58 protein-coding genes and 1 tRNA gene (1 of these 59 running past the window's edge) are annotated in these 57,671 nt (G+C 65.6%); 36 read left to right on the top strand and 23 right to left on the bottom strand.

Annotated features, from left to right (window positions below):
- A protein-coding gene (locus tag MK181_05955) for an acyl-CoA/acyl-ACP dehydrogenase (protein MCH2419341.1) crosses the window boundary here: on the bottom strand, positions 1-410 show its 5' end (the start). It extends 631 nt beyond the left edge of the window; 410 of the gene's 1,041 nt are visible here — the first part of the coding sequence; its start codon is at positions 408-410; its stop codon lies off the left edge, out of view.
- 80 nt (positions 411-490) lie between these two features.
- Between MK181_05955 and MK181_05950 the strand changes: the two genes are divergently transcribed.
- The 9 genes from MK181_05950 (at position 491) to MK181_05910 (ending at position 9,767) form a co-directional block, all read left to right on the top strand.
- Entirely contained in the window at positions 491-1,675 is a 1,185-nt protein-coding gene (locus MK181_05950) for an acyl-CoA dehydrogenase family protein (protein MCH2419340.1), read from the top strand.
- Positions 1,676-1,687: 12 nt separating this feature from the next.
- Positions 1,688-2,554: an enoyl-CoA hydratase gene (locus MK181_05945; protein MCH2419339.1), complete on the top strand. Its 867-nt coding sequence runs from the start codon at positions 1,688-1,690 to the stop codon at positions 2,552-2,554.
- On the top strand, positions 2,551-3,753 hold the full coding sequence (locus MK181_05940) for a CoA transferase (GenBank protein MCH2419338.1): 1,203 nt from the start codon (positions 2,551-2,553) through the stop codon (positions 3,751-3,753). Before MK181_05945 ends, MK181_05940 begins: the two co-directional genes overlap by 4 nt.
- Positions 3,754-3,853: 100 nt before the next feature.
- On the top strand, positions 3,854-5,005 hold the full coding sequence (locus tag MK181_05935; protein MCH2419337.1) for a Xaa-Pro peptidase family protein: 1,152 nt from the start codon (positions 3,854-3,856) through the stop codon (positions 5,003-5,005).
- Positions 5,002-5,967 (top strand): aminopeptidase P family N-terminal domain-containing protein, encoded by a 966-nt coding sequence (locus MK181_05930; GenBank protein ID MCH2419336.1) that lies wholly within the window; start codon positions 5,002-5,004, stop codon positions 5,965-5,967. Before MK181_05935 ends, MK181_05930 begins: the two co-directional genes overlap by 4 nt.
- A complete protein-coding gene (locus tag MK181_05925) occupies positions 5,960-7,018 on the top strand; it encodes a phosphotransferase family protein (protein ID MCH2419335.1) in 1,059 nt (352 codons plus the stop codon). Before MK181_05930 ends, MK181_05925 begins: the two co-directional genes overlap by 8 nt.
- A gap of 89 nt (positions 7,019-7,107) precedes the next feature.
- Positions 7,108-8,415: an acyl-CoA dehydrogenase family protein gene (locus MK181_05920; protein MCH2419334.1), complete on the top strand. Its 1,308-nt coding sequence runs from the start codon at positions 7,108-7,110 to the stop codon at positions 8,413-8,415.
- Entirely contained in the window at positions 8,412-9,242 is an 831-nt protein-coding gene (locus MK181_05915) for an amidohydrolase family protein (GenBank protein MCH2419333.1), read from the top strand. The genes MK181_05920 and MK181_05915 overlap by 4 nt, the downstream gene beginning before the upstream one ends.
- Before the next feature lie 57 nt (positions 9,243-9,299).
- Positions 9,300-9,767 carry a hypothetical protein gene (locus MK181_05910; GenBank protein MCH2419332.1) on the top strand — a complete coding sequence of 156 codons (468 nt, stop codon included), beginning with the start codon at positions 9,300-9,302 and terminating at the stop codon, positions 9,765-9,767.
- Positions 9,768-9,783: 16 nt separating this feature from the next.
- On the opposite strand, the gene MK181_05905 is transcribed toward MK181_05910, so the two are convergent.
- Positions 9,784-11,013 (bottom strand): acyl-CoA dehydrogenase family protein, encoded by a 1,230-nt coding sequence (locus MK181_05905; protein ID MCH2419331.1) that lies wholly within the window; start codon positions 11,011-11,013, stop codon positions 9,784-9,786.
- 220 nt (positions 11,014-11,233) lie between these two features.
- Between MK181_05905 and MK181_05900 the strand changes: the two genes are divergently transcribed.
- The 3 genes from MK181_05900 (at position 11,234) to MK181_05890 (ending at position 14,203) form a co-directional block, all read left to right on the top strand.
- Positions 11,234-12,055: an SDR family oxidoreductase gene (locus MK181_05900; protein MCH2419330.1), complete on the top strand. Its 822-nt coding sequence runs from the start codon at positions 11,234-11,236 to the stop codon at positions 12,053-12,055.
- An 8-nt stretch (positions 12,056-12,063) separates the two neighbouring features.
- The gene (locus tag MK181_05895) at positions 12,064-12,981 is read left to right on the top strand and encodes an LLM class F420-dependent oxidoreductase (protein MCH2419329.1); all 918 of its coding nucleotides are present in this window, start codon (positions 12,064-12,066) and stop codon (positions 12,979-12,981) included.
- A 106-nt stretch (positions 12,982-13,087) separates the two neighbouring features.
- Positions 13,088-14,203, top strand: a complete 1,116-nt coding sequence (locus tag MK181_05890; GenBank protein ID MCH2419328.1) for a hypothetical protein — start codon at positions 13,088-13,090, stop codon at positions 14,201-14,203.
- A gap of 91 nt (positions 14,204-14,294) precedes the next feature.
- On the opposite strand, the gene MK181_05885 is transcribed toward MK181_05890, so the two are convergent.
- From MK181_05885 to MK181_05865, 5 genes are all read right to left on the bottom strand, one after another.
- Positions 14,295-14,370: transfer RNA gene (locus MK181_05885), tRNA-Asn, on the bottom strand.
- 69 nt (positions 14,371-14,439) lie between these two features.
- Positions 14,440-15,681, bottom strand: a complete 1,242-nt coding sequence (locus tag MK181_05880; GenBank protein ID MCH2419327.1) for a sigma-70 family RNA polymerase sigma factor — start codon at positions 15,679-15,681, stop codon at positions 14,440-14,442.
- On the bottom strand, positions 15,674-17,461 hold the full coding sequence (dnaG, locus tag MK181_05875; GenBank protein MCH2419326.1) for a DNA primase: 1,788 nt from the start codon (positions 17,459-17,461) through the stop codon (positions 15,674-15,676). The genes MK181_05880 and dnaG overlap by 8 nt, the downstream gene beginning before the upstream one ends.
- A gap of 61 nt (positions 17,462-17,522) precedes the next feature.
- Positions 17,523-19,049, bottom strand: coding sequence for a PEP-utilizing enzyme (locus MK181_05870; protein ID MCH2419325.1), 1,527 nt, complete (start codon positions 19,047-19,049; stop codon positions 17,523-17,525).
- 47 nt (positions 19,050-19,096) lie between these two features.
- Positions 19,097-20,416, bottom strand: coding sequence for a glycine--tRNA ligase (locus MK181_05865; GenBank protein MCH2419324.1), 1,320 nt, complete (start codon positions 20,414-20,416; stop codon positions 19,097-19,099).
- A gap of 118 nt (positions 20,417-20,534) precedes the next feature.
- Here MK181_05865 and MK181_05860 point away from each other — a divergent pair, with 118 nt between their 5' ends.
- Complete coding sequence (locus MK181_05860; protein ID MCH2419323.1) at positions 20,535-21,053, top strand: RDD family protein; 519 nt, start codon at positions 20,535-20,537, stop codon at positions 21,051-21,053.
- Positions 21,054-21,078: 25 nt separating this feature from the next.
- Here the strand turns inward: MK181_05860 and recO are convergent, their stop codons facing one another.
- The gene (gene recO / locus MK181_05855; GenBank protein MCH2419322.1) at positions 21,079-21,798 is read right to left on the bottom strand and encodes a DNA repair protein RecO; all 720 of its coding nucleotides are present in this window, start codon (positions 21,796-21,798) and stop codon (positions 21,079-21,081) included.
- Entirely contained in the window at positions 21,795-22,517 is a 723-nt protein-coding gene (gene uppS / locus MK181_05850) for a polyprenyl diphosphate synthase (GenBank protein MCH2419321.1), read from the bottom strand. The genes recO and uppS overlap by 4 nt, the downstream gene beginning before the upstream one ends.
- Positions 22,518-22,580: 63 nt before the next feature.
- Here uppS and MK181_05845 point away from each other — a divergent pair, with 63 nt between their 5' ends.
- Complete coding sequence (locus tag MK181_05845) at positions 22,581-24,494, top strand: ATP-dependent DNA helicase (protein MCH2419320.1); 1,914 nt, start codon at positions 22,581-22,583, stop codon at positions 24,492-24,494.
- Between the two features lie 25 nt (positions 24,495-24,519).
- Here MK181_05845 and era read toward each other — a convergent pair whose 3' ends face one another.
- The 10 genes from era to MK181_05795 form a co-directional block, all read right to left on the bottom strand.
- Complete coding sequence (gene era, locus MK181_05840) at positions 24,520-25,392, bottom strand: GTPase Era (GenBank protein ID MCH2419319.1); 873 nt, start codon at positions 25,390-25,392, stop codon at positions 24,520-24,522.
- Positions 25,389-26,657 (bottom strand): hemolysin family protein, encoded by a 1,269-nt coding sequence (locus MK181_05835; protein ID MCH2419318.1) that lies wholly within the window; start codon positions 26,655-26,657, stop codon positions 25,389-25,391. The genes era and MK181_05835 overlap by 4 nt, the downstream gene beginning before the upstream one ends.
- On the bottom strand, positions 26,654-27,157 hold the full coding sequence (gene ybeY / locus MK181_05830) for an rRNA maturation RNase YbeY (GenBank protein MCH2419317.1): 504 nt from the start codon (positions 27,155-27,157) through the stop codon (positions 26,654-26,656). The genes MK181_05835 and ybeY overlap by 4 nt, the downstream gene beginning before the upstream one ends.
- On the bottom strand, positions 27,154-28,128 hold the full coding sequence (locus MK181_05825) for a PhoH family protein (GenBank protein ID MCH2419316.1): 975 nt from the start codon (positions 28,126-28,128) through the stop codon (positions 27,154-27,156). The genes ybeY and MK181_05825 overlap by 4 nt, the downstream gene beginning before the upstream one ends.
- Positions 28,129-28,281: 153 nt before the next feature.
- Positions 28,282-28,665, bottom strand: a complete 384-nt coding sequence (locus MK181_05820) for a hypothetical protein (protein MCH2419315.1) — start codon at positions 28,663-28,665, stop codon at positions 28,282-28,284.
- 61 nt (positions 28,666-28,726) lie between these two features.
- The gene (sufB, locus tag MK181_05815; GenBank protein MCH2419314.1) at positions 28,727-30,130 is read right to left on the bottom strand and encodes a Fe-S cluster assembly protein SufB; all 1,404 of its coding nucleotides are present in this window, start codon (positions 30,128-30,130) and stop codon (positions 28,727-28,729) included.
- A gap of 190 nt (positions 30,131-30,320) precedes the next feature.
- Positions 30,321-31,118, bottom strand: coding sequence for a hypothetical protein (locus tag MK181_05810; protein MCH2419313.1), 798 nt, complete (start codon positions 31,116-31,118; stop codon positions 30,321-30,323).
- A 4-nt stretch (positions 31,119-31,122) separates the two neighbouring features.
- Positions 31,123-31,641 (bottom strand): gamma carbonic anhydrase family protein, encoded by a 519-nt coding sequence (locus tag MK181_05805; protein MCH2419312.1) that lies wholly within the window; start codon positions 31,639-31,641, stop codon positions 31,123-31,125.
- Positions 31,641-32,129, bottom strand: coding sequence for a flavin reductase family protein (locus MK181_05800; GenBank protein ID MCH2419311.1), 489 nt, complete (start codon positions 32,127-32,129; stop codon positions 31,641-31,643). Before MK181_05800 ends, MK181_05805 begins: the two co-directional genes overlap by 1 nt.
- A 51-nt stretch (positions 32,130-32,180) precedes the next feature.
- The gene (locus MK181_05795) at positions 32,181-33,056 is read right to left on the bottom strand and encodes an MBL fold metallo-hydrolase (protein MCH2419310.1); all 876 of its coding nucleotides are present in this window, start codon (positions 33,054-33,056) and stop codon (positions 32,181-32,183) included.
- Positions 33,057-33,180: 124 nt separating this feature from the next.
- Between MK181_05795 and MK181_05790 the strand changes: the two genes are divergently transcribed.
- The 4 genes from MK181_05790 to MK181_05775 all read left to right on the top strand — a co-directional run bounded on the left by MK181_05790 (position 33,181) and on the right by MK181_05775 (position 35,153).
- Complete coding sequence (locus tag MK181_05790) at positions 33,181-33,534, top strand: hypothetical protein (protein ID MCH2419309.1); 354 nt, start codon at positions 33,181-33,183, stop codon at positions 33,532-33,534.
- 171 nt (positions 33,535-33,705) lie between these two features.
- Positions 33,706-34,632, top strand: a complete 927-nt coding sequence (locus tag MK181_05785) for a hypothetical protein (GenBank protein MCH2419308.1) — start codon at positions 33,706-33,708, stop codon at positions 34,630-34,632.
- Entirely contained in the window at positions 34,629-34,913 is a 285-nt protein-coding gene (locus MK181_05780; GenBank protein ID MCH2419307.1) for a hypothetical protein, read from the top strand. The genes MK181_05785 and MK181_05780 overlap by 4 nt, the downstream gene beginning before the upstream one ends.
- 21 nt (positions 34,914-34,934) lie before the next feature.
- Positions 34,935-35,153, top strand: a complete 219-nt coding sequence (locus MK181_05775; GenBank protein MCH2419306.1) for a hypothetical protein — start codon at positions 34,935-34,937, stop codon at positions 35,151-35,153.
- Between the two features lie 25 nt (positions 35,154-35,178).
- On the opposite strand, the gene MK181_05770 is transcribed toward MK181_05775, so the two are convergent.
- A complete protein-coding gene (locus MK181_05770; GenBank protein MCH2419305.1) occupies positions 35,179-36,096 on the bottom strand; it encodes an A/G-specific adenine glycosylase in 918 nt (305 codons plus the stop codon).
- Positions 36,097-36,154: 58 nt separating this feature from the next.
- Between MK181_05770 and MK181_05765 the strand changes: the two genes are divergently transcribed.
- The 5 genes from MK181_05765 to MK181_05745 all read left to right on the top strand — a co-directional run bounded on the left by MK181_05765 (position 36,155) and on the right by MK181_05745 (position 40,589).
- On the top strand, positions 36,155-36,646 hold the full coding sequence (locus MK181_05765) for a hypothetical protein (GenBank protein MCH2419304.1): 492 nt from the start codon (positions 36,155-36,157) through the stop codon (positions 36,644-36,646).
- Positions 36,647-36,728: 82 nt separating this feature from the next.
- Positions 36,729-37,652 (top strand): D-isomer specific 2-hydroxyacid dehydrogenase family protein, encoded by a 924-nt coding sequence (locus tag MK181_05760; GenBank protein ID MCH2419303.1) that lies wholly within the window; start codon positions 36,729-36,731, stop codon positions 37,650-37,652.
- A gap of 3 nt (positions 37,653-37,655) precedes the next feature.
- Positions 37,656-38,039, top strand: a complete 384-nt coding sequence (locus MK181_05755; GenBank protein MCH2419302.1) for a DoxX family membrane protein — start codon at positions 37,656-37,658, stop codon at positions 38,037-38,039.
- 80 nt (positions 38,040-38,119) lie between these two features.
- Positions 38,120-39,742, top strand: coding sequence for a long-chain fatty acid--CoA ligase (locus tag MK181_05750; protein MCH2419301.1), 1,623 nt, complete (start codon positions 38,120-38,122; stop codon positions 39,740-39,742).
- A 106-nt stretch (positions 39,743-39,848) separates the two neighbouring features.
- A complete protein-coding gene (locus tag MK181_05745) occupies positions 39,849-40,589 on the top strand; it encodes a urate hydroxylase PuuD (GenBank protein ID MCH2419300.1) in 741 nt (246 codons plus the stop codon).
- A 61-nt stretch (positions 40,590-40,650) separates the two neighbouring features.
- Here MK181_05745 and MK181_05740 read toward each other — a convergent pair whose 3' ends face one another.
- Positions 40,651-41,031: a hypothetical protein gene (locus MK181_05740; protein ID MCH2419299.1), complete on the bottom strand. Its 381-nt coding sequence runs from the start codon at positions 41,029-41,031 to the stop codon at positions 40,651-40,653.
- Positions 41,032-41,065: 34 nt separating this feature from the next.
- On the opposite strand from MK181_05740, the gene MK181_05735 reads away from it, so the two are divergent.
- From MK181_05735 to katG, 3 genes are all read left to right on the top strand, one after another.
- A complete protein-coding gene (locus MK181_05735) occupies positions 41,066-41,989 on the top strand; it encodes a diacylglycerol kinase family lipid kinase (protein MCH2419298.1) in 924 nt (307 codons plus the stop codon).
- Between the two features lie 70 nt (positions 41,990-42,059).
- Positions 42,060-42,272 carry an Rdx family protein gene (locus MK181_05730; protein ID MCH2419297.1) on the top strand — a complete coding sequence of 71 codons (213 nt, stop codon included), beginning with the start codon at positions 42,060-42,062 and terminating at the stop codon, positions 42,270-42,272.
- Positions 42,273-42,384: 112 nt separating this feature from the next.
- Positions 42,385-44,550: a catalase/peroxidase HPI gene (katG, locus tag MK181_05725; GenBank protein ID MCH2419296.1), complete on the top strand. Its 2,166-nt coding sequence runs from the start codon at positions 42,385-42,387 to the stop codon at positions 44,548-44,550.
- Positions 44,551-44,611: 61 nt separating this feature from the next.
- Here katG and MK181_05720 read toward each other — a convergent pair whose 3' ends face one another.
- On the bottom strand, positions 44,612-45,457 hold the full coding sequence (locus tag MK181_05720; GenBank protein ID MCH2419295.1) for an LLM class F420-dependent oxidoreductase: 846 nt from the start codon (positions 45,455-45,457) through the stop codon (positions 44,612-44,614).
- Between the two features lie 97 nt (positions 45,458-45,554).
- Between MK181_05720 and MK181_05715 the strand changes: the two genes are divergently transcribed.
- From MK181_05715 to MK181_05705, 3 genes are read left to right on the top strand one after another with little or no spacing between them, the layout of a single operon-like run.
- Positions 45,555-46,205 carry a TetR/AcrR family transcriptional regulator gene (locus tag MK181_05715; protein MCH2419294.1) on the top strand — a complete coding sequence of 217 codons (651 nt, stop codon included), beginning with the start codon at positions 45,555-45,557 and terminating at the stop codon, positions 46,203-46,205.
- Positions 46,202-47,347 (top strand): ferritin-like domain-containing protein, encoded by a 1,146-nt coding sequence (locus tag MK181_05710; GenBank protein MCH2419293.1) that lies wholly within the window; start codon positions 46,202-46,204, stop codon positions 47,345-47,347. The genes MK181_05715 and MK181_05710 overlap by 4 nt, the downstream gene beginning before the upstream one ends.
- A 39-nt stretch (positions 47,348-47,386) precedes the next feature.
- Complete coding sequence (locus MK181_05705) at positions 47,387-48,547, top strand: ferritin-like domain-containing protein (protein MCH2419292.1); 1,161 nt, start codon at positions 47,387-47,389, stop codon at positions 48,545-48,547.
- 15 nt (positions 48,548-48,562) lie between these two features.
- On the opposite strand, the gene MK181_05700 is transcribed toward MK181_05705, so the two are convergent.
- A complete protein-coding gene (locus MK181_05700) occupies positions 48,563-48,850 on the bottom strand; it encodes a chorismate mutase (protein MCH2419291.1) in 288 nt (95 codons plus the stop codon).
- Positions 48,851-48,951: 101 nt separating this feature from the next.
- On the opposite strand from MK181_05700, the gene MK181_05695 reads away from it, so the two are divergent.
- The 7 genes from MK181_05695 to MK181_05665 all read left to right on the top strand — a co-directional run bounded on the left by MK181_05695 (position 48,952) and on the right by MK181_05665 (position 57,405).
- Positions 48,952-50,484 (top strand): AMP-binding protein, encoded by a 1,533-nt coding sequence (locus MK181_05695; GenBank protein MCH2419290.1) that lies wholly within the window; start codon positions 48,952-48,954, stop codon positions 50,482-50,484.
- A 34-nt stretch (positions 50,485-50,518) separates the two neighbouring features.
- Entirely contained in the window at positions 50,519-51,076 is a 558-nt protein-coding gene (locus MK181_05690; GenBank protein ID MCH2419289.1) for a hypothetical protein, read from the top strand.
- Positions 51,077-51,179: 103 nt separating this feature from the next.
- The gene (locus tag MK181_05685) at positions 51,180-51,692 is read left to right on the top strand and encodes a carbonic anhydrase (GenBank protein MCH2419288.1); all 513 of its coding nucleotides are present in this window, start codon (positions 51,180-51,182) and stop codon (positions 51,690-51,692) included.
- 257 nt (positions 51,693-51,949) lie between these two features.
- Positions 51,950-53,047, top strand: a complete 1,098-nt coding sequence (locus MK181_05680) for an amino acid ABC transporter substrate-binding protein (GenBank protein MCH2419287.1) — start codon at positions 51,950-51,952, stop codon at positions 53,045-53,047.
- Positions 53,048-53,219: 172 nt separating this feature from the next.
- Entirely contained in the window at positions 53,220-54,746 is a 1,527-nt protein-coding gene (locus MK181_05675; GenBank protein ID MCH2419286.1) for an ABC transporter permease subunit, read from the top strand.
- Positions 54,747-54,854: 108 nt separating this feature from the next.
- Complete coding sequence (locus tag MK181_05670) at positions 54,855-56,585, top strand: amino acid ABC transporter permease (GenBank protein ID MCH2419285.1); 1,731 nt, start codon at positions 54,855-54,857, stop codon at positions 56,583-56,585.
- 97 nt (positions 56,586-56,682) lie between these two features.
- A complete protein-coding gene (locus MK181_05665; GenBank protein ID MCH2419284.1) occupies positions 56,683-57,405 on the top strand; it encodes an amino acid ABC transporter ATP-binding protein in 723 nt (240 codons plus the stop codon).
- Positions 57,406-57,671: the final 266 nt, after the last annotated feature.

The following is a 57,671-nucleotide window of genomic DNA, read 5'->3' as shown; positions in this document are numbered from 1 at the left end:
CCGTAGATCACTGGTTCGGGACGACCGGTGACCGAGCCATCGGCGTTTCGTTCCACCGAGCGCCGAGCCACCGTTGCGATGAGTGACCCCTCGAGCAGGCCCTCGGACCAGGGCGTGTCGGCCAGAACGTGGAGAGCGTTCAGATGCTGGTTCAGCGGCACTGGGGCCAAGTGCCGTCCGAGTTGTTCGAGAAGAACCGCGGCCTCGACACTTCCCATACCTAAGCCGCCCGCTGACTCGGGGGTACTGATCCCAATCCACCCCTGGTCCACCATCAAGGTCCACAGGGAGGGGTCAAACCCGCCGTCGTCGGCTGCCGACCGGACGTGGCTACTGGCGCATCGGTCGTCAAGGAACCCAGACGCTGCATCACGTAGGGCAACTTGGTCGGAAGAGAGGTCGAAGTCCATGAGCGCCGCGCATCGTAGGGCAGGCGCCGCCCCCCTCGAAGCGTCGCGTCTCCCGGATCGGAACTGGTAGACCTGACCGGATGGACCTCGCTCCAACTACGAGCCAGGAGGAATTCCGGGCAGAGTGCCGAAGTTGGCTCGAACGCGAACTGCCCTGGGAGTACGGGGTTGGTTTCCCACCCATGTTCGACGACCTGGGCGAAGAAGTGGCGTTCCTGAGGGACTGGCAGGAGAAACTGGCTGGCGCCCGAATGGTCGGCGTGTCGTGGCCACTGGAGTACGGGGGCCGGGGCCTCGAACCACTCCACCACTTCATCGTGCAGGAGGAACTGGCTCGGGCACGGGCACCTGAACTGGTAGGCAGAATCGGAGTCAACCTGGTCGGACCCACCCTTCTCGCCCACGGGACGGAGGACCAGAAGGCTCGATGGCTGCCCGACATTCTCCCGGCCCACCGGCTCTTCTGCCAACTGTTCAGCGAGCCCAATGCCGGCAGCGACCTGGCCTCCGTGGCCACTGTGGCCACCAGGGTCGACGGAGGTTGGGCACTCACTGGCCAGAAGGTTTGGACCTCCTACGCGCAATTCGCCGACTGGGGGTTGTGTCTGGCCCGGACTGGACCCCGGTTGCCGAAAAGGGAGGGCATCTCCGTCTTCATGGTCGACATGAGTTCGCCCGGGATCGAGGTCCGGCCGCTCCGCCAGATAACCGACGATTCTGAATTCAACGAGGTGTTCTTCGACCAGGTGTTCGTAGCCGACGACCAACTGGTAGGCGAGGAAAACGCAGGATGGTCGGTTTCGCAATCGACCTTGGCCCACGAACGAGGCACTAACCCACGGCAACTGGTTATCCACTCGCAACTGCTCGACGAACTGATCCGCCTGGCCGAGCGGTCCGGGATCGGGAGCGATCCGCGCACCTCGTCGCGCCTTGCCCAGGCCTTTGTGGAGCTCAGAGTTTTTCAGCTCCAGAACTGGCGGGCCTTGTCGCGTCTACAATCGGGCAAAGCCCCCGGTGGTGAGACGACCACGGCCAAGCTCTACTGGAGTGAGATGAGCCAGCGCTTCCACGCTACGGCGATGCGGGTCTTGGCCGACGTGGCTCCCCTTTGGAAGGGCGCGACCGGCAACCCGGGTGACGGTCGGTGGCAGCGATCCTGGCTCTACTACCGAGCAGCATCAATCTTCGCTGGTACAAGTGAAATCCAACGGACCATCATCGGGGAGCGCACGCTCGGTCTTCCACGGGAACGACGGAGCTGAGAGGAGGCAACCTTGTCCAACAACAGCCCGCCGAAGTTCGAAGCGATCATCTACGAGGTGACAGGCCCTGTGGCCACTATCACCCTTGATCGACCTGAGGTGGCCAACGCCCAAAACACCCAACTCATCGACGAGGTCGATGCAGCCTTCGACCTGGCCGACGCTGACGACCAGGTGAGGGTTGTTGTCCTGGCCGGAAGGGGTCAACACTTCAGTTCGGGCCACGATCTCAAGGCACTGGTTGGCGACACCGAGCCCGACGAGTGGCGGCTCATGCGCGAAACCCCGGAAGGCAAGTACCACCACGAGAAGGTCATGTATTTCGACCGCTGCCTACGTATCCGTGACTTCCGGAAGCCCACCATCGCCGCAGTGCAGGGCAAATGCATCGCCGCCGGCGTGATGCTGGCCTGCATGTGCGATCTGATCGTGGCCAGCGACGACGCGTCCTTCCAGAACCCAGTGCTCCGCATGACGGGAGCCGCGGTGGAACTCCTGGTGGAACCATGGGAGATGCCGGCCCGCAAGGCCAAGGAGTTCCTTCTCACCGCGTCGGTTCTAACTGCCGTCGAGGCAGAACGCTTTGGAATGGTCAATCGGGTTGTCCCCCGCGGCGACCTGGAAGACGCGGTGCGTGAGATGGCCGAGACGATCGCCAAGGTTCCACCAGCAACCGCACAAGTCGTCAAACGATCGATCAACAAAACCCTCGACCTCCAAGGCCAGCGCAACGCTTACGACTACCACTTCCAGGCCCACCACTGGATGCACGGCACGGCCACCGCGCTCGATGCCCTGGAGACCCGTCAGAAAAAGACCTCGATGACTGAAGTGTTTGCCGAACACCGCGACCCCGAACCCGACCCGAAGTCGGCATGACCCGTCGCCCACTGGAGGGCCTGCGGGTCCTGGACCTCGGCACGCGGGTCGCGGCTCCGTTCTGCGCCGGCCTGCTGGGCGAACAAGGGGCCGAGGTAATCAAGGTCGAAAAGCCAGGCCAGGGCGACCCGTTGCGGGACCTAGGACCTTTCGTCGACGGGCCCGACGGCCCTCACTCGCTTTACTGGGCCGTCGAAGGTCGAGGTCGCAAGTCGGTGACTCTGGACCTTTCCCATCCAGAGGGCCAAAGAGTGTTCCGCGATCTGGCCGCCCGATCGGACGTTTTGTGCGAGAACTTTCGCCCCGGGACTCTGGAGCGCTGGAACATCGACCCAAGCCGGCTGGATGAGCGCCTCGTCACGGTACGTATCAGCGTCTTCGGTCAGGACGGGCCGAAGTCAGAACGTCCTGGGCTAGACCGAAACGGGGTGGCCTACGGTGGGCTGCTCCACCTCACCGGGGAGGAAGGTCGCCCACCCGTTCGCCCGGGCGTGACGGTCACCGATTACCTCACTGCCCTGTTCGCCGCCCAGGCGGCCATGGGGCTTCTCTATGAACGCGACGCGAGAGGGACTGGCCGAGGCGGAGTAATCGATGCTTACCTCTACGGCTCCGCCCTGCGAATCCTCGAATGGACCATCGCCGCCTACGACCGCCTCGGAACCGTCCGATCACGCCGAGGTAACCGCCTCGACTACGCCGCGCCACTCGACAACTACCCCAGCCGCGACGGACGCTACGTGTGCATCGTGGGGGCCGCCCAAGTCAACTTCACCCGCCTCTGTCAGGCCATGGACCGCCCCGACCTTGTCGACGATGAGCGCTTCGCCAACCCATCTGCTCGAGCTGCCAACAACGGCGAAATCAACGCCATTGTGGCCGCCTGGGTGGCTCAGCGTGATGCCGATGAGGTGGAACGGCTATGCGTTGAACACGACGTGATCGTGGGCACCGCCTATGACGCGGCCGACCTCTCGGCAGACGAGCATGTAGTGGCCCGGGGCGACATCCTGGTCGTCGACGATCCGGTGATCGGAGCAGTCCGACAGCAGGCACCATTCCCCAGGATCTCCGGCCAACCACCGAAGGCCCCAACCGGTGCACCGCGACTAGGTGAGCACACTGACGATGTACTGACCGGGGTGCTGGGACTTACGGAAGACGAGATCGAAGAACTCCGAGTCGCCGGGGTGGTCTAACCAACGGGGGCGACCTTAGGTAGTGCCACCGTCGCACAGAATGAGGCATTCTGGGCGGGTGATGTCAGCGGATGATCATCTGACCTACGACGTTGGCCGGATGCGCCGTGAACGACTATCCCGGCTCCGACACCACATGGCCGCCCAGGACGTGGTCGCCACCGTCTTGCTCCACGAACCCCACGTCGCCTACGCCAGCGGCCACGTCGGCCCGGCAGTCGACTCGACCCATGCCGTCTACCAGCGTCCGGTGGCCATCATCGGCCAAGAGGGACCAGTCCATCTGTTTGCCGACCATCCGTCGTCTGACCTTGCCGCGGAAATCCACCCCTCAGTGTTCCCGGAACTAGACGAGTCGATTGCCGGTTTGGTGGAAGGAATAGGCATGGCCACCGGAACCAGAAGCGTCGGGCGTTTGGCCATCGACGAGGTCACAGGGGCGATGCTCCGATCGGGACTCCTAGACGGCTTCGATTTGGTCGATGCCGGGCGGGTTCTCGGCCCCGCCCGCCTGGTGAAAACCGAAGATGAGTTGGCCTGCATAGACCGAGCACAACGGATCAACGAGGTAGCTATGGAGGAGGTCCGGACCGCCTGTCTTCCCGGTGTTCGGCGATCGGAGCTAGCCGGGATGTTCATCAGCCGAGTGCGTCAACTCGGAGTCGACAACGTCCTGATCGACCCCATATTCCAACCCATGCCCCGGAACCTTTCGGATGGACCCAGAACCTCCACCGGCCACGTGGCATTCCCTACCGGGGTCGGAGATCCGTTGTTCAACGAGGAGGACTTGGTGTGGGTAGACACCGGAATTGGCGTGGAGGGATACGCGTCGGACTACGGGCGTACCTGGGTGGTCGGACGGGACCCGTCGTCGGCCGAACAGGACCTGTTCAGGCGGTGGTCAGCGGTGATGGAGGCCTCCCTGGCGACCATCGGCCCCGGGGTAACCCTGGCCGAAGTAGGACGAGCAGCTATCGGAGCGAACCGAGGGACCATTCCTTGGCTGCCCCACTTCTACCTGGCCCATGGCCTCGGGGTTGAAAGCGCGGAGATGCCAATGATTGGCACTGACCTAGGCGAACGATTCGACGAGCAGTTCGTTTTGGAACCCGGGATGGTGCTAGTCCTCGAACCTGTGGTGTGGGAAGACGGGGTCGGCGGATACCGGGCCGAGGAGGTCGTGGCGATAACCGACACCGGCTGGCGACCGTTGGGAGGATGGCCGGACTACCTGCCGTTTAAGTCATGACAAGCGAACTGGTTGCGGCCCGTCGCCGCCGTGTCCTGGACGCCATGTCAGAGCGGGGGGTGGACGCCTTGGTCCTGGGTCGGCAGGACAACGTTGGCTACTCGACCGGAATGGCCCGCCTGTGGACGTCCGGAACCCGACCCTTCGGAGCCGGGTGTGTCCTGATTGCCGAGACACAGCGAACTCACCTGCTGTCCAGCTGGGACGCCGGGATCCCTGAACATGTGCCGTTCGACGACCTGTATCCGATCACGTGGAATCCGGAGATCATGGCCTCCTCAATGGCGGCCATAGGGGGCCTGAGCACCGCCCGCCGCATCGGTGTGGATACCTGCTCACCCGGCTTCATCCGGGCCGCCGCCCGATTCTCCCCAGGCGCCCAGATCGTGCCGTGCGATGACCTGATGGCCAGCGTGCGGGCGGTCAAGTTGGTCGAGGAAATCGAACTCGTCCGATCTGCCTGCCGAGTGGTCTGGTCCGGGGTAGAGGCGGTGCTGAGCCGGTCCGACGCTCCGACCCCGATAGGGAACGCCCTAGCTGCAATGACTGCCCTGGGTGCCACCATCCCTTCTTCCGAGCCGGTAGTCCGTCACGAAGGCGACACCACGGTGGTCGACTTGGGAGCGATGGTCGGCCTCTACGAGGGTGGTGTCGGTGGGCGGTTCGTCGACGGCCGACGCGAACATGCACCAGCGTTGGTCGATGCCTGTCGTGATGGCGCCACCCATGAGGATCTTGCTCAATCGTCGACCGGGCCGTGGCTGGTTCGTGGGCTGGGCATGGGATACGAAACACCGATGATTGACGCCCAACGGGGACAGGACCTCACCTTGATGACGGGCATGGTGTTGAGCGTCACAGACGGCGACCACCGGGACGTGGTGGCGGTGACTAGCGGTGAACCAGATGTGCTCTCAACTCCTCCCTACCCCGCCGGCAGGCTGGTCGGTTCAGGTGCTTGACGAGGCTGACCTATCCGGGGACGGTGATCGAACCCGAGGCCTGGTCGATCCCGACCGTCTCGGGCAGTGGATGGATGCCGAGGGCCTACCCGGCTCCGGCGAAGAGATCCAGGCCACCTTCGTCACTGGTGGGGCGTCCAACGAGCTTTTCGAAATTCAACGAGGCGAACACCGCTGGGCGCTGCGGCGGCCGCCTCGAATGGTTCCCGAGGGTCGGAACGAAACAATGCTGCGCGAATACCGAATTCTCAAAGCACTTGCTGATAGCAACGTCCCCCACCCGGCGGTTCGAGCGGTCTGCGCCGAACCGTCCGTACTGGGTGCCACGTTCTACCTGATGGACTTTGTCGACGGCTGGTCACCGATCGGCGAGCCCCACTGGCCCGAGCCCTTCGGTTCCGACCTGGGGGCCCGCCAGGGGCTTGCTTTCGAACTAGTCGACGCCATCGCACAGTTGTCCCGGGTGGACTGGAGGGCGCGGGGATTGGAGGGGCTTGGCCGACCCGACGGGTTCCACGATCGCCAGGTTGATCGCTGGTACGCACACCTCAGACGGTTCGAGTTCCGGGAGATCCCCGGCCTGAACGACGCGGGAGAATGGTTGCGAGGCCACCGTCCGCGCAACTACCAACCGGGGATCATGCACGGCGACTATCAGTTCGCCAACGTCATGTTCCACCACGGTGGCCCGGCTCGGCTGGCAGCAATCGTCGACTGGGAGATGGGCACCGTAGGGGACCCCCTCCTGGACCTGGCCTGGGTGGTCATGGGCTGGCCGGACGAGGGCGAGGTTCGCACAGGCGGGTACGTGGACTACACGGGGATGCCAAACCGCGATGATCTTCTCCACCGCTACGCCACTGTGTCAGGGCGCGATGTCGACGACATTGACTATTACGTCATCCTCGCCCGGTTCAAGCTGGCCATCGTGCTCGAAGGCGGGTACGCCCGCTACGTGAACGGGGGGGCCGACAACCCGAGGATGGAAGCATTCGGCGGGGTCGTTCTGGACCTGGCCGCCCGGGCCGCCGAACTGGTCCGAACCATCTGACTTAGCACAGCCGGACTCTTGGATTCGGGAGCGGCCGAAGGGGCAGAGTAGGTTTCGGACGACCCCCACACGGACGACCCGGAGCCCCTATGGCGATCAATTTCGAGGTCGAACCTGAGTTCCAGGAGAAATTGGACTGGATCGACGGGTTCGTGAAGGAGGAGATCGAACCGCTCGACCTCTACTTTCGAGGCACCGTGTCGCCGTTCGACAAGTCCAACAAGACGGCCCAGGCATTGGTCCGGCCACTCCAAGACCGGGTTAGGGAACAGGATCTCTGGGCCTGCCACCTCGGCCCCCACCTAGGGGGCAAGGGCTACGGCCAGGTGAAGTTGGCTCTGATTAACGAGCTACTCGGCCGGTCTTCTTTCGCCCCCTCGGTCTTCGGTTGTCAGGCCCCCGATTCGGGAAACGCCGAAATCCTCGCCCACTTCGGAACCGACGCTCAGAAGGCGCAGTACCTAGAGCCGCTTCTGGCTGGGGAGATCTCGTCGACCTACTCGATGACCGAACCGCAGGCCGGCTCGGACCCCAACTACTTCGCCTGTCGAGCCCTCCGGGATGGTGACCAATGGGTCATCAACGGAGAGAAATGGTTTGCCTCGAACTTCCGGTTCGCGACGTTTGCCATCGTCATGGTGATCACCGATCCCGACGTTCCCGTCTACCGAGGTTCGTCGATGATGCTGGTGCCGGCCGACTCCGACGGTCTGGAGGTGGTGCGAAACGTCGGGTTGGCCGGTGACCGGATCGCCGACGGGGATCACGCCTACCTGCGATTCACCGACGTACGCGTGCCGGCTCAGAACCTGCTTGGGGAAGAGGGGGCGGGGTTCCGCATTGCTCAGGAACGCCTGGGGGGTGGGCGGGTCCACCACGGCATGCGATCGGTCGGTACCGCGCAGCGCGCCTTGGACATGATGTGCGAACGGGTGCTGTCCCGGGAGACGAAGGGCTCCCTCATCGCCGAGAAACAGTCGATCCAACACTGGATTGCTGACTCGTGGATCCAGATCCAGCAATTCCGGCTTCTGGTCCTCCATACCGCCTGGCTCATCGACACCGTTGGGGACTACGCCAAAATCCGGCACCACATCGCCGCAGTGAAGGTGGCCACCCCGAAGGTTCTCATGGACGTGGTCTACCGATCTATGCACGCCCACGGATCGCTCGGGGTGTCAAACGAGATGCCGCTTATCGGCATGTGGATGACTGGTCCGATAATGGGCATCGCTGATGGCCCGTCCGAGGTCCACAAGGACACCATTGCCAAGACGCTCCTGAAGGGCTACCGGCCGGCAGATGGACTCTTCCCGTCAGAACACCTGCCAACCCGGATGGCCGAGGCTCGGGAAGCCATCGAGGCTCGGCTTGAACACGAGATTGCGAACCAATGACCAGCCGCCGGGCGATCGATTGCTGGGTCAATGTCACCATGGGCGAGATCAGGCATGTTGATTACCTGAAGCGAGCCAAAGAGGACTACTTCAAGGCGGGGGAAGAATTTTTCACCTCGTTGTCAGTCGACGAATGTCTGGCCGACATGGACGAGGCTGGGGTGGAGAAGGCCATCCTGACCGTACGGGTAAAGGACCCCTCGGAGACCGTTCTGGACTTTGCCCGCCAGCATCCTGACCGTTTCGCATTGGCGGCTCACGTACGACCCACCGCGGGCCTCCCCGAACTGTGGCGCCTCGAGGACCTGGCAGCCGAACACCCAGTGGTGATGGCCCGCGTCGTGCCGTTTGACTTCGATCTCCCACCCAGCGACGCCCAGTACTACCCGCTCTACACAAAGTGCGTGGAAATGGACCTGCCACTTAGTGTCAACACCGGTTTACCGGGTCCCCCGGTGCCGGGAGAGTGCCAGGACCCCATCCATCTGGACCGAATCTGCTATCGGTTCCCACTCCTACGACTGTGCATGGCCCACGGAGCCGACCCGTGGTGGGGTACCGCGATGCGCCTGATGCTCAAGTACCCCAACCTTTACCTAATGACCTCGGCCTACTCGCCGAAGTACCTCCCCCCCGAGGTCGTGCACTTCATGAACACCAGGGGGCAGGACAAGATTCTCTACGCCAGCGACCACCCTGTGTTGTCCATGAAACGCTGCATTGATGAGGCCGCCCAGCTCGACCTCCGTGACGGCGTACTGGACAAATACCTGTGGGGTAACGCCGAACGACTCTTCTTCTCCGATCGGCATCCACCCCGTGGATGAACGTCATCACCGCTAGAACGCGCAAGAGGTATGGTCCCGTGCGGATCGGGAGGAATCATGGTGGTTGAGGCAGGGGAAGGTGGATTCCGCGGTCCCAAGCGAATCAACCACGTTGCACTCAGCGTCTCATCTGACCTCCTCGGCCAACAGGGTCGAGCCGACCTGGCCTCCTTCTTCGACAACGTGTTCGGATGGGCCGAGTTGGACATGATGACCATCGATGGCCAACGGATGATCTTCTCGGTCAACTCCTACGACCGCTTCGTGTTTCTGCTGGCCGACGAGGCCCCTATGTCCTGTCCCCCTGGTCTGCCCGGCGACCACTTCGGTGTCCAGGTCGACAGCCTCGACGAACTCAACATCGTCCAGGCCAGAGCCGAGGCGTTTCAGGCCCGTGACGCTCGGGTGGAGATCCTCCCCTATGCGGTAGAGGACCACACGGTGTTGAAGTTGCACGCCTTTTATGTGCGCTACCTGCTCCCCATGTCCATCGAGGTGCAGTACTTCGAACTGACGCCTGGTTGACGCCAAACCCTGACCGTCAACTTCGGGGAACATCCCTCCAAGGGAGGTCTTTGTCGGACCAGGGCTCCCTAGGCAACCCCAACCACCGTTCGGCCAGATTGTTCTTCTGGACCTCGGTGGTGCCCCCACCGATCGAGATGGTGAACCGGTTGATCAGTTCGGCTTGGACCCACCGTCCTACCGGGTCCGGTCCGACCACTCCGGCAGCGCCGGAGATGGCGGTGGCTAATTGGCCGTTGCGGGCCTTCGATTCAGCAGCAAACACCTTGGTCAGGGCCGGGTCGACCACCGAGGACCCGTCTTGCCGCAGGGCGGCCCGGATTCGTCGACCCAAGAGCCTGATGATCTGTTCTCTGATAAAGGCGTCAGCTAGGCCCTGACGGACGACCGGATCGTCCTGGCGTCGGAACATGCGGGCCAACTCGACCAGCCGGTGGGCGGTACTCCCACCGCCTCGGCCAATGAACGCCGCCTCGTTGGCCAACACCATCCGTGCCGCCCCCCAGCCGCCATGCAGATCACCGACTAGCTGCTCGACGGGGATCCGCACCCCGGTCAGGAACACCTCATTGAAGTGCGTCGACCCGTTTGCCTGGACAAGCGGTCGCACCTCAACACCGGGTGTCGACATATCCATCAGGAAGAAGCTGATGCCCTGGTGCTTGGGGGCATCGAAATCGGTGCGGGCCAAGAGAAAGCCCCAGTCGCAGAACTGGGCACACGAGCTCCAGACCTTCTGGCCATCGACCACGAAGGAGTCGCCATCAAGAACCGCCCGGGTGGCCAGCCCAGCAAGGTCAGAACCCGCTCCGGGTTCACTGAACAGCTGACACCACGCCTCATCAGCCCGGAGTAGAGGCGGAATGAAGCGCTGCTTCTGGGCTTCGGAGCCCCAAGCCAGCAAGGTTGGGCCCAGCATGGCGATGGTGGCGCTCACGAACCCCGAGTGAGATCCGAAACGAGCTGCCTCCTCGGCGAAGATCCGACCCATCCAGGCGTCTCCACCCCGACCCCCGTATTCGGCCGGCCAGGTGATTCCCGCCCACCCATGGTCGGCCAGTGTGGCCTGCCACGCTCGACCTCGGGAGAAGTAAGCCTCGGCTTCAGCGTCGTCAGGAAAGTCCGACACGGTCCATGGGTCGACTTCGGCCAATGGCTCGGCGTGGGCGTCGAGGAACGACCTCACCTCGACCCGGAAGGCTCTCCGATCGGGAGATTCGACCTCAGTTTGACCTTGTTCGGACATCCACCACGACCCTACCGACGGTGGACGTGTCGACACCCGGTACAAAACCCGGTCGAGGACCCGTGGTCAAGTTGTTCAGTGTTCTCGGGCTCTCCAATCGAAAAGCGCTGGCTCTCCCAGACCCCATACGGGACCTTGGGCCCGCCCGGTCCCAGTTAACCGTCGATACACCAGGGCTTCGACAGCCCCGGCGGATCCCTAGGGGCGTAGGGTCCGGACCGTGGAGTGTGACTCTTCGGCGCCGCTCTCACCCGACTCGTTGCGCCTCGACGGCCGGGTGGCCGTAGTAACGGGCGGCGGAACAGGGATTGGACGAGGGGTCGCACGGACGCTGGCCAACTTCGGTTCCCGGGTGGCTGTCTGGGAGAAGGATCCCGATACGGCTAGGGCAGCCGGCGACGAGATCAACGGACTGGGCTTAGTCGTCGACGTACGGGAAGCCGACCAGGTAGAGGCCGCCTTGGCCGAGACCACAGAACGTCTGGGCTGTCCGACGATCCTGATCAACAACGCGGGCGGGACCTTCGCCGCCCCGTTCCTGGACAGCGACGAACGAGGTTGGAACGCTCTCCTCCGGGCCAACTTGCTCCACGTGATCCTGTGCACCCATCGTGTCGCCAGGTCGATGGTCGCAGCGGGCCTGGGAGGCAGCATCGTGAACGTGACTTCGATCGAGGCCCACCGGGCGGCCCCGCGGTTCGCTGCTTACGCGGCAGCTAAGGCCGGAGTGGCCAACTTCACCAAGACCTCGGCCCTGGAGTTGGCAGAACACGGCATCCGGGTCAACGCGGTTGCACCCGACCTGACTCGCACCGAGGCCCTGGAGGCCCTGGCTGGACCCGGGGGGCCATCACGATGGGACCGGATCGTGCCCCTGGGCCGGGCCGGAACCCCCGAGGAGGTCGGAGGGGCGGTTATCTTCCTGGCTTCTGACCTTTCGTCCTACGTCACCGGGGAAACGATCCACGTCGATGGTGGCACGTTCGCCTCCTCAGGTTGGTTCCACAGGCCCGATGGCGGCGGATACGCCTACGGACCCTGACCGGACCCATGCAGTTCTCATTCACCTATCCGATGGCTGGCGGCGACCACGACCCGGCACTGGCAACCCGCAACGGGATGCGCTCGGTGCTCGAGGCGGCTGAAGCGGGCGGGTTCGGCGCCGTCGGCTTCACCGACCACCCGATTCCCAGTCGACGCTGGTTGGAAGCCGGCGGGCATAACGCTCTTGACCCGTTTACTGCCCTGGCTTTCTGCGCCGCGGTCACTGAACAGATCCGCCTGATGAGCAACGTGGTGGTCGCCCCCTATCGCAATCCTTTTCTCCTAGCGAAGATGGTGGCTACCGTCGACGTCCTTTCCGACGGACGGACCATCCTCGGTGCCGGCACCGGATACCTGAGGTCGGAGTACCGGGCCCTAGGCATCGAGTTCGATGAACGCAACGACCTCTTCGACGAGGCCCTCGACATAATTCTCGCCGCGTGGTCCGGCGACGAGGTGACCTTCGAGGGCCGCCACTTCACGGCTTCCGGAAACCAAGCCCACCCTGAACCTACACAGCAGCCCCATCCGCCTATCTGGATCGGCGGAAACTCCGGACGAGCCCGCCAGCGGGTCGCGTCGAAGGGTCAGGGATGGATCCCGTTCCCGACCTCTCCACAACTGGCATCCACCGCGCGTACCGCGCCTCTTGAGACCCGTGACGATCTGGTGCCGATGCTCGACGATCTGTGGCAGCGATTGGAGTCAGCAGGGCGTGACTCGGCCGTGGACGTGCACTTTGTGTGTCCCGACGGCGGCTCCCCGGCTAACGATGACTTCAGCGTTGACGCTCACCTCGCAGGCTTGGCGGCCCTCGAAGAACTCGGCGTGACCTGGGTCGGCGTGCCGGTTCCCGGCGACCCCCTAGACCGAACCGTTGAGGCGCTCCACCGATACGGAGAAGAGATTATCGACGGTTATTGAGCAAGAAGTGAGTCCGGTTGGTGGCGACCCGCGGTAGACGTATTTGTGCCTAGGGACTCCTACATCGCCCCACCCTCCCCACCGGGGGGGGTGACAGACTCTGACCATGAGGGTGCTGGCCATATACCTCGCGATCATGCTCATGACTTTGGCCTGCGGTAGCGGTTCTGATTCGACCGTTTCAACGTCCACGCTCGTTCCTTCGACGACGACTACACCGGCCACTACTGCGGCACCCACAACAACTACGCCACCCACAACAACTACGCCACCCACAACAACTACGCCACCCACAACAACTACAACCATCGCAGCTCCCCCGCTACCACTCGTGGTAGCCACCATCAACTTGCTGCACGGTCTCGAATACGCCAGCGACTGCGCCCCCGAGACTGACCAGTGTGCCGCTCCCGCCCGACTTCGAGCCCTTTGGGCTCTAATCCAGAACGATTTGAACTGCCCTGACGTGGTCGCTTTTCAAGAGGTCAGCCCCCGTCAGCAGGAGCTGGTACCAGACATGCTTCCCACCCTGTGCGGTGGGCGGTACCAACTAGTGGTAGATGATCGCGGGCTGCCCGACCAGGAGATGATCCTGACCGACCTCCAAATCCTCGATGAGACCTATGTCGAGTTGGCAGGAGCCCCAATCTGGTCCGCCCACTGGGTCCGGTTGAAAACAGGACTTGGGATGGTGGACGTAGTCGCCACCCACTTCGCTAGCAGCAGCTTCAATCTCGAGTGCCTAGAACCAGGGGTGGCAGGCTGCGACGAGGCGTGTGCCCCCGGCGACGACTATGGGGCCTGTCATCCCCGCCAAACGCTGGCCCTCCTAAAGGACCTCTCGGTCGACGCTGTCTTGCAGTTGGTGGTCGGGGACCTGAACCGGCCGATCGGGGACTCCCGCATAGGCACACTCACCGATGCTGGATTCGTCGACACTTACCAGGCGGCTGGCCGCCCAGAGTGTGACCCAAAGACCGGTCTGGGGTGCTCCTGCTGTGTTGAGGGCGGTCCACCCCTGGCCGGCCTAGACGACCCTGCCGTGCGGTTTACCGAGCGGATCGACTTTGTCCTGGCTCGGCCTGGAGTTGGCTGTTCTTTACACATCGATCCAGAAACAACTGGTCACTGGGCAGACCAGCCACTTGATTCCCCCGTAGAAGACCTGTGGTGGGCTGCCGACCATGCCGGGGTAGTCGCCGGATTATCAGTGACCTGCTAGGCGACGTCGACGGCGACGGGCACGTATTCGCCGGCCAGTTTGGACGCGAACAGGGCCGGCCCCGAGAGACCGACCCTGACCTGCATATTTGTGGCTCCGGGGGTGGGGCTCGAACCCACGACCTGCGGATTAACAGTCCGACGCTCTGCCAGCTGAGCTACCCCGGAAAGAGCGTGCGCAGGATACCAGCGCGGTCCATAGCCCCGATCGGTTCGTGGGAGCCGACCGGGCACGCTTCAGTCCTCGTCTAGGTAGTCGCGGAGCTTTTGCGAACGGTGGGGATGGCGCAACTTGGCCATGGTCCGAGCCTCGATCTGTCGCACCCGTTCGCGGGTCACCCCAAAGTGGCGCCCCACCTCCTCCAGCGTGCGGGGTTGTCCTCCGTCTAGGCCAAAGCGCATCCGAACGACATCCTTTTCACGGTCGTCCAGCTCCTCCAGAGCGATCAGGATGGCGTCGCCGAGCAGGCGCCGGGCGGCCTCTTCGTCTGGCGCCACCGCTCCCAGGTCCGGCACCAGCTCGGCCAGGTTGGCGTCCTGCTCTTCGCCCATCGGCGAGTCCAGGGACAGCGGGTTGTCCTGCTCCTTGGCCAACCGGAGCAGGTCTCTGACCTCGTCAGGTCGCAGCACCGTGCGCTCGGCAATCTCATTGTGTGAGGGATCTCGTTCCAGCTCTTGGGACAGGTCGCGCTGGACCCGCAGCACCCGGTTCATGGCATCCACTTTGTGAACTGGAATTCGGATGGTGCGCGATTGGTCGGCGATGGCCCGGGTGATGGCCTGGCGGATCCACCACGTGGCGTACGTAGAGAACTTGAAGCCCTTGTTGGCGTCGAACTTCTCGACCGCCCGCATCAGGCCCAGGTTCCCCTCCTGGAAGAGGTCTAGGAGCGGAAGGCCCCGACCCCCGTACTTCTTGGCCACCGACACCACCAGGCGCAGGTTGGCCCTGGTCAGACGGTCACGGGCTCGGTCGCCTCGCCGCTGCAGGCGCCGCAGCCGGGCCACCTCCGAGCCGGCGGTCCGGTCCAGTTCGCCGGCCGCCGCTAGGTCGGCTAGCTCCGTCTCGGCCCGGTTGCCCTCCGTGATGCCGTTGGCCAACTCGACCTCCTCGGCCTGGGTCAGGAGGGCGACCTGTCCGATCTCGTGGAGATAGAGGCGGGTCGAATCGGCGGTCGACCCCTGGCCGGTTCCCGTCTGTGGGCGGATCCGGTACTCCAACGGTCGGGCCCTGACCAACCGAAGGACCTCCTCGCCGTCAGCCTCCACGGCCACCGTCTCGTCAAATTCGATTCCCTCAGCCTGCAGCGCCGTCCGAATGCCGGAGATCAACTCCGAGGTCAGCTCGGCATCACAGACCACGTCGATGACCTCGTCGAGTGTGAGGCGGCCGCGGGCCCGGCCGCGTCTGATAAGCCGGGCCACCTCGAACTCCGAGACCCCGGGCCAGGCCGGCACCTCGGAAGCCGCCTCAGGCATCAACCCTCCCCTCCGAATAGTTGACCAGCCACCGTAGTAGTGGCTCAACCTCGGCGAAATCGGTGAAGCCCTCGCGCAGGTCCATGACCCAGTTCCGGAGAAACGAGATGGACGGCTGATAGGTCGCCAGGTCGCCGGCCTGGCGGGCCTCGGCCTCGAGCACCACAGCGGCCCGCTCGGCAGCAAGGAAGAGTAGGCGTGACACCACGCCACAGGGGTCGTCGTCACTGGCGTCATCGACAGCCAGCCGGGCCAGCAGGTCACCCACCGCTCCCCCGGCTTGCTCCATAGCAGCGTGCAGGTCCCGGGTAGTTCCCAGCGCCTCGTAGGAGTCCTGGTTGACCGGGTCGTCAAACAGCACCGAGGCCAGGTGGTCGGCCACCTCGCCGGGCCGGTGAACCAGCAGCCGCAGTGCCTGGTGCTCCGGGGTCAGGTGGCCGGGTGTGGTTGGGTTGCCGCCACCGTCCACCGCCATATGTCGACCCCGAGTAGTCGGATCGCCGGCGGGCGTTTCGGCCCGGCGACGCACCTCGTCGGCGCTCACCATGCACCGGTCGGCAATCCGCATCACGTACTGGTCCCGGACCAGCGCGTCGGGATGTTCGACGACCAGTCGCATGGCCGCCGTGGCGGCCAGAGCTCGCCCCTCTGCCGAGTCCAGGTCGCTCCGGTCCAACTCCCGGTCCACCCGGAACTCCAGGAACGGCCGAGCTTCTTCAATGGCGGCCCGTAGGCCGTCCGGGTCGTTGCTCGCCAGGTCGCCGGGGTCGGCTCCAGCGGGTAGGGCGGCTACAGCGAACCGCAGACCGAACTCCTCTTCCCAGGCGTAGACCCGCTCGGCGGCTGCCTGGCCGGCGCCGTCAGCATCGAAGGCCAGCACGACACGGCTGGCGAACCGGCCCATGGTGCGGGCGTGCTGGGGGGTGAGGGCCGTGCCACAGGTGGCCACTGCCCGCTCGATGCCCGCCAGGTGGCACCCGATCACGTCGGTATACCCTTCGCACACCACCAGTTCGTCGGTCCGCCCCGCCTCGCCCTTAGCCCAGTGGAGCCCGTAGAGCACCTCGCTCTTGGAGTAGAACTCGGCGGCGTCCGAGGTGTTCTTGTACTTCGGTCCCTCGCCGTCGGGCAGCTTGCGTCCACCGAACCCAATGGCGTTGCCCTGGGCGTCGAAGATTGGAAACACGATCCGGGCCCGGAAGAAGTCGTACTGGCCGCCCCGCTTGTTGATGCCACCCAGCCCGGTGGTCACCCACTCGTCATCTTTCAGCCGCAGGTGGCGCGACAGCTCGGACCACTCGTCGGGTGCCCACCCGATCTGGAACCGGCGGGCCACATCACTGTCGTAGCCCCGTGAGCGGAGGTAGTCGCGGGCCGAACGGGCGGTGGAGTCCTCCAGGAGGCGCTCGTGGTAGAAGTCCGCGGCCCGCCCGATGTGCTCGGCATGTTCCTTGCGGCGGTTGCGGCTACGGCCCTCGTTGCGGTCCGTGTACCGCAGAGTGATCCCGACCTTGCCGGCCAGGAACTCGACGGACCCGGCGAAGTCCAGCCCCTCGGTTTCGCGAGCGAAGTCGATGGCGTCGCCCTTGGCCTGGCAGCCGAAGCAGTAGTAGACGCCCTTCTCGGCGTTCACCGAGAACGAGGGGGACTTCTCCCCGTGGAACGGGCAGAGTCCCATCCACTGGGCGCCCTGCTTCTTGAGCTGGGTGTGTTCGGTGATGAGGCGGACGATGTCAGTCTCGTCTCGCACGCGCCGTACGTCGTCGTCCACGATGCCCATCGGCCGAACGTACCACCGGCCTCACGGAGGCTTTCCGGCAGCCGGGCGGCCGTGGGACAGGTCAGGCGCCCTGGGCTATGAGCGCCTGGGCTACGGCCAGGCGCGCTACCGGAACCCGGAACGGAGAGCACGACACGTAATCCACGCCGGCCTCCACCAGTAGGTGGATGGACCGGGGATCGCCGCCATGTTCTCCACATACCCCGACCTCGAGGCCCGGTCGGGTCTCCCGCCCGGCCCGGATGGCCGCTGCCACCAGGGGGGCCACCGCCCCCTCGTCCAGGTGTTCGAATGGGTTGGCGTCCAGTACGCCTCGCTCTCGGTATTTGCCCATCAGGTCTCGTTCGGCGTCGTCTCGACTCAACCCGAACACCATCTGGGTGAGGTCGTTGGTCCCGAATGAGAAGAAGTCGGCGTGGATAGCTAGGTCGTCGGCCCGGAGGGCAGCACGTGGGGTTTCGACCATGGTGCCTACTGGTAGGGCGTCCCCTATGGCGGACGTGGTCATCTCGTCCAGGACCCAGCCCCGTACCAGCGCCAGCTCGGACGCTGTGGCTACCAGGGGCAGCATCACCGAGGCGTGCGGCTCGGCCCCGGCGGCTCGTGCGTCGGCCACCGCGGCGCACAGGGCCCGGACCTGCATCCGGTACAGGCCCTCGCGCAGGATGGCCAGGCGAACCCCCCGGGTGCCGAGCATTGGGTTGTGCTCCCGGTCCTCGGCGGTGTCGCCGCGGAACTCGTGCTGTGGCGCGTCCAGGAGGCGGACTACTACCGGGTGGGGCGCCATGGCCTCCAGTACCCCAACCAGGTCGGACCGCTGTACGACTTCTAGGTCGTCGAGGGCCGCTGCCTCTTCGGCCGGATCCTCAGCGGCCAGGAATCGCTGCACCAGCGGAAGCCTGTCACCGAGGAACAGGTGCTCTGTCCGGCACAGGCCGATGCCCTCGGCACCGAAGTCTCGGGCCCGGGCCGCGTCGTCGGCTCGGTCTGCGTTTGCCCGCACCCCGACGCGGTTGTCGCGTATCTCGTCGGCCCAGGACAGCAGGACGTCTAGCTCGGGTAGGTAGACCGTGCCGGCCAGGTCGGCTTCGCCGGCGAAGACCTCACCTGTTGAGCCATCGAGTGAGACGGCCGAGCCTTCGTCCAGTCGCCGACCTCCTAGGACCACGTGGTTGTCGGCCACTCGGAGGTCGGCCACGCCCACCACGGCTGGAATGCCCCACCCCCGTGCCACTACTGCGGCGTGCCCGGCCATCCCACCCCGGGCCGTCACAATGCCGGCCGCCTCCCGCATCCCGACCTCGTCGGCTGGCGTGGTCTCGTCGCGGACCAGGACTGCGGCCTCACCACGGTCCGAGGCATCTAGCACGGCTTCGGCGGTGAGGCACAGTGCTCCACTGGCCGCTCCCGGGCTGGCCGCTACACCAGTGCCCAGCGCCGCGGGCCTCGGTCCCTCGGCGAGGCCCGCGTGGAGCAGGTTGGCAATCAGGGAGGGCGGCACAGCGGCCACCGCCGCACGACGGGCTTCGGCGGTGCTGGCCGTCGTGGCATCGACTACAAGTTGTCGAAGGTCGTCGGCGCTTTCCATCCCGTCAGTCTGGCCGCCTTTGCCGGTGTCGACGGCGTCGGATCCGCTCAGGGGGTCAGGTGACCGCTCAGGTATTCCACCAGGTTGTCGACGGGCACCCGGTCCTGGGCCATGGAGTCCCGCTCGCGTACGGTCACCGCCTGGTCCTCCAGGGTGTCGAAGTCGATGGTCACGCAGTACGGCGTGCCGATCTCGTCCTGTCGCCGGTAGCGGCGGCCGATGGCCTGGGTCTCGTCGTAGTCGCACATCCAGTGGGGCTGGAGCAGGCCCAGCACCTTGTTGGATGGGTCTACGAGCTCGGCCTTCTTGGACAGCGGTAGTACGGCAACCTTGTAGGGGGCTAGGCGGTGGTCAAGGCGCAGGACGGTCCGTACGTCGTCGTTGACTTCTTCTTCGTCGTAGGCCGCCATGAGGAAAGCCATCGCCGTCCGGGTGGCGCCGGCCGCCGGTTCGATCACGTGGGGCACGTAGCGGTCGCCGGAGTTGGGGTCGTGGTACTCCAGTTTCGTTCCTGCGCTCTCGGCGTGGCGTCGGAGGTCGAAGTCGGTGCGGTTGGCGATGCCCTCCAACTCGTCCCACCCCCACGGGAAGAGGAACTCCACGTCGGCGGTGTCCGTCGAGTAGTGGCTCAACTCGTCGCTGTCGTGTTCCCGGAGGCGCAGGAGGTCCTCGGGCATGCCCAGGTCCCGGTACCAGCTCATCCGGGCGTCGCACCAGTAGCGGTACCACTCGGCCGAGTCGTCGGGCGGCACGAAGAACTCCATCTCCATCTGCTCAAACTCGCGGGTCCGGAACACGAAGTTGCCGGGGGTGATCTCGTTGCGAAAGGACTTTCCGATCTGGGCGATGCCGAATGGCGGCTTCTTACGCGACGTGTTCACCACGTTGGCGAAGTTGATGAACATGCCTTGGGCTGTTTCAGGGCGCAGATACACCTCGGCCGCCGATTCGATCATTGGACCGGCATGGGTCTTGAACATGAGGTTGAACTGCCGGGCCTCGGTCAACGTGCCGGACCCGCCGCACGATGGGCAGGCTTCCGGATCCTCGAGCTTGTCCTGGCGGTGCCGGGCCCCGCACTCCCGGCAGTCCACGAGCGGGTCGGAGAAGTTGGCCAGGTGGCCGGAAGCCTCCCAGACAGCGGGCGGCGAGAGGATCGAGGCGTCGAGACCGACCACATCGTGGCGCAGTTGAACCATGGTCCGCCACCACTGCTCCTTGACGTTGCGGAGCAGGAGGACACCGATCGGCCCGTAGTCGTAGGTGGAACGGAAGCCGCCGTAGATGTCGGCCGACTGGAAGACGAACCCGCGGCGCTTCGAGAGGTTCACCACCTTGTCGAACAGCGTCTCGTCGTTGGGGACCATGGGCGTGCAGGGTACCTGCGCACCCCTAAGCGAAGGGGTCCAATCCCTACGTGGGATTGGTTTCACGCCCTTCGACGAGGGTCGACGGTCGCCGGGTCGTTCAGGCCAGAATGGGCCGGTGAACATCATTGACCGGCTCCGGGGTGGTGCTTCCGGCCCCGACCCCACAGCGGTGTCCGGTAGGAGACTGGCTGCCTGGCTGCTGGACAACCTCTTCATGGCCATCGTCATCCTGCTGGTGCACCGGAGCGACGCCGTCCTGACTAACGATGCTGGTCTCCCGACATCCATCAACCCGACCATCATCTGGACAGCCACTGTCCTCATGGTGCTCAACCAGGTCGTGCTCACTATGGTCACCGGCTTTAGCCTGGGCAAGGCGGTCACCGGGCTGCGGGTGGTCAATCGACGGGACGGTGGCCTGCCCGGGTTCCGGGGGGCAGCCGGGCGGACCCTGCCGTGGGTGATCCCTGTGCCGTTCATCCCCCTGGTGGAGATGGGCTTGGTGTTGACCAGCCGGGGGCATCGGCGGATTGGCGACCGGATTGGTGGGACGCTGGTCGTTGACCGGGGCTGGGTCGGCGAGCCGGTGTTTGTGCCCGGGCTGGATCAGGTCCCCGGTGACGACCTGATCTGAACCGGTCTCGCCGGATCAGACCGGGTTAAGCGTGGCCCATGACCCTCCGGGATCGAAGGCGACGCTCCAAGTGGTACTCGGCCACTGTGGTGGCCACCGCGTCTACCTCCCTGCACACTCCCGGGTCGGCGACCTCGAGGGCATCGGACAACCCACCGCCCAGAATGGCCCGGAGCACGGCCAGCGCCGGCTCACTGACCGGCCGGCCCCGGCGGCAACCGTCACACAACACACCGCCCTCCCCTACGTCGATAGCCACCAGCGGTGACCCGTTGCCACAACGGACGCAGGCGTCTAGTTGGGGTGCTAGCCCCTCGTGGGCCAGCAGCTTCAGGTAGAAGGCCGGGACGACTAGCGCCGTGGGTCGCTCGTCCAGAGTTCGCAGAGCTCCCAGCAGCATCCGGTATCGCCGCTCGTCGGGCTCCCGGTCCGGGCTGACTACGTCAACCACCTCTAGGAGGGCCGAGGAGTCGGCGAACCGGTCGGCGTCGAGTCGCAGGCTCTCGAACCGGTCAATGGTCTCGGCCTGGGTCACGATGTCCAGGTCGCCTCGCCCGGCGTATAGCTGGACCGCCACGTGGCTGGTCGGCTCAAGTCGCCCACCGAACTTGCTGCGAGTCTTGCGTACCCCCTTGGCCACCGCCCGAACCTTGCCGTTCTCGGGAGTAAGCAGGACGACGATTCGATCGGCTTCGCCGAGACGCCAGGTCCGAAGGACGATGCCGTCGGCGCGGTAGAGGCTCACGCCTCGGGCCCGCCGACGCCGCCGTAGCGGCGGTCGCGGTCTTGGTACTCCTTAATCGCCGCGTACAGGTGCTCACGTCGGAAGTCGGGCCACAGTGTGTCGCTGAACACCAACTCGCTGTAGGCCAGCTTCCAGAGCAGGAAATTCGAGACTCGGTACTCTCCCGACGTGCGGATCACCAGGTCCGGCTCGGGCATCTCCGGGTCGTAGAGGTGTCGGGCGATGGTCTGCTCCGTGACCCTGCGGGTGTCGCCGTCGACGATCTGCTGGACGGCGTCAACCAGCTCGGCTCGACCGCCGTAGTTGAAGGCGATGGTGAACGTCAGCCCTGTGTTGTCCCGGGTAAGGGCGGTCGCCTCGTCCATGCGTCGGACCAGGCGCCGGGGCACCCGCCGGTCCCGACGGCCGATGAACCGGATGCGAATGTTGCGCTCGTGGAGTTCCCGCTGACGGTTCAGGAGGATCTCCTCGTTGAACTGGAGGAGGAACTGCACCTCGTCGACCGGGCGGCGCCAGTTCTCGGTTGAGAAGGCATAGACGGTGAACCAGCCCACGCCTAGATCGTCGGCACCGTCCAGGACCTCGAACAAGGCCTGCTCGCCGGCCGTGTGGCCGTCGGTTCGGGGCAGGCCGCGCTGCTCGGCCCATCGGCCGTTGCCGTCCATCACACAGGCGATGTGACCGGGGATCCGGGTCGGATCGAGATCCGAGGCAAGCACGGGATGAAACTACCCGCGCACCCCGTCGGCGGGGTGTCGGCAGGCCGTTCTAGCCTCCGTGCGATGGATGTGGCGGAGCAGGCGGCGATCGCCCTCGAGGAGGTCTGCGGGGCCCTGCCGGGAGGCGGTGAGCGCCGTCCCGGCCAGGAGGCCATGGTTCGCCGGGTGGCTGAGTCGATCGAGGCCGGAACACATCTGGTGGTTAGGGCGGGAACCGGAACCGGTAAGTCGCTGGCCTACCTCGTCCCCGCGCTCCTGTCAGGTCGGACCACCGTGGTGGCCACGGCCACCAAGGCTCTCCAGGACCAGTTGGCTACCAAGGACCTACCGTTCCTGGCTGAACACCTCCGAACCCGTCTTGGACGGACCTTCACCTTCTCGGTGTTGAAGGGTCGGGTCAACTACGTGTGCCGTCAGCGCCTCACCGAGTTGGCGGCTGTCGGCGATAGCCAGCAACAATTCGACGGCCTGGCCGATGCCGCTGACGCCGATCAACTGGCCACTATCGCCGAGTGGGCCGACTCGACGGAAACGGGCGATCGGGCTGATCTCCCGATTCAGCCCACGGCCATGACGTGGGCGGCGGTCAGCGTCGGTTCCCATGAGTGCCCGGGTGCTGCCCGGTGTCCCAGCGGAGGAGAGTGCTTCGCCGAGGCGGCTCGGGCGACAGCCGAGACGGTCGACCTGGTTGTCACCAATCTCCACCTCTACGGGATCGACGTGGTTACCGAGGGGGCGGCCCTCCCGTTCCACGAGGTGGCCATTCTCGACGAGGCGCACCAAACTGAGGACGTCCTGGCCCATGCCTCGGGATTCGAGTTGCGGGCCGGACGGTTTGTCGCACTGGTGCAGCGAGCTCGGTCGATCCTGGCTGGCTCGACGGCCGTCGAGAACGTGGCCGACCTAGCCGGCCGTCTGGACGATGCCCTCGGCCCCTACGTCGGCGCTCGCCTGGTCCCGGAGGCGACCGTTGAACTGCGGTCCGCCCTGAACCTGGCTGATACCCGCCTGGCAGCACTCCGGACCGAGTTGCTGGGCGTTCCGGCGGACGGCCCCGGTGACACGGGGGCCAGGCGGGCCCGTGCCCTCAGGTCGCTGGAGACCCTTGCCGGTGATGTCAGCGCGGCGCTCGACCTAGACGGTGGACCGATTCCGGGCCCCAAGGTGGCGTGGACCGAGGGGGCTGTCGGCCGGCTCAGTCTCCAGGTTGCCCCGGTCGACGTGGCCGCGGTGCTGGACCAGTGTCTTTGGGGTGAGCGCACCGTGGTCCTGACCAGCGCCACCATCCCGGCCAACCTGTCTACCCGCCTGGGCCTGACGGACCACCAGCACCGGATCGAGGACGTGGGTAGCCCCTTCGACTTCGAACGCCAGTCGCTCCTGTACTGCGCCACGTCGATGCCTGACCCTAGTGACGACGGTTACCGGGCGGCCTGTTACGACGAGATTGAGCGCCTGGTAACAGCGGCCGGTGGGCGGACCCTCGCCCTATTCACCAGCCGTCGGGCCCTCGATGAGGCCGTCGATGCCCTCCGCGACCGTTTTCCCTGGCAGGTCCTGCACCAGGACGACCTACCCAAGCCCTTGCTGCTCGCCAAGTTTGCCGACGACGAGACGTCGTGCCTGTTCGGCACCAAGGGGCTCTGGCATGGGATTGACGTCCCGGGTCCCAGCCTCTCGCTTGTCGTCATCGACCGGATCCCGTTCCCCCGACCTGACGACCCGCTGTTAAGCGCCCGTCGGGACCTGTTGGGGGATGGGGCGTGGCGGGAGATCGACCTCCCGCTGGCCGCCACCGAGCTGGCTCAGGGGGCTGGGCGCCTCATCCGGACGACCGAGGATCGGGGTGTGGTTGCCGTACTCGACCGGCGCCTGGCAAGCAGCCGCTCGTATCGGTGGGATCTTCTGGAGGCCCTCCCCCCAATGGCCCGTACGGCCGACCCGGACGAGGTGGTCTCGTTCCTGGAGGGGTTGTAACCGGGGCCCGATGGTGCCCTGCCGGTTAGTAGCCCAAGCGGTCTAGGGCCTTGGGCCGCCGCTGCCAGCCCTTGTCGACTCGTACGAAAAGCTCCAGGAACGCCCCCTCGGGCAGCTGGGCCCGAGCTGCCGTGCCGACTTCCTTTAGAACCGCTCCCTTCTTCCCGATCACGATCCCCTTCTGGGACTCACGCTCAACCAGGATTTCGCAACGGATCCGGGGCCACTCCCACTCGGTCACCCGGGTGGCGATGGAATGCGGCAGCTCCTCCTTCACCACGGACAGCAGCTGCTCACGCACCAGCTCGGCGACCCAGAAGGCCTCGGGGACGTCGGTGACCATGTCCTCCGGGTAGTACCGCGGTCCTTCCGGGAGCCGGTCCAGCACGTGGTCGCGTAGGGCGTCGACCCCGTCACCCGTCCGGGCCGAGATCGGGAAGTATTCGTCGAAGTCGAAGCCCGAGGCAGCGATCAGTTGTTCGGCTATCCGCTCCCGCCCCACTCTGTCGGCTTTGTTGACGACCAGCACGGTGCGGTCCTTCGGCAGCCCGGCTGCGATGAAATTGTCACCCCGCCCTATGGCACCGTCTGCCTCTACCAGGAAGAGCACCACGTCCATGTCGCCGAGCGCCGCCCGGGCCGTGTCGTTTAGGCGTTCGCCTAGCAGGGTCCGAGGCTTATGGATTCCCGGGGTGTCGCAGAACACGGCCTGGACGTCGGGTCGGGTCAGCACCCCGCGCACCTCAGTCCGGGTGGTCTGGGGCTTGTCGGACACGATGGTGACTTTCTGGCCGAGTAACCGGTTCAGCAGGGTCGACTTGCCGACGTTGGGTCGGCCGACGAGCGTCACGAAGCCCGACCGGTGACCGTCCCCTCCAGGCTCGACCAGCCCGTTCATTCGGTGTCCCCGGGGCCACTGATCCGCACCCGGGTTATCCGGCGCCCTACTACCTGTTCTACCCCGAAACGTCGACCGGCCACCTCCACGCCCTCGCCGACTTCGGGGACGTGGCCCAGCGCATCGAAGATCAGGCCGCCTACGGTGTCCCAGTCTCCGTCGGGCAGGGTGCCGCCCAGCATCTCGTCGAGTTCGTCGATGGGCATGCGCCCGTGGACCCGCAGGCCCCCACCGGCCAGCGGCTGAACCAGGGGCTCCTCAGTGTCGAACTCGTCCACAATCTCGCCCACTACCTCCTCCAGGAGGTCTTCCATGGTGACCAGGCCAGCCGTCCCTCCGTACTCGTCCACCACGATGGCCAAGTGGTAGCGATCGGCCTGCATCTCACGCAATAGGTCGTCGGCCTGCTTGGTCTCGGGCACGAAGCGTGGCGGCCGGGCTAGGGATCCGACCGGTTCAGTGTCCCGTCCGTCCAGGTGGGCCTTCATGAGGTCCTTGGCGTGGACCACGCCGACGATGTCGTCAACACCGTCGCCGCTGACCGGGACCCGCGAGTGGCCGTTTCGGGCTGCCACGGCTATGGCCTCCGCTACCGTCAGGTCGGCAGCCGCGCATTCCATGTCCGGTCGGGGAACCATTACCTCCCTGACCAGGGTGTCGCCGAAGGCGATGACCGACTCGATCAGCTCATGCTCCTCGGCGTCGATGGACGCCGAGGCAAGCGCCCGGTCGGCCACGGCTAAGAGTTCCTCCTCGGACATGCTGGGCGCACCGGTCCTGAGTCTCCGGGGCAGCAGGCGGTCCAGAAGGTCGACCAGGCCCAGAGCGATCCACCGCAACGGTCCGACCCGTCCAAGGGCCCTGGCAAGGGGCGCCAGGCGGAGCGCTAGCCGGTCGGTGGTTCGGAGGGCCATTGTCCGGGGCAGCACGTCGACCAGGGCGAAGCCGACCACCAGGAGACCGGCCAGCGCTACCGCGGCCCAGCTCGCGCCAACCCGGTCGGCTACCACGATGGCCAGCAGGCCAGCGGCCGACAGACGAAGGGCCATCAGTACGAACAGGAGGGGGCCTAGGCCACGCACTCGGTCGTCCAGCAGGTCCAACAGATCCGACCGATCCACACTGTCGTCGGCTTCCGTGCCGGAATCAGCCAGGACCTCGGCTTGGGCCCGACGGATGTGTAGAAGACTGGTTTCGGCGGCAACCAGCACACCGCTAGCCGCCATCAGCAGCACCACAAGGACCACCCCGAGCACGAGGCTCACGGCCGCTCCATCCCGTGTCGGGCCAGGTGGCCACGCTCCTTGGTCTGCATGGCCGCCGCCTGGTCCGGATCGGCGTGGTCGTTCCCTAGGAGGTGCAGGACGCCGTGCACCACCAACAGGGCCAACTCGGCGTGGTAGTCGCCGGCGTGCTCCGAGGCCTGGCCGGCGGCCACCGACGGGCACACCACTACGTCGCCCAGTAGAACGGGTACGTGGAGCGGCACCTCAGCCGGATCATCAACCGGGAAAGCCAGAACGTCGGTCGGGCCGGAGCCGTCCATGTGGTCGCGGTTCAGGACCTCGATGGACAACTCGTCCACGAAGTGTAGATGGACCTCGACCGGTCGGTCACCGAGTCCTTCGGCCAATAGAACGTCGGCCACCAGAGCCTCCCACCGGTCCACATTGACCGGCTGGGCGGGATCGGGGTCGTCCCGCTCGTCGTCCACAATCACTGTCGGGCCGGCGACGGGACCCGGTTGGGGAGGCTCTTGACTCATCCGGTCGGCCCGTTGGGACCCGGAGGCTCCGCTCCGGCCCGTTCATAAGCCTCGACAATGTCCTGAACGATTCGGTGGCGTACCACGTCGCGGGCCCCTAGTCGGACGAACGACAGCCCCTCGATGTCTGACAGGGTGTTCTGAAGGCCCTCGAGGCCGCTACGACCTCCCGGCACGTCGACCTGGCTGACGTCTCCCGTCACCACCACTCGCGACCCAAACCCCACGCGGGTAAGGAACATCTTCATCTGTTCGGGCGTGGTGTTCTGGGCCTCGTCCAGGATGACAAAGCTGTTGTTGAGAGTGCGACCTCGCATGAACGCCAGGGGCGCTACTTCCACCTGACTCCGGTCCAACAGGCGCTGGGCGGTCTCGGCGTCCACCATGTCGAACAGGGCGTCGTAGAGGGGCCGGAGGTAGGGGTCCACCTTGGCCATCAGGTCGCCGGGCAGAAAACCGACCCGCTCTCCAGCCTCAACCAGCGGACGGGTCAGCACGATACGGTCCACCTGTCCGGCCTTTAGCGCCCGGACGGCCATAGCCACGGCTAGCCAACTTTTGCCGGTACCCGCTGGTCCGATGGCAAAGGTGATGATCCCGTCGGTCACCGCCTCGACGTAGCGCTTCTGCCCCGCCGACCGGGGACGGATGGGCTTGCCGCTCGCCGAGCGGAGGATTTCCGCGGTGAGCACCTCTGAGGGCCGCTCGTCGGCCCGCACCATGTCGATGGCCCGGTCCAGGGTGCGCTCGTCGACGGCGAGGCCCTGTTGGAGGAGAGCCACTACCTCGTCGAAGACCCGTCGGACGGTGAGGGCGTGGTCGCCGTCGATGGTGATCTGGTTGCCTCGGACGTGGATGGCCGATCCGGGGAAGGCGCCCTCAACTCGTCTCAGTAGGACGTCGCGCTCTCCCACGAGGTCCGACATGAGGTCGTTGCCGGGGACGTTGACGGTGACGGTGGTCGACTCCATTGTTCGGACACAGGTTAACGGCAGCAACGGCCGTGGCCCGCAGGCGCCCCGACGGGTCGGTCGGCAACCACGGCTAACTTCGCCGGACAGCCGTTAATTCATTGCCCGATCCGGTCGGACACCTGTCCTTGTTGGGCGCCCTCGGCTCCCCACCTACTTCTTCTTCCGGCGGCGCCTGCGGCCCCCGGCACCCTGTGGGCCCTTGGCTCTGCTGCGGCCAAAGCGCTTCTTCGACCGCTCTGCGTCTAGGTCGGCCATCACCCGAGGGCCGGCCTCATTGACGATGTCCTCGGCGGCGTCCAGCAGAGCAGCGATGCTCTCGTCTTCACCCAGGCCGACCGGCTCGTCAGGCGTCTCCGGGGTGATGAGCGCTCCGTGGCTCCAGTTGACATCGACCCGGCGCTTGGTAAACGAGGGGCAATCTTCCGGGCAACGCCATGGCGCCTCGGGTGCCAGGTCCAGATTGCACTTCCGCACGGTGTCCCCGTTGGGGTAACTGCGGCTCTCGAAGTGTTTGCAGTTCTGGCGCATCGGCATGACCAGAGTGTGCCTCCTGGGGGGCTTCTGCCGGGTGACCGACTGGGTCGGCCCTGGCGGGTCAGCCGACTGAGCCCTCCATCTGCAACTCGATGAGGCGGCTCCACTCCACGGCGTACTCCATGGGCAGCGTCCGGGTGACCGGCTCGATGAAACCGTTGACCACCATGGACATGGCCTGCTCCTCGGACAACCCTCGGCTCATCAGGTAGAAGAGCTGGTCGTCGGCGACCTTGGACACTGTGGCCTCGTGGCCGACCACCGCATCAGCTGAACCGACCTCCATGTATGGGTAGGTGTCCGAGATGCTGTCGTCGTCCAGGATCAGGGCGTCGCACTGCACGAAGCTCTTGCAGCCGTAGGCGTCGTCCTCGACTCGAACCAGGCCGCGGTAACTGGTCCGTCCGCCGTCCTTGGAGATCGACTTGGAGACGATCTTGGATGTCGTCTCGGGGGCGGCATGCGTCATCTTGGCTCCGGCGTCCTGGTGTTGGCCCGGCCCTGCGTAGGCCACCGAGAGGACCTCACCGGAGGCTTTGGGCCCGGCCAGGATGACCGCCGGGTACTTCATGGTCAGCCGGGATCCGATGTTCCCGTCGATCCACTCCATGTGCCCCTCGGCCTCCACCCGGGCCCGCTTGGTGACCAGGTTGTAGACGTTCGATGACCAGTTCTGGATGGTGGTGTAGGTGACCCGGGCCGCCTGCTTGACCACGATCTCCACCACAGCCGAATGCAGCGAGTCGGTGCTGTAGACGGGGGCTGAGCACCCTTCGATGTAGTGCACCTCGGAACCTTCGTCGGCGATGATGAGGGTTCGCTCGAACTGGCCCATGTTCTCGGCGTTGATCCGGAAGTAGGCCTGCAGGGGCATCTCCACCTTCACACCGGGCGGCACGTAGATGAACGAGCCCCCGCTCCACACGGCGGAGTTCAGGGCCGAGAACTTGTTGTCGTTGGGCGGGATGATCCGCCCGAAGTAGGCGCGTACGACCTCCGGGTACTCCCGCAGCGCGGTGTCCATGTCGCAGAAGATGACGCCCTGCTCCTCAAGGTCTTCGCGGTTGCGGTGATACACGACCTCGGACTCGTACTGGGCGGTGACGCCGGCCAGGTACTTGCGCTCTGCCTCTGGAATGCCCAGCTTCTCGTAGGTGTTCTTGATTGACTCCGGGACCTCGTCCCAGTCGTCGGAAAGCGACTCCGTGGGCTTGATGTAATAGAAGATGTCGTCGAAGTCGATGCCTGACAGGTCACCGCCCCACCAGGGCATCGGTCGACGACCGAAGCGTTCGTAGGACTTCAGTCGGAAGTCCCGCATCCAGTCGGGTTCGCCCTTCATCCACGACATCTCGCGGATGATGTCCTCGTTCAGCCCCTTCTTGGGCTTGAAGACGTAGTCCTCCTCGTCGCTCCAGCCAAGCTTGTAGCGACTGAGGTCAAGACCGAGGTCGGTTGCGGACATCTGTGGCGTCTCCCTGGAGAGCGGTTTTCTGTCGTATCCGATGGCGGCCCATCGGGATTTCTCCTACGCAGATAGTAACAATTATAGGTGCAGAATCCCCGACCCTTCTCCCAGCGAGCAGGGTCGTGGGTGATCGCTGAACCGTCTGGGACAGACCCCGGGTACCCGGTCAGGCGCCCCGGTAAACCGGTCAGTCGTGTTGGCGGCGCTGGCGGTCCAGCCAACCCAGAAGCATGGCGATAGCCCGGGGGTCGTGGCGCAGGTGGTGGCCGGCGCCGGCGATCATCCGCAGGTCGGCGATTCCGTGGCCCGAGGCCAGCACCCGAGCGTCCAGTGGCGGCACCACCTCGTCGTCGCTGCCGTGGATCAGTAGGAGGTCGCGGGTGCCCAGCTCAGCCACCGATCGTTCGGCTGCGACATCCCGCAGGGCCGCTGACCATCGTCCGAAGTCGGTGGGTGCTTCCTCGGAGGTGATCACGCCGGCCTGGCGGGCGTGGAGGAGAAGACGGCGCGGGTTGGCCGCCCAGTCCGACCAGTCGGCCGGAGCGGCCAAGGCGGCCACACCTCGGATCTCGGGATCGACCGCCGCAGCACAGATGGCCAGTGAGGCGCCGGTCCCGAACCCAACGGCCCAGACGCCCTGCACGCTGTCCTGGCCGCGGAGGTCGGCCGCGGCGGCTGCCACGTCGTCTCTCCATCCATCCAGACTGAAATCACCCTCCGAGTCACCCATCCCGCGTAGGTACGGGACCATGGCCACCCAACCCATCTCAGTGGCGATGCGGAAGGCCAGTTCGGGAAAGGTGGCCACGCTGTTGGCTCCGCCACCTGGCCCGCTGGGAAAGCCGTGGCAGATCACCACGCCGGGCCGGCCGTCCCCGCTGAGTGGCGGACGGGCCAGGTGGGCGACCAGGCTCAGGTCACCGGACTGGAACCGGTGGTTCTCGAACCCGTCCGTCGGGTCGGGCCCCGTGTCGTCGACGGCCACCCGATCAGTCCAGCCGACGCAGCAACTCGCGGAACTCACGACCCCGCTGCACGTAGACCATGGCGTTGACCATGTTGGCGTCCTCGGGCACCACGCCCTCGCGGACGGTGGCCGGCACGCCGAGGGCCATGGAATTCGGGGGCACGATCTGGCCGTTGCGTACCACGGCGTTGGCCCCCACGATCGACCCCCGACCAACGACCGCCTCGTGGAGGACCACGGCCCCTACGCCGACGAGCGCCCGGTCCTCGATGGTGCACCCCTCGAGGTGGCATAGGTGACCGAGGGTGACGTCGTTGCCCACGATGGTGGCCAGCTCGCCTGTGCAGTGAAGCACGGCGTTGTCCTGGACCGAGGTCCGGGCTCCGATAGCGATGCGGTTGTCGTCGGCCCGGATCACAGCATGGGGCCACACGCTGGACTCGGGTCCCAGCACCACGTCGCCAATCACCACGGCCAGCGGATGGACGTAAGCCGTGGGGTCGACCTGCGGTACCCGGTCGCCTAGGGCGTAGACGGCCATTAGACGGGGGGCCGGTACCCGCCGTACCGGCCACCGAGGAACACGAGCGGTGAACCTTCGTCGACGTGGCTGAGGTCGGTAACCCGGCCCAGAACGAACCAGTGGTCGCCGGCGTCGACCACGTCGTGAATCGCGCAGTCGATGGAGGCCAGACATGACGGGATGGCTGGAGACCCAGAAGCTGCGGGCACCCAGCCCGTTTCCTCCCACGGGTCCCCGTCCTTGCGGAAGAAGGCGTTGGAGAGGTTCTCCTGGGTGTCGGATAGCACGTTGACGCAGAACGACCCGCTGATCTCGATCCGTGGCCACGTGTGAGAGCTCTTGCCGGGTAGGAACCCGACCAGGGGCGGGTCCATGGATACCGATACGAAGGAGCCGATAACCATGGCCAAGGGCTCGTCGCCGTCCATCCCGGTAACCAGGGTCACCCCGGTGGGGTAACGCCCCAGGACCTTTCGGTAAAGGTCGCCGTCGATCTCCGATCCCACCTACTACCTCCGTGCCGTCCGGGTCGGTCGAGGCTGGACGCTAGCGCCGGATCAGACGGTGGACAGGTGCCCCGGCCGGTGCAGCGAGATGGTGTGACCCTCGGCGGCCGCCGAGACGTCCACTACGTCCAGGTGGCTGCACCGCTCCTGGGCTCCGGCCAGGAGGCGGTCGACGGTGTCGTCGTCGTGAGCCGGGTCGTGATGGAACAGCACCAGCTCTCTGGCTGCAGCCTGGTGGGCTACTTCCAGGGCGTAGTCAACGGTGCAGTGACCCCAGTCGGATCGCTCGGCGAACTCCTCGGGGGTGAACTGGGCGTCGTGGATGAGGAGGTCCACCCCGTCGGCTAACTCCAGCACTGGATCGGCCACCCGTTGGGGTTCGTCGACGGGCTGCTGGTGGTCGCTCACGTAGGCGACACTGGTGCCGTTCCAGTCCACCCGGTAGCCGTAGGTCAAACCGACGTGGGGCACCGAACGGGCCGTCACCCTGGCCGGGCCGATCTCGAAGGAGACCTCGTCCACGTCGTGGAAAGCGATCTCACCCGCCAGGTCCCGAATGCAGATCGGGAAGTAGGGAGGGTTCATGAAGGCTTCGAACGACGCCTCCAGCGAGGACCCTCCCTCGGCGGGACCGAACACGTCGAGGTGGGCGCCGTCACAGTGGAGGGGGGCGAAGAACGGCAGGCCCTGGACGTGGTCCCAGTGGAGGTGACTAACTAGGGCTGTTCCGCGAAACGGCGCACCGGCACATGGCTCAGCCACACCGTAAAAGCGCAGGCCGGTCCCCAGGTCGAACAGGATCGGCTCCCCGCCGGGCACGTCGAGGACCACGCAGGAGGTGTTGCCTCCGTAGCGGCGGTTCTCGTCGCACGGGCAGGGGGTCGATCCCCGAACGCCGTAGAACGTGACGTCGAGCGACTCCCCCATCGATCGTGAAGGGTACGGACGGGTCAGGGCCCGGTGGGGCAGATGTGACACATCTCTCAGGTGACCGACGGTTCGAATTTCACCGGATCTCGGACCAGTCGGTCAGATACGCGAGACTCGGCCGGTGGTTGCAGATGTCGGGTCCGCCGGCCTGTCAGACGGCCTAGTGGCCGTCGTTAAGGCAGAATGCCCGGCTTGCGCGCTAGTCGCGCCGGTGCTGGCCGATCTGTCCGAACGAGCCGGGTTGACTGCCTACACCCAGGACGACGCGACCTTCCCAGCGGTGGCCGACTGGGTCGTGGACGACACCGACCTGGCCATCAGTTGGCATCTGGATCTGGAGGCCGTGCCCACCCTGCTGCGAATCGAGGCTGGCCGGGAGGTCGAGCGAACAACGGGATGGGACCGAGACCGGTGGGAGCAGCTGACGGGGGTGGTCGATCTTGGGCCTGACCTGCCGGCCTTCAAGCCCGGCTGAGGGTCCCTGACGGTCGATCCCGGGCGGATCGACGAACTCCGGCTCCGGTTCAACGACACGGGCCTAGCCTCTCGTCGAGTTGAACTGGGATCCGGCGAGGACGACGCCGAGGCCCTCTTTGACCGGGGGTGGACCGACGGGCTACCCGTTGTTCCTCCGACCGAAGCCCGGGTGGCCCGGATGCTGGACGGAACGACTCGGGCGGCCGACGAGGTGGTAGCGGTCATGCCCCCTGCCCTCGTGGAGTGCACGGTGGAGAAGGTGGCCGTGAACGCCGTGATGGCCGGCTGCCTGCCCGAGTACCTCCCTGTGGTGCTAGCCGCCCTGGAGGCCGTCTGTACCGACGAGTTCAACATGCACGGAATCCTGGCCACCACGATGGGCGTTGGGCCCGTCCTGGTGGTCAACGGCCCGGTGTCATCGCGAATCGGGATGAACAGCGGCGTGAATGCCCTCGGCCAGGGGAACCGTGCCAACGCCACCATCGGGCGGGCCGTTCAGTTGGTGGTCCGCAACGTCGGCGGCGGGGCGCCCGGCGGCATCGACCGGGCCACCCACGGCAGTATGGCCAAGTTGGGGTTCTGCTTCGCCGAGGACGAGGCGGGCAGTCCGTGGACCACCTTGTCCGAGGATCGTGGCTTTGACCGGTCCCAGGACGTGGTGACGGCCTTCTGCGGCGAGGCACCCCGGATCCTGGTCGACCAGAAGAGTCGGTCGGCCGATTCTCTGGTCCGGGCGCTGGCCGAGGGCCTGCGAGCAACCGTCTCGCCCCGGGTGGTGATGGGCATGGACGGGATGCTGGTGCTCTCCCCGGAACACATGTCCCGGTTCCGGGACGCCGGTTGGGACCGGAACCGGTTCATGTCCGAGTTGGCCGGCCACCTGACAGTCGAAGCCGACGAAATCCTGGCCGGAGCGGGCGGGATCGAGGAAGGGCTCCCCGAGGGGTTTGCCGGTACGACTCTCCCCAAGTTTCGCCCGGGCGGCCTGCTGGTCGTCCATGCCGGTGGTCCAGCCGGCTTGTTCTCGGCCATTGTGGGAGGCTGGGTGAACGGCCCGATGGGCAGCGAGCCGACAAGTAGGGAGATCACACCGTGAGTCAGCCGACCGTCGTCCTGGATCCGACCGCCGGCACGACCCCATCGGATCGAACCCGCAGCCCCCGCCTCACCTCCCTGGTCGGTGTGACGGTGGGCCTGCTGGACATCAGCAAGCCGCGGGGCGACGTCTTCCTGGACCGGGTGGCCGAGCGCCTGGGCGAGCAGGGCGCCACCGTCCTGCGCTACGCCAAGCCAACGTTCACCAAGCCGGCCCCTGTCGACCTGCGCCACGAGATCGCCACCCAGTGTGCGGCGGTCATCGAAGCTCTCGCCGATTGAGGATCCTGCACGACGTGCAGTGTGCACGACATCGACGACCTGGAACGCCGTGGCCTACCAGGTGTGGTGGTGGCCTCAGAGCCGTTTGCCGAAGCCGCCGAGGAACAGGCCCGGGCACTCGGGTTGGATGTGGCCCGTGTGTTCACGGCGCACCCCATCCAGGACCGGACCGACCAGGAGATGCAGGACCTGGCCGACGGGGCCGTCGAGGCGCTGGTGTCGGCCCTGACGGCGGCCTGACCTGGATCGACCGGAAGCCCCGGCTTCAGGTACCCGATTCCCATCCGGGAAGCGCGTAACCGCTGGCGCAGACCACCACGAGGCCGTCGGCTACCAGCGTCCCGACGACCCGGCGGGCCCGGTCGGCATCCTCTGGCCAGCCCATGACATCGGCCAGCCTCCCGTCGGCCACCGGGCCCCCACCTAGGGCGGCGACCAACCGACCTCGACCCTGGCGGTCCGATCCCTCAAATGGGGTCTGGCCACCTGACACCCCGGCGGAACCGCGAGCCGGATCGGAACCCTCGCCCCGCCAGGCACACCGGTCGGCCAGCGGACAGCGTTTGCAATCCGGGACCCGTGCCGTGCAGGTCAGAGCGCCTAGGTCCAGCAGGGTCTGGTTCCAGGACCAAACCCGCCCCGAGGGGACCGATTGGTCAGCCAGGTTCTGGGCCTCCCGAGCCGTGAGGCGCCGGCCGGTCCACCGGGCCAGGATCCGGGCCACGTTGGTGTCCACCACGGCCGCTTCGACCTCGTGGGCGAAGGCCCGGACGGCCCGCGCTGTGTAGGGGCCGATACCCGGGAGAGCCTCCAACTCGGCCCGTTCGGTCGGAATCTGGCCACCGTGTCGAGCCATCACGACTCCGGCTGCCCTGTGGAGGTAAACGGCTCGCCGGTTGTAGCCGAGTCCTGACCACTCGGCGATCACCTCGGCCGGCGGGACCGAGGCACAGGACGCCACGTTCGGGAACCGGATCAAAAAGCGCGGCCACCGTTCCACCACCCGGTCCACCCGGGTTTGCTGGAGCATCACCTCGGCCACCAGTACGGCCCAAGGGTCGCGGCTGTCGCGCCACGGCAGGTTCCGACGGTTCTGAGACCCCCAGCGGAGGAGGTCAGCGGGCAGTATCCGCTGGCCGATGGTCGTGTCCACGGCTGCCACCTCCTGGACCGTAGTGGCCACCTCCGAACGCTCCCGTCGTCCCGCCGGTCCGCCTAGCCCCGCGCTAGCGTCGGCGCCCGTGGCCAACGCACCGGACCTCTCTATCCAGTTGCAGGCGGTGGGAGACGAGCCTCGGCACCTGTCGGAGTTGCTGACCACTTTTCCGTTGGCCGCCGTGATCGTGGATCCGTTCACCCACGAGAGTTCGTGGCTGTTAGACACCGCCCGGCGCATCCTGACCGTGTTTCGGGAAGCCGACGTGCGGGTGGCCTTTGTGGTGGCTGGAACCGACAGCGACGGCGCTTCCCGCTTCCTCGGACCGCTCACAGACGAGATTCTGACCCTGGCCGATCCCGACCGGTCCCTGGCCCGCTCCATGGAGCTGGCCATCCTTCCCGCCTTCGTGGCTATCCGCCAGGACGGTTCGGTCATCGGTTCCGCCGAAGGTTGGGATCCGCTCGCCTGGCGTGAGGCGGCAACCAGCCTGGCTGATATGACCCGATGGTCGCGTCCGGAAATCCCGGCCGCCGGCGACCCGGCTCCCTACGCCGGGACGGCGGCGCTGGGCTGATCCCCACGGTCGTCGTGCGTTGCCTGACGCCGCCGACCCCCCGGCCGGAGGCGACACCTCCCGCCGGAAGGCTGTCGAGCCGATGACTTCCCGCCCTATTGCCGTCGCCCCGGACACCCGTCCGGCCATGTACGAGGCGATGTGCCGGGCCGTGGCGGCCGGCGGCGGTTGCCTCGTGGAGCCGGCCGACGCCGAGGGACTTGTCTGGGCCGACCCGGCACGCGTGGACAGCTTCCCGGAGGTGGTGGCCGACGCCCGAAACCTGGAATGGATCCAGCTGCCCTACGCGGGCATCGAGCCCTTCGCCCACCACCTGGATGACCGTTGGACGTGGACCTGCGGAAAGGGGGTCTATGCCCCGGCGGTGGCCGAAACGGCACTGGGGATGATCCTGGCCGGCCAGAAGCACCTCCACGGGTACTCCCGGGCCACCTCGTGGTCCGGCCCCGTCGGGCGGGTGCTGGCCGGTAGCCGGATCACCGTCTTGGGTGGCGGCGGTATCACGGAACACCTTCTACCTCTGTTGGCACCGTTTGGCTGTGATGTGACCGTGGTCCGGCGTCAGGACGAGGCGTTTTCGGGTGCCGACCGGACCATCACAACCGGCCGCCTGTTCGAAGTTCTGCCGCGGACTGACGTGCTGGTGGTTGCCCTGGCTCTGACTCCCGAGACCACAGGGATTGTTGGAGTGGCCGAGTTGGCCGCCCTCCCCGACCACGCCTGGCTGGTGAACGTGGCTCGGGGGGGCCATGTGGTGACCGAGGACCTGGTGGAGGCGCTGCGATCGGACTCTCTCGGTGGCGCGGCGCTGGACGTAACGGACCCCGAGCCGCTCCCCGATGGACATCCACTTTGGTCGGAGCCGCGCTGTCTCATCACCCCCCACGTGGCCAATACCCCGGAGATGGGCCTTCGCCTCCTGGAGCCATTCGTGGCCGAGAACGTGAGCCGCTTTTGTTCCGGCAAGGTGCTCTTGGCCCCGGTCGACGTGGCCCTCGGATACTGACGGGTGCCGGGCTCCCTGGCTGTCGTGGCCGCCGTCGTGCTGGCTGGCACGTTCACCGTTGCCGCCATCCTGAAGTTCCGCGACCCGGCGGCCACCCGACAGTCGTTGGCCAACTTCGGGCTACCGAACCCCCGCTTGTTAGCCGTAGCTGTGCCGGTCACAGAGTTGACCACCGCCCTGCTCCTTGTTGTGGACCGGCGGACCGGGGGGCCGTGTGCCGTGGCCTTGCTGGTGGCCTTCACCACGCTGATCGCCGGCCGTCTGGTCGCCGGACGGCGGGACTCCTGCGGGTGCTTCGGGACCTGGTCATCGCGGCCGCTGTCCTGGAGAGACCTGGTCCGAAATGGGATCCTGACGGCCCTCGGAGTGCTGACCGCCCTCGGCTGAGAGTGGATCCGAGCCGACTGGTACCGTCCGCGGCACCAGTCCACCGACCCCACACGCGTCGAAGAGGAGGGAGCCCCACTATGGACGGCTTGATGATGGACACACCGCTGTCCCTAACTCACCTATTCGACCGTGCTACCCGGCTGTTCGCTGACAAGCAGGTATTAACCGCCACTCCGACAGGGATCCAGCGGATCACGTACGGCGAGTGGGGCGAACGAACCCGCCGTCTGGGCGGTGTACTTGACGACCTGGGCATCAGCGATGACGGCCGGGTGGCCACCTTCGCTTGGAACACGGCTCGCCACCTGGAGCTCTACTTCGCCCCGCCGTGCACCGGCCGGGTGTCACACACCCTCAACCTGCGGCTGTTCCCCGAACAGCTCACCTACATCGTGAACCACGGCGAGGACGAGGTGATCTTCCTCGACCACTCGGTGGCCGGCCTCATCTGGCCACTCATGGAGACCTTCGAGACGGTCCGCCACGTGGTCCTCATGGACGATGGCGCCCCGGCACCGGACGGCGACGCCATCTCTCAGGAGGTCCACGACTACGAGGACCTGCTGGGTGCCGCCTCGCCAGTCGACTGGACCACCTTCGAGGAGAACAGAGCCGGCTCGATGATGTACACGTCGGGAACCACCGGGAACCCCAAAGGGGTCGTCTACTCCCACCGATCGATGGTGCTGCACACCTTCGGGGTGATGATGTCCGACACCCTGGGAATCAACGAGCGGGATGTGATCCTTCCCGTGGTCCCCATGTTCCACGCCAACGCCTGGGGTCTGGCCCACGCCGGGGTGGCCACTGGAGCCACGCTGGTCATGCCGGGTGCCGACCTGTCGCCGGGCGCCCTGGCCACTCTCATCGAGGATGAGGGGGTCACGGTGGCCGCCGGCGTGCCCACCATCTGGATGGGAGTGCTCCCCGAACTCGAGGGCCGAGACGTGTCAGCGCTGCGGGCCATCCCCTGCGGCGGCTCGGCCGTCCCTAAGGCCCTGTCCGAGGGCTACCGCAAGACCACCGGTCTGCCGATCCTCCAGGCATGGGGCATGACCGAAACCAGTCCAATCGGTGCCGTCTGCACCATCAAATCCACGCTGGACGACCTGGACGACGAGGCCAAGGCCGACCTCCGGACCACCATCGGCCTGATCGCGCCGGCCGTCGACTTCCGGATTGCCGAGCCGGAAACCGGCGAAGAAATCCCGTGGGACGGTGAGACCAGTGGCGAACTTCAGGTGCGGGGACCATGGGTGGCCCGCACGTACTACAACGACGACCGGGCACCGGAGTCGTTCACCGACGACGGTTGGCTCAAGACCGGAGACGTAGCCACCGCCGATCCCGAGGGCTACATCCGCCTCGTTGACCGCACCAAGGACCTCATCAAGTCGGGCGGCGAATGGATCAGCTCAGTGGAGTTGGAGAACGAAATCATGGCCCACCCCGACGTGGTCGAGGCAGCCGTAATCGGCGTGGCGTCCACCAGGTGGGGCGAGCGGGCCATGGCCTGCGTGGTCCCGGTCGAAGGTGCTGACCTGACCGCCGACGAGGTTCTGGAGTGGCTTGAAGGCCGGGTCGTCAAGTGGTGGCTGCCCGATCGGGTGGAGTTCATCGAAGAGGTCCCCAAGACCTCGGTCGGAAAGTTCTCCAAGAAGACCCTGCGGGACCGCTTCGCCGACGTGCTCGTGGACTGACCGACCTGCCGGTCGATGGTGGCTGGACCTCCCCGGTCGTTGTCGCCGCGCGTGGTGCATGCCATGATCGGAGTCGTACGCCCACACCGAGCCGAGGGAGACCTTCGTGGAACTGTTCAGTGACTGGATGGGGATGACCGGGGGCGGCCAGGCCGTCGGCCGGTATGCCCACTATCTGGGTGGGATTACCTGGATCGGCCTCCTGTACTTCTTTAACTTCATCCAAGGCGCGGCCTTCGGTGAGATGAGCGACGGGGCCCGAGGCGAGGCGCTGCGCAAGATCACCTGGCGGACCCTGTGGTGGTTCCGTTGGGCGGCTGCCCTTACCTGGGTGTCGGGTATCTGGATCCTCGCCCACCAGGAGTTGCTCCACGAGATGGACTACTGGAGGTCGGCCTCCGGTATGGGAATCGCCTTCGGCGCCGTGCTGGGCACGACCATGGCAGCCAACGTATGGATGGTCATCTGGCCGGCCCAGAAGATCGCCATTGGGTCCTCGGTGCGGGTGTCAGAGGGTGGTGAGGCCGACTCGGAGGCCCCGGCAGCGGCCAAACGGGCCGGACGGGCCAGCCGAGTCAACACGCTGTTCTCGATCCCGCTGATCTTCTTCATGATGTGGCCCAGCCATTTCGGCATGAACTTCGGCAACCCGGACTCCGGTGCCCGCGCCACCATCTGGATCGTCTTCGCGGTGATCTGGATCGTGATGGAACTCTCGGCCCTCGGCAAAGTGGGCGGCTACGACAGCGCCATCAACAAGAAGGTGCTGGACAAGCACCAGGACACCATCGTGTACGGCCTGGCCATCACCGTCGTGTTGCACCTGCTCTTCGAAATCGTCGCCTGATCCTGAGCGCCTGAACACCGATCGGCCCGCCCTTTAGGGCGGGCCGTGACGGTTTTCCGGACTACTCGACGAGCAGCCGGGCCTCCATCCCACCTTCCCGGTGGCCAGCCACGTCGCAGTAGAGGATGTAGCGACCGGGCTCCAGGGTGATGGTCCCGGAATCCGTTCCCCCATTTTCGACCTCGAGGCGCAGTTCGTCCTCCCGGCCCTCGACGACCAGCGTGTGAAGCTGGAACCCTGAGAGCTGGTACTCGACGGTGACCTCGCCTGCAGCCATCCGGTAGCCGTCGGCGTCGAAGTCCTGGGTGTCCAGGGCGACGACCCGTAGGACGCCGTCCTCGGCCGTGCTGGTGGTTCCCGAACCGCCCCCACCCCCGCCGCAGGCACAGACCAGGAGGACGGCTGAAACAGTGGTCCCGAGGATGGCACGCGGCGTGGTCATGGGACCGAGGCTACCGATCGACGATGATGGGCCCATGTCGCATGTGGCACTCCTGGTGAACCCGGCAGCCCGCCAAGGGCGGGCCGCCAGCCAGGTGGACCGGGTGCTAGCCCGGCTCCGGGAGCACGGCGTAGAGCCGCTAGTCCTTGACTCGTCGTCGGCCGACGTTGCCCAGGCGGCCGCCCACCACGCGGTAGTGGCGGGCGTTGAGCGGATAGTGGCCTTCGGCGGAGACGGGATCGTGCACCTGGCGACCGGGGCGGTAGCCGGGACGTCCACCGTGTTGGGCATCGTGGCCGGCGGGACCGGCAACGACGCCGCCGAGGCCCTCGGCCTGGCTGGAGGGTCCCTGGAGGACCGCGTCGACCGCTCCCTGAAAGACCCGACAGCGGTAGACGTGATCACAAAGGTGGACGACGACGGGTCTCTTTCTCGCCCGTCCCACGCGGTAACCAGTTGTGTCGCCGGCTTCCCGGCAGCCGTCAATGTCCGGGCCGAGGCCATGAGGGTCCCCCGGGGGCCGTCCCGCTACACGGTGGCCACCCTCCTCGGGATCCCGACGATGCGGCCAGGGCTGTTTCGGCTCGTCCTCGATGGCAAGGAGCGCGAGGAGCGCGCTGCCGTGCTGGTGGTGGCTAACACCGGCCTATTCGGCGGCGGGATGCGGATCTGCCCTGATGCCGTTCCCGACGACGGGCTGCTGGACGTGTGCCTCGTCGGCGACGTTGGCCGCCTCGATCTGTTGCGGTCCTTCGGGAAGGTCCGGACCGGCGCCCACCTCGACCATCCCGACGTTTCGGTCCACCAGGCGGCCGAGGTCCGCATGGAGGCCATCGACGCTGACCCGCTGGTGAGAGCCGACGGAGAGCCTTTCGGGTCGATGCCGTGCACCCTGGCCGCCCGCCCGGGAGCCCTCTGGGTTGCCGGAGCCACGACCCGACCGCCTGGCCGCGTCTAATGTCCGGCCCATGGCGAACCACCACATCCAGATCACCTACTGCGTTCCCTGAGACTATTCCTCCCGCGCCGTGGGCGCGGCTGAGGACCTGCTGGCCAACTACCAGCACGTCATTGAGGACCTTCGGCTGGTCACGGGCGAGAACGGCGTGTTCGACGTGACAGTCGACGGGGACCTGATCTACTCCAAGGCCCAGACCGGCCGCCACGCCGAACCCGGCGAGGTACTGGGCCTGTTCGCGAATCTCATGGGACCAGACGTATCCCGCTACGGCGAAGAATGAGCCTCGCTACTTAGAGGACAGAATGAGCCGCTCTACTTTGAGGTCTGAGTAGCGACGCCGTCTAGATTGACCACCTCGGCTCCACCGGGCCGAACCGACTCTGGAGGAATCCATGTCAGACGACGCAAGTGCGTGCCCATTCTCCGGCGCGAACACCACGAAAGGGAGCACGGCCACCGAAGACTGGTGGCCCGAACAGTTGGATCTGAGGATCCTGCACCAGCACGATCGCAAGTCGAACCCGATGGGCGAGGACTTCGACTATGCCCAAGCCTTCAACTCCCTCGACTATGAGGCGTTGAAAGCCGACATCGCCGCGGTAATGACGGACTCGCAGGATTGGTGGCCTGCTGACTTCGGCCACTACGGCGGACTCATGATTCGGCTGACGTGGCACGCAGCCGGCACCTACCGCGTCGGTGACGGCCGTGGTGGAGGCGGGACCGGCGCGCAGCGTTTTGCCCCCCTCAACAGTTGGCCGGACAACGCCAACCTGGACAGGGCACGACGCCTGCTGTGGCCGGTGAAGCAGAAGTATGGCCGCGCTATCTCGTGGGCCGACCTGCTCATCCTGGCCGGCAACGTTGCACTCGAGTCCATGGGATTCAAGACATTCGGCTTCGGCGGTGGGCGCGAGGACATCTGGGCGCCCGAAGAGGACATCTACTGGGGCGCTGAGCGCGAGTGGCTAGCCGATGAGCGCTACAGCGGTGACCGCGAGCTCGAGACGCCTCTCGGCGCCGTTCAGATGGGTCTCATCTACGTGAATCCGGAAGGGCCCAACGCAAACCCCGACCCAGTGGCGGCCGGGCGTGACATTCGCGAGACGTTCGGGCGGATGGCCATGAACGACGAGGAGACGGTGGCCCTCATCGCTGGTGGTCACACGGTTGGGAAGACCCATGGTGCTGCCCCGGATACCGACGTGGGACCGGAGCCCGAGGGCGCAAGCCTGGAGGAACAGGGCCTTGGATGGAAGAACCCTCACGGCTCCGGCATGGGCAATGACACCATCACCAGCGGTCTCGAGGGCATTTGGACGTCCACGCCGAACCAGTGGAACAACGACTTCTTCAAGCACCTGTTCGAGTTCGAATGGGAACTGTTCCAAAGCCCGGCAGGCGCCAACCAATGGCGACCGAAAGACGGTGCTGGCGATGACCGCGTGCCCGATCCGCACGACCCCGACTCTCGCCACCATCCAACCTTCCTGACAACAGACCTCGCGCTGCGCTTCGATCCGGAGTATGAGAAAATCTCGCGGCGATTCCTCGAGAACCCAGCGGAGTTCGAGGATGCGTTCGCTCGGGCGTGGTTCAAGTTGCTGCACCGAGATATGGGGCCCAACGACCGGTACCTCGGTCCTGAAGTTCCCGACGAGGATCTGATCTGGCAGGATCCCGTACCCGCTGGACCGCAGCTCAGCAGCGACCAAATCGGCGCGCTCAAGGGCGCGATCCTCGACACCGGCCTGTCGGTCCAGCAACTGGTGGCAACCGCCTGGGCCTCTGCGTCAACGTTCCGTGGCACGGATCTCCGGGGCGGTGCCAACGGCGCCCGCATCCGGCTGGCCCCCCAGAAGGACTGGGAGGTGAATCAGGTTGCCGGTGTCGCCGATGTCATCACGGCGTTGGAAAGCGTCCAATCAGACTTCGATGGAGAGGTGTCAATCGCCGATCTGATCGTGCTGGGAGGGTGCGCCGCTGTCGAGAAGGCCGCAGCCGACGCCGGTCACAACATCTCTGTTCCGTTCAGCCCGGGCCGTGGAGATGCCAGCCAGGAGATGACCGAAGTCGACTCGTTTGCATACCTGGAACCGACAGCGGATGGCTTCCGCAACTACTTGTCGCCCATCCACAAGCGTCCTGCCGAGGGGTTGCTTGTCGACAAGGCATTCCTTCTGAACCTCACCGCGCCCGAGATGACGGTGCTGGTCGGCGGTATGCGAGCACTGGACGTCAATGTGGGCGGCGCCCAGCACGGTGTGTTCACCGACCGGCCCGGCCAGCTCACCACGGACTTCTTCGTCAACCTGCTCGATATGGGCACGGAGTGGAAGGCCTCCGAGTCATCAGAAGGCGTGTTTGAGGGCCGTTCTCGCGAGACGGGCGAAGTGCGCTGGACCGGCACTGCCGCCGATCTCGTATTCGGCTCCAACTCGCAGTTGCGAGCCCTCGCTGAGGTGTACGCGTGCGACGACAGCCACTCGAAGTTCGTGGATGACTTCGTTGCCGCTTGGCACAAAGTCATGAGCCTCGACCGGTTCGACCTGGCCTGATCTCAACACATTGACGCCGGAGCACGCCTGAAGGCGATCTCCTCCAAAACCAGACCCTCGGCTAGAGCGAGGACATCACCTCGGCGTACCGGTCGAGGACCGGTAGGACCTCGTCCCGAGGCGCCGACGGTACGGCAAAGGCCACCCGTTCGATTCCGTGCTCGGCCAGGTTGGCCAGGACGGCCGGATCGGGCGAGGCGTAGTAGATGGAGATCTCCAGGGTGGTCGGATCGCGCCCGGCTGCCGCACAGGCCTCGGCCCGGAGGGCGGAGAGTTCCGCCCCATCGACGTTTGTTCGTCCGCCGATGGGGATCCACCCGTCGCCGTAGGCCACAGCCCGACGCAGTCCCCCGGGGGCTACGCCACCGACGTGGACGGGTGGGTGCGGAGACTGGACCGGTTTGGGATTCTGGTACATCGGGTCGAAGCCGACCTGATCGCCGTGATACTCGGCAACCTCAGAAGTCCAAACGGCCTTCATGGCCTCCACCCGCTCTCGCATCAGGCCGAACCGGCGATCGGGGTCGGTGCCGTGGTCGGCCATCTCCTCCAGGTTCCAGCCGGCTCCGACGCCGAACAGGACACGCCCTCCGGACAACACGTCGAGGCTGGCCACCTCCTTGGCAGTGTGGATGGGATCCCGTTGAATGACGAGGGTGATGCCGGTACCCAACCTCAGGGTCGTGGTAGTTGCTGCCATGGCGCCCAGGGTCACGAACGGATCCAGGGTGTCGTAGTACATCTGTGGAAGATCCGGTCCACCGGGCCACGGCGAGGTGCGTGATGCTGGAATGTGGCTGTGCTCGGCCAACCAGACCGACTCGAAGCCGCGTTCCTCGAGAGCAGGTCCCAGTTCGAGGGGACTGATGGCGTAAGCCGTGGGGAAGAAGCAGACACCGAAGTGCATGGGGCGTGCCCTTTCTCGCTCGGTGATTCGGCCGGAAACTAGCCCTCCGGTCACGCCCCGTCCTTGACCCACGGATAATCATCGTTATTATCGGGAGGTGGCAGATCAGGAAACGATCCAGACTGACGAGGCCTGGCGCCCCGGCGACGACCTGACCCATCGCCTGTTACACGCGGCAGCCGAGGTGTTCGCCGAGAAGGGCTACGAGCGGGCCGGAGTTGCCGAGATCGCCCGTCGGGCCGGGGTAACCACCGGCGCTATCTACAGCCGGTACGGCGGCAAGGCCGAACTGCTCCTGGAAGCGGTCGACCACCACGTACCCGACTCCATCGACAACATCCTGAACGGCGGATCAGCCGTCAGCTCCCCCACCGAGGTCTTGTCCAGCCTCGGCGACCACCTCCTCGACCCGCTGGATGGTGGGCACGCCCTCTTCCTGGAGGCCGTAGTGGCGGCCCGCCGCGACCCCGACCTGGCTGACCGCCTACGCCGCCGGGTCGAAGAAGAGGATCGGCGCCTCGGCAAGCTGGTAGACGAGGCCACCACCGAGGGCCTGTTCGACCCGGGGCTAGACGAGCAGTCCGTGGTCCGCCTGGCCCACGCCATCGGCTTCGGGATGCTGTTGACCCGCTCCATGGGCCTGGAACTCCCCGCGGGCGAGAACTGGCACGAGGTGATCAACCGGGTGATCGCTGGCCTGGCCGGTCCACCCACCGGGGAAACGGCGACCGCCGGAGATCTGACATGACCATCACTGAACCTCAAACCACCGGGGACGACAGCGGGAACCAGGCCGAGCCCACCGAGTTCGACCTCCTCATGGAATCGGTCCGAGCCGAGTTCGACACGCAGTTCACCTGGGACTACGAGCGGGGCCGCGACGGCCTGAACCGCCTCTACGAAAAAGCCAAGCGTTCGCAGTGGAACGTCAGCGACGATCTCGACTGGTCGACCCCCGTCGACCCCGAGCGCATGATCCGCCTCCAGGCCGAAGCGACCGGCATCCCAGCTGGCATGCCGGCCCGCAGCCTGCTCGACGTCAAGGGCTCCCCCGTCGCCTCGTGGGACGAAGACCAGTGGGTGGAGTTCGCCCTCCACTCCCAAGCCGCCTCCCTCAGCCAGTTCCTCCACGGAGAGCAGGGCGCCCTGCTGTGCACAGCCCGGCTCGTTGAGTCCGTGCCGTGGATCGAGGCGAAGTACTACGGCGCCACCCAGGTGGTCGACGAGGCCCGCCACGTCGAGGCGTTCGCCCGGTACCTCGACGAGAAGATGCCCACCACCTACCCGATCAACGAAAACCTGAAAACCTTGCTTGACACGGTGCTCCGGGACGAACGGTGGGACCTCGTCTACCTCGGCATGCAGGTGGTCATCGAAGGCCTCGCCCTGGCGGCCTTTGGGCTGATGCTCGGGACCACCCAGGAACCTCTACTCAAGAAGATGCTTCGGTACGTCATGGCCGACGAGGCTCGGCACGTGGCATTCGGGATCCTCTCGCTGCAAGAGATCTACGACGACCTACCGGCCGCCGAGTTCCGGGAGCGCCAGGAGTTCGCCTACGAGGCGTGCGACATGATGCGCCGACGCACCCTGAACGCCGAACTCTGGCCGCGCTTCGGCATCGAGAACGCCGAAATCGAAGCACTGCTCCCCAGACAGAGTTCCCAGCAGGCCCTCCAACGCCTCCTGTTCTCCAAGATCGTCCCCAACTGCAAGAAGCTCGGTCTGCTCGACCACCGGGACGGCTGGCTGCGGGAACGCTTCCAGGAGATGGGCGTCATCCAGTACGAGGACTGGGAGAACACTGCCGAGGCCCTAACCATCGGTGACGCCGTGGAACCCATCTTCGCCGACCCGACCACCGACCGACTATCGCCGAACGACGACTGAAGGCCGCCGAAACCGGCCGCCACTGGAAGGACTTCCACCATGACCACCACCGAGCCGATGCCCGGCGAGCAGACCATCGACGGCGAGTTCGACTTCCGTGCCTACGCCAACGACCCGGACCGGATCAGCGACTTCTCCGTATTCAACGACGATGTGACCTCGCTGATCCACACCGTGGAAGACAACGCCGATGCCATCTTCACCTGGGGCTACGGAAAGGGTGAGCGGGCCAGCCTCGACAAGCTGTACGAGAAGGCCAAGACCTCGCAGTGGAACGGCCAAACCGACCTGGACTGGTCGACCGACGTGGACCCGTACGCCGTCCTGGCTCCGGCCAACCCCGAGGAGGTGGCCTACTTCGCCGAGAACCCTCGCTCGCCGCTCCACAAACTGACTGAAGACGAGTGGGCCGACCTGGGCGTCGAGTCCATGAACTGGAGCCTCAGCCAGTTCATGCACGGCGAGCAGGGCGCCCTGCTGTGCACGGCCAAGATCGTCGAGACAGTGCCGTGGATCGATGCCAAGTACTACGCCGCCACCCAGGTGGTCGACGAGGCCCGACACGTCGAGGTCTTCGCCCAGTACCTGGACCAGAAGTTGGACGGCATCAAGTACCCGGTCAACACCCACCTGGGGACACTGCTCGACGACATCCTTCAGGACAGCCGTTGGGACATGACCTACCTGGGCATGCAGATCATGGTGGAAGGGCTAGCCCTGGCTGCCTTTGGCTTCATGCACCAGACCACCGAGGAGCCGCTGCTCAAGAAGTTGCTTCGCTACGTCATGTCCGACGAGGCCCGACACGTGGCCTTCGGGGTGCTCAGCCTCCAGGAGGTGTACCAGGAACTCACCGTGGCCGAGCTACGCGAACGGCAGGAGTTTGCCTTTGAGGCGGCCCTGCGGATGCGGGACCGATTCATGCGCCAGGAGGTCTGGGAGCGCATGGGGGTCGACGTCAAGGAGATGGTGCAGTTCACCTTGGCCATGCCTGACGACTTGAGGCTCTTCCAGCGGCTGCTGTTCTCCAAGATCGTCCCCAACTGCAAGAAGTTGGGCCTGCTGGACGCCGGCGACGGATGGCTGCGGGACCGGTTCACCGACATCGGCGTGATCCAGTTCGAGGACTGGGTGGACACCGGCGAGGAATACGCCGACCTCGACGAGGTGGCCAAGGACCGGGAAATGGCCGAGGGCTGAACCCCGGCCAGGGAGTCAGCCCCCGTTCCCTGCCCGCTCGTGGTGGCGGATCACCTCGTCGATCACGAATCGCAGAAACTTCTCGCTAAACACCGGATCCAGGCCCGCCGCCTCTCCCAGATCCCGCATTCGCTGCACCTGCTCGGCCTCCCGGTCGGGATCAGCCGGCGCCATGCCAGCCGCCGCCTTGTGAGCCCCCACCATGCGGGTCACCTTGAACCGCTCGGCTAGTAGGTGGATCAAGGCGGCGTCGATGTTGTCGATGCTCGTCCGGTACCCGTCCAGAACCTCGTCGTCTTCCACCGGTGGGAGCGTATGCCCTGAGACGAGGTGCCTGAGGGACGAGAACTATTGTCAGCCGTCCCGTCGTCAATACATTGCGGGAACCCGACAGGAGGCCGCCCATGAAAATCCCGCTGACCGTTGCCGACCACCTGCGCCGGGCCGAGGTCGTCTACGGAGACCGGGTCGCCATTATCGACGAGCCCGACCAGGTTGCCCCAGCACTCCCCGACCTCACCTACGCACGGACCGCCGAGTTGGCACGGGCCATGGCCGCGGGCCTGGACGCCATGGGCCTCGACATCGGAGCGCGGGTGGCCATGGTCAGCCACAACTCAGCACGAATGCTGGTGTTCCTCTATGGAACGAGTGCCTTCGGACGGGTCGGGGTACCGGTCAACTTCCGCCTTAACGCCGAGGAGGTCCAGTACATCGTGGACCACTCGGGAGCCGAAGTTCTTCTCATGGACCCAGAGTTGGAGACCGACCTGGGTGGCGTGAAGGTGAAGCACCGTCTGTTGGCCGGCAACGAGTCGGACTCGCTGTTCCTCGAAGGGGTCGAACCCCGACCATGGACCCCGGACGAGGACGCCACCGCCACCATCAACTACACAAGCGGCACTACGGCCCGCCCGAAGGGCGTCGAGATGACCCACCGGAACCTGTGGCTGAACGCCGCCGTGTTCGGATGGCAATCGGGTGTGAACGACCGGGACGTCTACCTCCACACCCTGCCCATGTTCCACTGCAACGGCTGGGGCATGCCGTACGCAATGACTGGCATGGGCGGCAAGCACATCGTGCTCCGCAAGGTCGACGGACCCGAGATCCTCCGACGCATCGAGCAGCACGGGGTGACCCTCCTGTGTGGCGCCCCGGCGGTCATCGCCGCCGTGCTGGACGCGGCGGCAGACTGGGACGGCGAGATCCCCGGATCGGGACGCATGCGAATTGTGGTGGCCGGAGCACCGCCTCCCACCCGAACAATCGAGCGGGTTGAAGTCGAGTTGGGTTGGGAGTTCATCCAGATCTACGGACTGACCGAGACCGCCCCGCTGTTGACCATGAACCGTTCACGGGCCGAGTGGGACGACGACACCCCAGCTGAACGGGCGGCCCGCCTGTCACGAGCCGGGGCACCGGCTCTCGGTGTGTCCATGTCGACCTCGCCGGAGGGCGAGTTGCTGGCCCGAACCAACCACGTGCTGAAGAGCTACTGGGACCAACCGGACGCCACCGCCGAAGCACTGGCCGACGACTGGTTTCACACCGGAGACGGCGGGGTGATCGACGAGGCGGGGTACGCCACGATCACCGACCGTAAAAAAGACGTGATCATCTCAGGTGGCGAGAACGTGTCGTCGATTGAGGTGGAAGACACCCTGTTCTCGCACCCAGCGGTCGCTGAGGTGGCGGTGATCGGCGTGCCCGACGAGAAGTGGGGTGAGACGATCAAGGCCCTGGTCGTGCTGGCCGACGGGGAGTCGGTCGACGAGCGGGCCCTGATTGACCACTGTCGAGAATCTCTGGCCCACTTCAAGTGCCCCACATCGGTGGAGTTTCGCGAGGAACTGTCCCGGACGGCTACCGGCAAGTTGCAGAAGTTCAAACTGCGCGCCCCCTACTGGGTGGGTATGGAGAAGCAAATCAACTAGCCGGATACAGACCGGTCGGACCGGGAGGTATCCGGTGAATGAGCGACACCTCATGTGGGTGGTCAAGGGCGCCCTTGCGGCAACCCTCCTGACTGGCCTGTTATTCCCGGACATTCCCGGAGTGGCCGGCAAGGGCTGGCCCGAACGGTGCGTCGGCTATCCCCTGTCGGCCCTAGTGGTACCAGTTATCTGGGCCCTTCGGGGTCGGCGGGACCGGTACCCCTACCTGGCCGACGCCCTGCTGGTCACCCCGTTCGTCTTGGATCTGTCGGGAAATCTGGTGAACCTTTACGACACCTTCGAGCAGTTCGACGACATCCTCCACTTCGCCAACTGGACCTTCCTGGTAGCCGCCCTGGTGCTCCTCGTGGCGTCACAAGGACTGGCCCGGTGGAACCTGGTCCTGTTGGGCTCCGGCTTCGGGGCCATGGCCATCATCGCCTGGGAGGCCGTGGAGTGGATCGTCCAAGAAATGGGAACCACCGGCCTGCAGTTGACCTACGACGACACCGTGGGCGACCTGGTGCTCTCCACGTCCGGGGGTGTCCTGGGCGCCGCCGTGACGGCAGCATTGCTGAACCGGCGAAACTGACCCGCCACACTTGGGGCGCCGACCATGGCATCCTTGGGGTTCGGGCGACCGGCCAGAAACGGCTGGCTGGTAGTCGCCCCATCCGATCCGTGACACACCTGCCATGACCGACCACTTCCCGATCGCCGACGAGTTCGTGGCAGCTAACCGGGCGTTCGCCGTCGACTTTGCCGACGCCGACCTCCAGGTCGAACCGACCCGTCACGTGACCGTCGTGGCCTGTATGGACTCCCGGATGGACATCTTCCAGTTACTAGGCCTCGGCCACGGCGAGGCCCACGTGATCCGTAATGCCGGTGGCGTGATCACCGACGACGTCATCCGGTCGCTGTGCCTGTCCCAGCGGTTCCTGAAGACCCGAGAGGTCGTGCTCGTACACCACACCGACTGCGGCCTGGAACGGATCGTCGAGGAAGAGTTCCGGACCCAACTACTCAACGAGGTCGGAGAGGCTCCCTCGTGGGCGTTGGAAGCGTTCACTGACCCTCACGACAGCGTCCGCCTATCGATGCAGCGCCTCCACCAGTCCCCGTTCCTGCTCTACAAGGACCACATTCGTGGTTTCGTCTACAGCGTGTCCACCGGCCTGATGGACGAGGTGGTGTTGGCCGGTTAGGCCCTACGTTGAGTGGAGCCGAGGTGGGAATTCCAGAACCAGATTCCCTGCTAGGCCGTCTATTACGAGGCCGAATTACTCGGGAACGACGCCGTATATCCGGAATTTGCATAGCCGGGTATCCGGGAATTGCATAGCCCGGGTTGCCCGGGTGACTGAAGCCAAATACCCTCGCGGGGCCGCCCAACGATGGGTGGCACCCGTGGGCGGCGGGATCACGCCCCCCCGGGAACCATGAACCGGAGGGGGTTCAATTTATGAAGAGCAAGCTTCTCAGGCTTCTCGCCCTATTCCTGACCATCGGTGTCGTCGCCGCAGCCTGCGGTAGCGACAGCGACGACGCACCAGCTGCACCGGCCACTACGGCCGCAGAGGTCGAAGTTGTCGCGTCCGGCAGTCTCCTGGACGCCGTCCAGGCCCGTGGCACCCTGAACTGCGGAGTCAGCGGCTCGGCCGTGGCGTTCTCCGAAACCCAGGCTGATGGCTCGGTAACCGGTATTGACGCCGACTTCTGTCGGGCAGTAGCTGCCGCCGTCCTTGGCGACGCTGGAGCCGTGAACTTCGTGGCTCTGACGGCCTCGGAGCGCTTCACCGCTGTTCAGACCGGCGACGTGGACGTGCTCATGCGTAACACCACATGGACCCAGAGCCGTGACAGCTCGGTGGGCATGGACTTCGGTCCCACCACCTACTACGACGGCCAGCAGTTGATGGCCCGAGTCAGCGATGGCTTCTCGGGATCCAGCCAGGTCGCCGACATCGACGGTTCCATAGTGTGCACCAACGTCGGAACGACCACGGAGAAGAACATCGCCGAGGCCGCCCTGTTGGCCGGTGCCGATATCACGCTGCTCGGCTTCGAGACGAGCGACGAGGTTTACGAGACCTTCATCGCCGGTGGCTGTGACATCACCACCACCGATGGTTCGGCACTCGTGGGCCGTAAGGCCAAGCAGATGCCCGCCGATCAGGAGTGGGTGATCTTCCCGGCTACTCCGATCTCCAAGGAGCCGCTCGGCCCGACGTACGGCCAGAACGACTCGGCCTGGGCCGATGCCGTCAACTGGACCGTGTACGCCATGATCATCATGGACGAGTACGGCGTCACCTCCGCCAACGTGGATGCCACGTGCGCCGAGGCCGAGGCCGAGGTCTCACGCCTGTGCGGCGGCGATGGTGAACTCCAGACCGGTATGGGTCTGGCCGCCGACGCCTTCCACCAGGTGATCAAGCAGGTCGGAAGCTACGGCGAGGTCTACGACCGCAACCTGAACCCGGTCGGCCTGTACCGCGAGGGCAGCGCCAACGCCGGATGGTTGGACGGGGGCCTGATCTACTCCCCGCCGGCCCGCTAAGTAGGCGAACTGACGTAATCGATGATCCCGGGGTTCGGGGGCGCCAGCTCCCGGGCCCCGGGATTGTTCGCGTCAAGGGCCGCTCCGGCCCGCGGATACTGTCCACTGTCTGAGACTCTTTCCAGAGACGTCTTCCTAATCCGCCAGCCCACGATCTGAGCCAAAGTCAACGATGACGGATACCACCACCCAAGAGCGGGTATCCCAGCGAGTACCGCTGTGGCGCGACGTCATCGTCCTCAAGTGGGTGACACAGGTTTTCCTGCTGTTCGTGGTGCTCAGCGCCATGTGGTTCCTGGCTAATCAGGCCGGGGACAACCTTCGGGCACGGAACATCAACACCGACTTCGACTTCCTTGAACGCCCCGTCGACATTCAGATCAGTGAGGGAATCGACACCCACCCCAACACCGGTGGACGGGCCCTCTGGGCCGCCATGGTCAACACCCTGCGTCTGTCCATTGCCGGCATTTTCTTTGCCACGATCCTGGGCGTGATCGTCGGCCTGGCCCGCCTGTCTGACAACTGGCTGGTCCGCCGCATCGCCTCCGGGTGGGTCGAGGTTTTGCGGAACATTCCGCTGCTGGTGCAGATGATCCTCTACTACTCAGCTATGACAGCCGCGTTTCCCAAGCTCGGCCACGAAACCGGCCCCATCAACGGCTGGCTCCACGTCTCCAACAAGGGCATCTCGATGCCCCGCGTCCACATCGCCGATGGTTTCTACCAGTGGGCGGTCGTCGTGCTCATTGGTGCAGCGGCCGCTCACCTCGTCCGTCGTCACCGTCAACGGATCCAGGACGAAACCGGTGCCAACGCCTCGCCGATCCTGTGGGCGCTCGGAACGATCGGCCTGTTCGGGCTGATCGGCCTGTTCGTCCACCCTGCGTTCTCCTGGCTGGGCTCCGTTTTCAGCGCTGTCGCCGACCTACTCGACTCGCTTCCCAACGCTTTCCCACAACTGCTGTTCTCCGCCATCGCTGTCGGCGGAGCCACCGTTTGGATCCGCCGTTTCGTTTCCGATCACCGCAGTGCCCGCGGACACCTGTCGCTCACCGACGACGACTGGTTCCGGATTGCCTTTACCGCCGTGGCCTCACTGGCCGTCGTCTTCCTGGTGATCCGCTGGTCCGGCCTTTCGGCGTGGACCCTCAACAGCGGCCGCGACCTGTTCGAAGTTATGGCTGACAAGTTCAACGTCGACGGTGCAGCCCGCCCATTCGACGCCATGCGCCCCGACATCGTCCAGAAGGGCAAGTTCCCGAACTACGGGAAAAACGGTCTGACCATGTCGATCGGCTTCGCCTCGGTGTTCTTCGCTGTCGTGTTCTACACGTCTGCCTTCATCGGCGAAAACGTCCGAGGCGGCATCCTGGCCGTACCCAAGGGCCAAACCGAGGCGGCCAAGGCCGTCGGCCTCCGCCGCGGACAGATCCTCCGCCACGTGGTGCTCCCCCAGGCCCTCCGGGTCATCCTGCCCCCGACCGGCAACCAGTACCTGAACCTGACCAAGAACACCTCGCTGGCCGTCGCCGTCGGCATGAGCGACATGGTCCAGGTCGGCACCACGGTGTTCAACCAGACCGGCAGGACGCTGCCCGTGGTGGCCATCTGGATGCTCTTCTACCTGAGCTGTTCGCTGACCATCTCGGTGGTCGTCAACTGGTTCAACGTCCGAATGAAACTGGTGGAGCGGTAGATGTCGGAAATTTCGAGTCATGTCTCGACACCTTCCATGGTCGCAGCGACGGCACATGCGCCTCTGTCCGCGCCGCCCGAAATCCCGAAATTGGCGCCGCGTGAGTGGGTGAAGGAGAACCTCTTCTCGAGCCCCTTCAACTCTGTGCTGACCGTCGTCACCACGATCATCCTGTTGGCTGTCTTCCGGGGCTTCCTGTCGTTCATCTTCAATCCGGTCCGCCAGTGGGACGGCACGGCCACCAACATGCAGCTGTTCATGACCCGGGCCTACCCCGATGAGCAGTACATCCGAGTCTGGTTCTGCGTCGCTGTCATCCTGATCCTCACCGGCATGTCGATGGCTGTATGGCGGGCCGGCTCGACGGTGCCGGTAGCGGGGCTCGGACGCAAGCTCCTGGCCACCGGCGCCCTCCTCGCCCTCCTTGCCCTTCTCGCTCCGTTCAGCGCCTCGGCCACCGTCCAGTGGCTGGCCGCCGCGCTGGCCGTGGCTGCCGTCGGCGAGGCCATCCGTCGCTTCGCCGGCAGAGGCGAAGACGAACGAACGGTCAGTTCGCTGACGGTGTTGGTGGTCACCCTGGCCGGGCTGGTGGCCTCGTTGTGGGTGGTCCCCTACGGCCACCACACCTACATCGCGAAGCGCGTACCGAGGGTGTTGGCCGAACCGGGCACGGTGGCGCTGACCACCAAGTTGCCGTGGACGATCATGCTGCTCGTCGTCGTGGCGGCGTACTTCGCGGGACGCCTGATGCGGGATCGCCTGCCGATCAATCCGACCCGGGTCACCCTCCTGGTGCTGTGGCTCCTAGCGCCGCTCGTGCTCATCTACCTGGTGCTGCGGGACCCGTCTTTCGATATGGGCCACGTGGTCGGCACCGACCTGCCGATCTTCGCCGCCTACGCAGTCGGCGGAGCTGCTCTGCTCTCGTGGCTCACCCGCCCGTCGACAGGCGAGACCGGTCGAATCGTCGCCGTGCTGATCCTGGTGGTCGGCTTCTGTACGTTCCTGACACCGATGCGACAGGTCGTGCGACTCGACATGCTCTTGCTGGCCGTCTTTGCCCTGGCCGCACCGACTTTCGGCGGCGGACCCCGGGCCCGGAGGCGCTACATCTTCGGCTGGTTGGGCGTACTGGGTGTGATGTCGTGGCTGATCACAGCTGTCAACACCCCCTCGACCGTCACGGTCCCAGGGGGCTTCTTCATCGGTGGTTTCTCGATCACCCTGATGTTTGCCATCTTCACCATCGTGTTCTCGTTCCCCCTGGGAATTGCCCTGGCCCTGGCTCGCACGTCGAGCATGCCCATCTTCCGGCAGTTGGCGACCGGGTTCATCGAGGTTGTGCGGGGCGTACCGCTGATCACGATCCTGATCTTCTTCTCGATCATGGTGCCGCTCTTCCTTCCCAGGGGGATGCACCTAAGCGAAGTCACCGCCTGCATCATCGGCTACATCCTGTTCTCATCGGCCTACCTGGCCGAGAACGTACGGGGTGGCCTGCAGTCGATAACCCGGGGACAGCACGAGGCAGCCGAGGCAGTCGGCATGACCACCGCTCAAAAGACGATCTTCATCGTCCTACCTCAGGCATTACGAGTTTCCATCCCACCGTTGGTGGGGCACTGCATCGGGGTGTTCAAGGAGACCTCGCTGCTGGCCATCATCGGGGTGTTCGACATTCTCTACATCGGCCGGATCGTGATTCCCGGCCAGACAGAGTTCATGGGCAGCACCAGGGAGAACGTCCTCTTCGTGTCCGTGATCTACTGGATCTTCTGTTACCAGATGTCCAAGGCCAGCCAGCGCCTCGAGCGGCGCACCGGGCTGGGCGAGCGCTAGCGGCCTCTCTTGAGGCCTATGAGGTGATGTCATGACCGATACAACAGCAGCCGAGCCGACCGGTGGCCAGACCCGGGACCTGTCCGGAGCCCGCGACATGATCGTGTGCGAGGACGTGTCGAAGTGGTACGGCGACTTCCAGGCCCTCGACAAGGTGTCGACAACCATCAAGGAGCAGGAGGTCGTGGTGGTGCTCGGCCCGTCGGGTTCCGGAAAGTCGACGTGGATTCGGTGCATCAACCGCCTCGAGATTCACCAGGAGGGACGCATCGTTGTCGATGACGTGGAACTCACCAACGACCTGCGCAACATCGAGAAGGTGCGGTCCGAGGTTGGGATGGTGTTCCAGATGTTCAACCTGTTCCCCCACCTGAACATCCTGGACAACGTGACCTTGGCCCCTATCTGGGTACGCAAGAAGCCCCGCGCCGAGGCCGAGGCCCAGGCCATGGCCCTGCTGGAGCGCGTCGGCATCCCCGAGCAGGCCCACAAGTACCCGGGCCAGTTGTCGGGCGGCCAGCAGCAGCGGGTGGCCATCGCCCGGGCCCTGGCCATGGAACCCCGGATCATGCTGTTCGACGAACCCACGTCAGCGCTTGACCCGGAGATGATCAAGGAGGTGCTGGACGTCATGAAGACGCTGGCCCTCTCCGGGATGACCATGATGGTGGTGACCCACGAGATGGGGTTCGCCAAGGAGGTGGCCGACCGGCTCATTTTCATGGAGGGTGGGCAGATCGTTGAACAGAACACGACGGAGGAGTTCTTCTTGAACCCGACCGAGGAGCGCACCAAGTTGTTCCTGTCACAGATCCTGTAGGACAGGCGACTAATCCAGGCCCGTCCCGCCAACGGGGCCACCGCCGGTGCTTGACGGCGAATCTCTCGGCGAGGCTGTTGGGCTTAGTTGGCCTGCGTATATCGATGCCTGAAGGCGCCGTGTCGCCCCCTCCCCTCGGGGGAGGGATGACAGACTCAAACCGTGAAGAAGTATGAGGTCGCGGTCGCTGCGCTGCTCGTGGCCTCGGCATGCAGCAGTAGCACCGGAACCGCTGCACCGGCGGCAACCACCACTGCGTCTGCCTC

It is taken from the genome of Acidimicrobiales bacterium, assembly GCA_022452035.1.
Taxonomy (GTDB): Bacteria; Actinomycetota; Acidimicrobiia; order Acidimicrobiales; family MedAcidi-G1; genus UBA9410.
The sequence above is the reverse complement of the archived record's forward strand: the minus strand, read 5'-3'. Positions and strand labels throughout refer to the sequence as shown.

Bases quoted from the DNA above. Each gene is read 5' to 3' on its own strand.
- MK181_05950 (MCH2419340.1), top strand. From the start codon at position 491: ATGGACCTCGCTCCAACTACGAGCCAGGAGGAATTCCGGGCAGAGTGC.
- MK181_05940 (MCH2419338.1), top strand. From the start codon at position 2,551: ATGACCCGTCGCCCACTGGAGGGCCTGCGGGTCCTGGACCTCGGCACG.
- MK181_05935 (MCH2419337.1), top strand. From the start codon at position 3,854: ATGCGCCGTGAACGACTATCCCGGCTCCGACACCACATGGCCGCCCAG.
- MK181_05930 (MCH2419336.1), top strand. From the start codon at position 5,002: ATGACAAGCGAACTGGTTGCGGCCCGTCGCCGCCGTGTCCTGGACGCC.
- MK181_05920 (MCH2419334.1), top strand. From the start codon at position 7,108: ATGGCGATCAATTTCGAGGTCGAACCTGAGTTCCAGGAGAAATTGGAC.
- MK181_05915 (MCH2419333.1), top strand. From the start codon at position 8,412: ATGACCAGCCGCCGGGCGATCGATTGCTGGGTCAATGTCACCATGGGC.
- MK181_05910 (MCH2419332.1), top strand. From the start codon at position 9,300: ATGGTGGTTGAGGCAGGGGAAGGTGGATTCCGCGGTCCCAAGCGAATC.
- MK181_05905 (MCH2419331.1), bottom strand. From the start codon at position 11,013: ATGTCCGAACAAGGTCAAACTGAGGTCGAATCTCCCGATCGGAGAGCC.
- MK181_05895 (MCH2419329.1), top strand. From the start codon at position 12,064: ATGCAGTTCTCATTCACCTATCCGATGGCTGGCGGCGACCACGACCCG.
- MK181_05890 (MCH2419328.1), top strand. From the start codon at position 13,088: ATGAGGGTGCTGGCCATATACCTCGCGATCATGCTCATGACTTTGGCC.
- MK181_05880 (MCH2419327.1), bottom strand. From the start codon at position 15,681: ATGCCTGAGGCGGCTTCCGAGGTGCCGGCCTGGCCCGGGGTCTCGGAG.
- dnaG (MCH2419326.1), bottom strand. From the start codon at position 17,461: ATGGGCATCGTGGACGACGACGTACGGCGCGTGCGAGACGAGACTGAC.
- MK181_05870 (MCH2419325.1), bottom strand. From the start codon at position 19,049: ATGGAAAGCGCCGACGACCTTCGACAACTTGTAGTCGATGCCACGACG.
- MK181_05865 (MCH2419324.1), bottom strand. From the start codon at position 20,416: ATGGTCCCCAACGACGAGACGCTGTTCGACAAGGTGGTGAACCTCTCG.
- MK181_05845 (MCH2419320.1), top strand. From the start codon at position 22,581: ATGGATGTGGCGGAGCAGGCGGCGATCGCCCTCGAGGAGGTCTGCGGG.
- era (MCH2419319.1), bottom strand. From the start codon at position 25,392: ATGAACGGGCTGGTCGAGCCTGGAGGGGACGGTCACCGGTCGGGCTTC.
- ybeY (MCH2419317.1), bottom strand. From the start codon at position 27,157: ATGAGTCAAGAGCCTCCCCAACCGGGTCCCGTCGCCGGCCCGACAGTG.
- MK181_05825 (MCH2419316.1), bottom strand. From the start codon at position 28,128: ATGGAGTCGACCACCGTCACCGTCAACGTCCCCGGCAACGACCTCATG.
- MK181_05820 (MCH2419315.1), bottom strand. From the start codon at position 28,665: ATGCCGATGCGCCAGAACTGCAAACACTTCGAGAGCCGCAGTTACCCC.
- sufB (MCH2419314.1), bottom strand. From the start codon at position 30,130: ATGTCCGCAACCGACCTCGGTCTTGACCTCAGTCGCTACAAGCTTGGC.
- MK181_05805 (MCH2419312.1), bottom strand. From the start codon at position 31,641: ATGGCCGTCTACGCCCTAGGCGACCGGGTACCGCAGGTCGACCCCACG.
- MK181_05795 (MCH2419310.1), bottom strand. From the start codon at position 33,056: ATGGGGGAGTCGCTCGACGTCACGTTCTACGGCGTTCGGGGATCGACC.
- MK181_05760 (MCH2419303.1), top strand. From the start codon at position 36,729: ATGACTTCCCGCCCTATTGCCGTCGCCCCGGACACCCGTCCGGCCATG.
- MK181_05750 (MCH2419301.1), top strand. From the start codon at position 38,120: ATGGACGGCTTGATGATGGACACACCGCTGTCCCTAACTCACCTATTC.
- MK181_05740 (MCH2419299.1), bottom strand. From the start codon at position 41,031: ATGACCACGCCGCGTGCCATCCTCGGGACCACTGTTTCAGCCGTCCTC.
- MK181_05735 (MCH2419298.1), top strand. From the start codon at position 41,066: ATGTCGCATGTGGCACTCCTGGTGAACCCGGCAGCCCGCCAAGGGCGG.
- katG (MCH2419296.1), top strand. From the start codon at position 42,385: ATGTCAGACGACGCAAGTGCGTGCCCATTCTCCGGCGCGAACACCACG.
- MK181_05720 (MCH2419295.1), bottom strand. From the start codon at position 45,457: ATGCACTTCGGTGTCTGCTTCTTCCCCACGGCTTACGCCATCAGTCCC.
- MK181_05710 (MCH2419293.1), top strand. From the start codon at position 46,202: ATGACCATCACTGAACCTCAAACCACCGGGGACGACAGCGGGAACCAG.
- MK181_05705 (MCH2419292.1), top strand. From the start codon at position 47,387: ATGACCACCACCGAGCCGATGCCCGGCGAGCAGACCATCGACGGCGAG.
- MK181_05695 (MCH2419290.1), top strand. From the start codon at position 48,952: ATGAAAATCCCGCTGACCGTTGCCGACCACCTGCGCCGGGCCGAGGTC.
- MK181_05685 (MCH2419288.1), top strand. From the start codon at position 51,180: ATGACCGACCACTTCCCGATCGCCGACGAGTTCGTGGCAGCTAACCGG.
- MK181_05680 (MCH2419287.1), top strand. From the start codon at position 51,950: ATGAAGAGCAAGCTTCTCAGGCTTCTCGCCCTATTCCTGACCATCGGT.
- MK181_05675 (MCH2419286.1), top strand. From the start codon at position 53,220: ATGACGGATACCACCACCCAAGAGCGGGTATCCCAGCGAGTACCGCTG.
- MK181_05665 (MCH2419284.1), top strand. From the start codon at position 56,683: ATGATCGTGTGCGAGGACGTGTCGAAGTGGTACGGCGACTTCCAGGCC.